52 protein-coding genes and 1 pseudogene are annotated in these 57,412 nt (G+C 60.2%); 19 read left to right on the top strand and 34 right to left on the bottom strand.

Features of this window, described 5'->3' with window-relative positions:
* The first annotated feature begins 567 nt into the window (after window positions 1-567).
* The 5 genes and pseudogenes from QRN20_RS21790 (at window position 568) to cobA (ending at window position 8,457) form a co-directional block, all read left to right on the top strand.
* Window positions 568-1,779 (top strand): nitrate/nitrite transporter, encoded by a 1,212-nt coding sequence (locus tag QRN20_RS21790; RefSeq protein WP_043306404.1) that lies wholly within the window; start codon window positions 568-570, stop codon window positions 1,777-1,779.
* Window positions 1,780-1,786: 7 nt separating this feature from the next.
* Window positions 1,787-3,448, top strand: coding sequence for a bifunctional protein-serine/threonine kinase/phosphatase (locus QRN20_RS21785; RefSeq protein WP_122605093.1), 1,662 nt, complete (start codon window positions 1,787-1,789; stop codon window positions 3,446-3,448).
* A gap of 290 nt (window positions 3,449-3,738) precedes the next feature.
* Window positions 3,739-4,944: pseudogene (locus tag QRN20_RS21780) on the top strand (NAD(P)/FAD-dependent oxidoreductase); the annotation flags it as partial.
* A 20-nt stretch (window positions 4,945-4,964) separates the two neighbouring features.
* The gene (locus QRN20_RS21775) at window positions 4,965-7,685 is read left to right on the top strand and encodes a nitrate reductase (protein ID WP_122605091.1); all 2,721 of its coding nucleotides are present in this window, start codon (window positions 4,965-4,967) and stop codon (window positions 7,683-7,685) included.
* Between the two features lie 10 nt (window positions 7,686-7,695).
* A complete protein-coding gene (gene cobA, locus QRN20_RS21770; protein WP_025996042.1) occupies window positions 7,696-8,457 on the top strand; it encodes a uroporphyrinogen-III C-methyltransferase in 762 nt (253 codons plus the stop codon).
* Between the two features lie 100 nt (window positions 8,458-8,557).
* On the opposite strand, the gene QRN20_RS21765 is transcribed toward cobA, so the two are convergent.
* From QRN20_RS21765 to ppsA, 8 genes are all read right to left on the bottom strand, one after another.
* Entirely contained in the window at window positions 8,558-9,592 is a 1,035-nt protein-coding gene (locus tag QRN20_RS21765; RefSeq protein ID WP_025996041.1) for an OmpA family protein, read from the bottom strand.
* Between the two features lie 107 nt (window positions 9,593-9,699).
* Window positions 9,700-10,290, bottom strand: coding sequence for an RNA polymerase sigma factor SigX (gene sigX, locus QRN20_RS21760; protein ID WP_004885689.1), 591 nt, complete (start codon window positions 10,288-10,290; stop codon window positions 9,700-9,702).
* Between the two features lie 82 nt (window positions 10,291-10,372).
* Window positions 10,373-11,197, bottom strand: a complete 825-nt coding sequence (locus tag QRN20_RS21755; RefSeq protein WP_004885692.1) for a mechanosensitive ion channel family protein — start codon at window positions 11,195-11,197, stop codon at window positions 10,373-10,375.
* A 2-nt stretch (window positions 11,198-11,199) separates the two neighbouring features.
* Window positions 11,200-11,448 carry a hypothetical protein gene (locus tag QRN20_RS21750; RefSeq protein WP_004885697.1) on the bottom strand — a complete coding sequence of 83 codons (249 nt, stop codon included), beginning with the start codon at window positions 11,446-11,448 and terminating at the stop codon, window positions 11,200-11,202.
* An 87-nt stretch (window positions 11,449-11,535) separates the two neighbouring features.
* A complete protein-coding gene (cmaX, locus tag QRN20_RS21745) occupies window positions 11,536-12,531 on the bottom strand; it encodes a divalent cation transporter CmaX (protein WP_029244454.1) in 996 nt (331 codons plus the stop codon).
* A gap of 11 nt (window positions 12,532-12,542) precedes the next feature.
* A complete protein-coding gene (rraA, locus tag QRN20_RS21740; RefSeq protein WP_029244453.1) occupies window positions 12,543-13,031 on the bottom strand; it encodes a ribonuclease E activity regulator RraA in 489 nt (162 codons plus the stop codon).
* A gap of 90 nt (window positions 13,032-13,121) precedes the next feature.
* A complete protein-coding gene (locus tag QRN20_RS21735) occupies window positions 13,122-14,108 on the bottom strand; it encodes an alpha/beta fold hydrolase (RefSeq protein ID WP_029244452.1) in 987 nt (328 codons plus the stop codon).
* Between the two features lie 167 nt (window positions 14,109-14,275).
* Entirely contained in the window at window positions 14,276-16,651 is a 2,376-nt protein-coding gene (gene ppsA, locus QRN20_RS21730; RefSeq protein WP_025996036.1) for a phosphoenolpyruvate synthase, read from the bottom strand.
* Here ppsA and QRN20_RS26955 point away from each other — a divergent pair.
* Window positions 16,598-16,804: a hypothetical protein gene (locus tag QRN20_RS26955; RefSeq protein ID WP_371306709.1), complete on the top strand. Its 207-nt coding sequence runs from the start codon at window positions 16,598-16,600 to the stop codon at window positions 16,802-16,804. The two genes, ppsA and QRN20_RS26955, sit on opposite strands and share 54 nt — an antisense overlap.
* Window positions 16,805-16,843: 39 nt before the next feature.
* Window positions 16,844-17,662 carry a posphoenolpyruvate synthetase regulatory kinase/phosphorylase PpsR gene (gene ppsR, locus QRN20_RS21725; protein ID WP_004885714.1) on the top strand — a complete coding sequence of 273 codons (819 nt, stop codon included), beginning with the start codon at window positions 16,844-16,846 and terminating at the stop codon, window positions 17,660-17,662.
* Window positions 17,663-17,990: 328 nt separating this feature from the next.
* Here ppsR and prpF read toward each other — a convergent pair whose 3' ends face one another.
* The 5 genes from prpF to QRN20_RS21700 form a co-directional block, all read right to left on the bottom strand.
* Window positions 17,991-19,175, bottom strand: coding sequence for a 2-methylaconitate cis-trans isomerase PrpF (prpF, locus tag QRN20_RS21720; protein WP_029244451.1), 1,185 nt, complete (start codon window positions 19,173-19,175; stop codon window positions 17,991-17,993).
* A gap of 351 nt (window positions 19,176-19,526) precedes the next feature.
* Entirely contained in the window at window positions 19,527-22,115 is a 2,589-nt protein-coding gene (acnD, locus tag QRN20_RS21715; RefSeq protein WP_122418068.1) for a Fe/S-dependent 2-methylisocitrate dehydratase AcnD, read from the bottom strand.
* Between the two features lie 82 nt (window positions 22,116-22,197).
* Window positions 22,198-23,325 carry a bifunctional 2-methylcitrate synthase/citrate synthase gene (gene prpC / locus QRN20_RS21710; protein ID WP_058433003.1) on the bottom strand — a complete coding sequence of 376 codons (1,128 nt, stop codon included), beginning with the start codon at window positions 23,323-23,325 and terminating at the stop codon, window positions 22,198-22,200.
* Between the two features lie 139 nt (window positions 23,326-23,464).
* Entirely contained in the window at window positions 23,465-24,358 is an 894-nt protein-coding gene (prpB, locus tag QRN20_RS21705) for a methylisocitrate lyase (RefSeq protein ID WP_122605089.1), read from the bottom strand.
* Entirely contained in the window at window positions 24,355-25,062 is a 708-nt protein-coding gene (locus tag QRN20_RS21700) for a GntR family transcriptional regulator (RefSeq protein WP_032664482.1), read from the bottom strand. The genes prpB and QRN20_RS21700 overlap by 4 nt, the downstream gene beginning before the upstream one ends.
* A 297-nt stretch (window positions 25,063-25,359) precedes the next feature.
* Between QRN20_RS21700 and rloA the strand changes: the two genes are divergently transcribed.
* The 4 genes from rloA to pabB all read left to right on the top strand — a co-directional run bounded on the left by rloA (window position 25,360) and on the right by pabB (window position 29,859).
* Window positions 25,360-25,896, top strand: coding sequence for a retropepsin-like aspartic peptidase RloA (rloA, locus tag QRN20_RS21695; protein ID WP_029244446.1), 537 nt, complete (start codon window positions 25,360-25,362; stop codon window positions 25,894-25,896).
* Window positions 25,897-25,900: 4 nt separating this feature from the next.
* Entirely contained in the window at window positions 25,901-27,439 is a 1,539-nt protein-coding gene (rloB, locus tag QRN20_RS21690) for an osmotic stress tolerance membrane protein RloB (RefSeq protein ID WP_029244445.1), read from the top strand.
* Window positions 27,439-28,416, top strand: a complete 978-nt coding sequence (locus QRN20_RS21685) for an alpha-L-glutamate ligase-like protein (RefSeq protein ID WP_162868308.1) — start codon at window positions 27,439-27,441, stop codon at window positions 28,414-28,416. Before rloB ends, QRN20_RS21685 begins: the two co-directional genes overlap by 1 nt.
* Window positions 28,417-28,512: 96 nt before the next feature.
* A complete protein-coding gene (gene pabB / locus QRN20_RS21680) occupies window positions 28,513-29,859 on the top strand; it encodes an aminodeoxychorismate synthase component I (RefSeq protein WP_088234973.1) in 1,347 nt (448 codons plus the stop codon).
* Between the two features lie 458 nt (window positions 29,860-30,317).
* Here pabB and thrH read toward each other — a convergent pair whose 3' ends face one another.
* A complete protein-coding gene (thrH, locus tag QRN20_RS21675; RefSeq protein WP_058433058.1) occupies window positions 30,318-30,935 on the bottom strand; it encodes a bifunctional phosphoserine phosphatase/homoserine phosphotransferase ThrH in 618 nt (205 codons plus the stop codon).
* Window positions 30,936-31,109: 174 nt separating this feature from the next.
* Between thrH and QRN20_RS21670 the strand changes: the two genes are divergently transcribed.
* Window positions 31,110-31,844 (top strand): phosphoadenylyl-sulfate reductase, encoded by a 735-nt coding sequence (locus QRN20_RS21670; protein WP_004887688.1) that lies wholly within the window; start codon window positions 31,110-31,112, stop codon window positions 31,842-31,844.
* Window positions 31,845-31,913: 69 nt separating this feature from the next.
* On the opposite strand, the gene cysB is transcribed toward QRN20_RS21670, so the two are convergent.
* From cysB to QRN20_RS21645, 5 genes are all read right to left on the bottom strand, one after another.
* Window positions 31,914-32,888, bottom strand: a complete 975-nt coding sequence (gene cysB, locus QRN20_RS21665) for an HTH-type transcriptional regulator CysB (protein WP_004887691.1) — start codon at window positions 32,886-32,888, stop codon at window positions 31,914-31,916.
* A 160-nt stretch (window positions 32,889-33,048) separates the two neighbouring features.
* On the bottom strand, window positions 33,049-33,543 hold the full coding sequence (locus QRN20_RS21660; RefSeq protein ID WP_004887692.1) for a universal stress protein: 495 nt from the start codon (window positions 33,541-33,543) through the stop codon (window positions 33,049-33,051).
* Between the two features lie 91 nt (window positions 33,544-33,634).
* Window positions 33,635-34,543 carry a 5'-nucleotidase gene (locus tag QRN20_RS21655; protein ID WP_025993305.1) on the bottom strand — a complete coding sequence of 303 codons (909 nt, stop codon included), beginning with the start codon at window positions 34,541-34,543 and terminating at the stop codon, window positions 33,635-33,637.
* An 18-nt stretch (window positions 34,544-34,561) separates the two neighbouring features.
* On the bottom strand, window positions 34,562-35,518 hold the full coding sequence (locus tag QRN20_RS21650) for a putative 2-dehydropantoate 2-reductase (protein ID WP_029244440.1): 957 nt from the start codon (window positions 35,516-35,518) through the stop codon (window positions 34,562-34,564).
* A gap of 25 nt (window positions 35,519-35,543) precedes the next feature.
* The gene (locus QRN20_RS21645; RefSeq protein ID WP_058433057.1) at window positions 35,544-35,879 is read right to left on the bottom strand and encodes a YbbN family protein; all 336 of its coding nucleotides are present in this window, start codon (window positions 35,877-35,879) and stop codon (window positions 35,544-35,546) included.
* Between the two features lie 233 nt (window positions 35,880-36,112).
* On the opposite strand from QRN20_RS21645, the gene QRN20_RS21640 reads away from it, so the two are divergent.
* On the top strand, window positions 36,113-37,189 hold the full coding sequence (locus tag QRN20_RS21640) for a 3-deoxy-7-phosphoheptulonate synthase (protein ID WP_285361153.1): 1,077 nt from the start codon (window positions 36,113-36,115) through the stop codon (window positions 37,187-37,189).
* A gap of 71 nt (window positions 37,190-37,260) precedes the next feature.
* Here the strand turns inward: QRN20_RS21640 and QRN20_RS21635 are convergent, their stop codons facing one another.
* The gene (locus QRN20_RS21635; protein ID WP_004887702.1) at window positions 37,261-37,542 is read right to left on the bottom strand and encodes a GNAT family N-acetyltransferase; all 282 of its coding nucleotides are present in this window, start codon (window positions 37,540-37,542) and stop codon (window positions 37,261-37,263) included.
* A gap of 607 nt (window positions 37,543-38,149) precedes the next feature.
* On the opposite strand from QRN20_RS21635, the gene oprI reads away from it, so the two are divergent.
* Window positions 38,150-38,401, top strand: a complete 252-nt coding sequence (oprI, locus tag QRN20_RS21630) for an outer membrane lipoprotei OprI (protein WP_002553018.1) — start codon at window positions 38,150-38,152, stop codon at window positions 38,399-38,401.
* A 549-nt stretch (window positions 38,402-38,950) separates the two neighbouring features.
* Here the strand turns inward: oprI and QRN20_RS21625 are convergent.
* From QRN20_RS21625 to QRN20_RS21615, 3 genes are all read right to left on the bottom strand, one after another.
* The gene (locus QRN20_RS21625) at window positions 38,951-39,916 is read right to left on the bottom strand and encodes a L,D-transpeptidase family protein (RefSeq protein WP_004887746.1); all 966 of its coding nucleotides are present in this window, start codon (window positions 39,914-39,916) and stop codon (window positions 38,951-38,953) included.
* Window positions 39,917-40,018: 102 nt separating this feature from the next.
* Window positions 40,019-40,300 carry a hypothetical protein gene (locus QRN20_RS21620; protein WP_029244437.1) on the bottom strand — a complete coding sequence of 94 codons (282 nt, stop codon included), beginning with the start codon at window positions 40,298-40,300 and terminating at the stop codon, window positions 40,019-40,021.
* Between the two features lie 56 nt (window positions 40,301-40,356).
* Window positions 40,357-40,962 carry an arylesterase gene (locus QRN20_RS21615; protein ID WP_043306378.1) on the bottom strand — a complete coding sequence of 202 codons (606 nt, stop codon included), beginning with the start codon at window positions 40,960-40,962 and terminating at the stop codon, window positions 40,357-40,359.
* 10 nt (window positions 40,963-40,972) lie between these two features.
* Here QRN20_RS21615 and QRN20_RS21610 point away from each other — a divergent pair, with 10 nt between their 5' ends.
* The gene (locus QRN20_RS21610; protein ID WP_122418065.1) at window positions 40,973-41,656 is read left to right on the top strand and encodes an ABC transporter ATP-binding protein; all 684 of its coding nucleotides are present in this window, start codon (window positions 40,973-40,975) and stop codon (window positions 41,654-41,656) included.
* Entirely contained in the window at window positions 41,656-44,172 is a 2,517-nt protein-coding gene (locus QRN20_RS21605; protein WP_122418064.1) for an ABC transporter permease, read from the top strand. The genes QRN20_RS21610 and QRN20_RS21605 overlap by 1 nt, the downstream gene beginning before the upstream one ends.
* A gap of 364 nt (window positions 44,173-44,536) precedes the next feature.
* Here QRN20_RS21605 and greB read toward each other — a convergent pair whose 3' ends face one another.
* The 5 genes from greB to QRN20_RS21580 all read right to left on the bottom strand — a co-directional run bounded on the left by greB (window position 44,537) and on the right by QRN20_RS21580 (window position 48,004).
* Complete coding sequence (gene greB / locus QRN20_RS21600) at window positions 44,537-45,010, bottom strand: transcription elongation factor GreB (protein WP_004887737.1); 474 nt, start codon at window positions 45,008-45,010, stop codon at window positions 44,537-44,539.
* A gap of 47 nt (window positions 45,011-45,057) precedes the next feature.
* A complete protein-coding gene (locus tag QRN20_RS21595) occupies window positions 45,058-45,387 on the bottom strand; it encodes a hypothetical protein (RefSeq protein WP_004887736.1) in 330 nt (109 codons plus the stop codon).
* Between the two features lie 80 nt (window positions 45,388-45,467).
* Window positions 45,468-45,776 carry a hypothetical protein gene (locus tag QRN20_RS21590; protein WP_004887734.1) on the bottom strand — a complete coding sequence of 103 codons (309 nt, stop codon included), beginning with the start codon at window positions 45,774-45,776 and terminating at the stop codon, window positions 45,468-45,470.
* A gap of 244 nt (window positions 45,777-46,020) precedes the next feature.
* The gene (locus QRN20_RS21585; RefSeq protein WP_004887732.1) at window positions 46,021-46,455 is read right to left on the bottom strand and encodes a DoxX family protein; all 435 of its coding nucleotides are present in this window, start codon (window positions 46,453-46,455) and stop codon (window positions 46,021-46,023) included.
* 103 nt (window positions 46,456-46,558) lie between these two features.
* Window positions 46,559-48,004, bottom strand: a complete 1,446-nt coding sequence (locus tag QRN20_RS21580) for an MltF family protein (RefSeq protein WP_122418838.1) — start codon at window positions 48,002-48,004, stop codon at window positions 46,559-46,561.
* 174 nt (window positions 48,005-48,178) lie between these two features.
* Between QRN20_RS21580 and QRN20_RS21575 the strand changes: the two genes are divergently transcribed.
* The 3 genes from QRN20_RS21575 to QRN20_RS21565 all read left to right on the top strand — a co-directional run bounded on the left by QRN20_RS21575 (window position 48,179) and on the right by QRN20_RS21565 (window position 50,884).
* A complete protein-coding gene (locus QRN20_RS21575; protein ID WP_004887728.1) occupies window positions 48,179-49,015 on the top strand; it encodes a TatD family hydrolase in 837 nt (278 codons plus the stop codon).
* An 84-nt stretch (window positions 49,016-49,099) separates the two neighbouring features.
* On the top strand, window positions 49,100-50,404 hold the full coding sequence (locus QRN20_RS21570) for a methyl-accepting chemotaxis protein (protein ID WP_122418840.1): 1,305 nt from the start codon (window positions 49,100-49,102) through the stop codon (window positions 50,402-50,404).
* A 117-nt stretch (window positions 50,405-50,521) separates the two neighbouring features.
* A complete protein-coding gene (locus tag QRN20_RS21565) occupies window positions 50,522-50,884 on the top strand; it encodes an Mpo1-like protein (RefSeq protein ID WP_122605087.1) in 363 nt (120 codons plus the stop codon).
* Between the two features lie 165 nt (window positions 50,885-51,049).
* Here the strand turns inward: QRN20_RS21565 and QRN20_RS21560 are convergent, their stop codons facing one another.
* From QRN20_RS21560 to QRN20_RS21535, 6 genes are all read right to left on the bottom strand, one after another.
* Window positions 51,050-51,847: an acyl-CoA thioesterase gene (locus QRN20_RS21560; RefSeq protein ID WP_122428911.1), complete on the bottom strand. Its 798-nt coding sequence runs from the start codon at window positions 51,845-51,847 to the stop codon at window positions 51,050-51,052.
* Between the two features lie 135 nt (window positions 51,848-51,982).
* Window positions 51,983-52,744 (bottom strand): CHAD domain-containing protein, encoded by a 762-nt coding sequence (locus QRN20_RS21555; protein WP_004887719.1) that lies wholly within the window; start codon window positions 52,742-52,744, stop codon window positions 51,983-51,985.
* A 19-nt stretch (window positions 52,745-52,763) separates the two neighbouring features.
* Window positions 52,764-54,767 (bottom strand): transglutaminase TgpA family protein, encoded by a 2,004-nt coding sequence (locus tag QRN20_RS21550; protein WP_122605084.1) that lies wholly within the window; start codon window positions 54,765-54,767, stop codon window positions 52,764-52,766.
* Window positions 54,764-55,720, bottom strand: coding sequence for a DUF58 domain-containing protein (locus QRN20_RS21545; RefSeq protein ID WP_004887714.1), 957 nt, complete (start codon window positions 55,718-55,720; stop codon window positions 54,764-54,766). The genes QRN20_RS21550 and QRN20_RS21545 overlap by 4 nt, the downstream gene beginning before the upstream one ends.
* Entirely contained in the window at window positions 55,717-56,634 is a 918-nt protein-coding gene (locus tag QRN20_RS21540) for an AAA family ATPase (RefSeq protein ID WP_004887712.1), read from the bottom strand. The genes QRN20_RS21545 and QRN20_RS21540 overlap by 4 nt, the downstream gene beginning before the upstream one ends.
* Before the next feature lie 198 nt (window positions 56,635-56,832).
* Window positions 56,833-57,111, bottom strand: a complete 279-nt coding sequence (locus QRN20_RS21535; RefSeq protein ID WP_004887711.1) for a hypothetical protein — start codon at window positions 57,109-57,111, stop codon at window positions 56,833-56,835.
* Between the last annotated feature and the right edge of the window lie 301 nt (window positions 57,112-57,412).

Raw genomic sequence — 57,412 nt, 5'->3', positions numbered from 1 at the left:
GAATCAGCGCCAGGACTCAGCCTTCACCCACGTCGCGATCTGCGGTGTTCATGACGTCGCGGTACAAAAGCGCATCAGTGGCGTTGTATCTCTGAATAGCCAGATGACTTGTGTAGAACGACGAGCGCAGAGCGATGGGCACAATCAGTGTTGAGGCGGACTTGTGTCGGGAGAAGCCCCTCGCACTTTTTTGCGGCGGCCGATGCCATCGGTGCCCGGTTCAAGGTCATCGGGACTCGGCTGCCATCACACCTGCTCACCCGGCGTTTCAGGTCACAGCGTGCTGCCATGCTGCCTCTGCCAATCGCCCAGGAAGAAAACTGCATATGGCCCGCCTCTTGCTTTAGCACCCTCAGGTAGCCAACGGCGGTTGCCGCCACTCACGACAAAGACGTCGCTCATCTCTTCCGCTCACCCGGACAGAGAGGCGACGTTTTTGCGTTTGGCCCCGGCGATGGGGCCGGTGGAGTCGCCGGTATTCGGAACACTCCGCCACAGCGTCTGAAATTTTTCCACGTCGAGGGCACGAACCCCGACTGACCCGCTAGCAGATGATGAGGTGTGCCAATGGATACAAGCTTCTGGAAGGCCGGTCACAGACCGACCCTGTTCGCTGCCTTTCTCTACTTCGACCTGAGTTTCATGGTCTGGTACCTGCTGGGCCCGATGGCGGTCCAGATCGCCACCGACCTGCACCTGACCACCCAACAACGCGGCCTGATGGTCGCCACACCGATTCTGGCCGGGGCGATACTGCGCTTCTTCATGGGCCTGCTGGCCGATCAGCTGTCGCCCAAGACCGCAGGCATCATCGGTCAGGTGATTGTGATCGGTGCCCTGCTGACCGCCTGGCAACTGGGCATCCACAGCTATGAACAGGTCCTGCTGCTGGGCGTGTTCCTCGGCATGGCAGGCGCGTCGTTCGCGGTCGCGCTGCCTCTGGCGTCGCAATGGTATCCGCCACAGCATCAGGGCAAGGCCATGGGCATCGCCGGTGCCGGCAACTCGGGCACCGTACTCGCCGCGCTGATCGCGCCAGTTCTTGCCGCCAGTTTCGGTTGGGGCAATGTGTTCGGTCTGGCGCTGATCCCGCTGGTGCTGACCCTGATCGCCTTCACGCTGATGGCGCGCAATGCACCCGAGCGCAGCAAGCCCAAGTCCACTGCCGACTACCTCAAGGCCCTCGGCGACCGGGACAGCTGGTGGTTCATGTTTTTCTACAGCGTGACCTTCGGCGGCTTCATCGGCCTGGCCAGCGCCCTGCCCGGCTACTTCAACGACCAGTACGGCCTGAGCCCGATCACGGCCGGTTACTACACCGCAGCCTGCGTGTTCGGCGGCAGTCTGATGCGTCCGCTGGGCGGCGCGCTGGCCGACCGCTTCGGTGGCATCCGCACGCTGACCGCCATGTACGCAGTGGCAGCCATCGGCATCGCTGCAGTGGGTTTCAACCTGCCAAGCTCGTGGGCTGCACTGGCGCTGTTTGTCGCCGCCATGCTGGGCCTGGGCGCTGGCAACGGCGCGGTGTTCCAACTAGTGCCACAGCGCTTCCGCAAGGAAATCGGCGTCATGACGGGCCTGATCGGCATGGCGGGCGGCATCGGTGGTTTCCTGCTGGCCGCAGGCCTTGGCAGCATCAAGCAGAACACCGGTGACTATCAGCTGGGCCTGTGGCTGTTCGCAAGCCTGGCCGTGCTCGCCTGGTTCGGCCTGATGAACGTCAAGCGCCGCTGGAGAACCACCTGGGGTTCGGCGGCAGTGACCGCAGCACGGGTCTGACCGGTCCATGACGCTGCAACTGCGCTTTGCCGAGTTCAGCGCCAGCGGCCCGCGACCTGAGAATCAGGACGCCCTGCGCCTGGTGACCCCGGTCGCAGCCCTGGCGGCCAGCAAAGGTTATCTGTTTGCCCTGGCCGACGGGGTCAGCCAGTGTGCCGATGGCGCGCTGGCTGCGCAGTCGACCTTGCAGGCGCTCGCGCTGGATTATTACTCGACGCCGGAAACCTGGGGCGTGGCCCAGTCTCTGGATCGTCTGTTGCTGGCCCAGAACCGCTGGCTGCTGGCCAACGGTCTGCTGACCACCCTCAGCGCGCTGGTCCTGCGCGGCAGACGCTTCACCCTCGCCCACGTGGGCGATTGTCGCGCGTATCGCTGGCAAGACGGCAAGCTCAAACGCATCAGTGAAGACCATGTCTGGGAACAGGCCGACATGCAGCACGTGCTCAAGCGTGCGCTGGGGCTGGATCAGTACGTGGTCATGGACTATCTGGAGGGCGAGCTCTGTGAAGGCGAGCGCCTGCTGCTGGTCAGCGACGGCATCTGGGCGACGCTGGGCGATGCCAGCATCCGCTCGATCCTGACCGAACAGGACGATCTGGATGCCGCAGTCAGAACCCTGGTCAGCGCGGCGCATCTGGCGGGCAGTCAGGACAATGCCAGCGCCCTGCTCATTCAGGTCGACAGCCTGGGCGAGGATGATCTCGGGGATGCGCTGCTGCAGTTACAGCAATGGCCGTTACCGCCAGCACTCAAACCCGGCCAGATGTTTGAAGGCTGGAGCGTCGGCAATGTGCTCGCCCAGTCGCGGCAATCCATTCTGTACCGCGCCCACGATGCTCATGGGCTGCCCTGGCTGATCAAGACGCTGCCGTCTGCCCGGCATGACGAACCCGGTGCGGGTCAGGGCCTGCTGTTGGAGGAATGGTTCCTGCGCCGCGTGGCCGGGCGCTTCTTTCCGGAAATCCATCCGCTGCCCGAGCGTCAGCATTTGTATTACGCCATGCGCGAATACTCCGGGCGCACGCTCGCCCATCTTTTCTCTCTGTCCGGCCCCCTGCCGCTGGCGCAATGGCAGGATCTGGCCACTCGACTGCTGCGGGCCACGGGTCTTCTGCATCGACGCAACATCATCCATCGCGACATCAAGCCGGAGAACCTGCTGCTGGGTGACGACGGCGAGCTGCGCCTGCTGGATTTCGGGCTGGCGTTCTGTCCCGGTCTGTCGGTCGCCAATACAGATGATTTGCCAGGTACGCCGAGCTACATTGCACCGGAGGCCTTCAGCGGTGCCGAACCCAATCCGCAACAGGACCTGTACGCAGTCGGCGTCACGCTTTATTACCTGCTGACCGGTCAGTATCCGTATGGCGAAATCGAGGCTTTTCAGCACCGCCGCTTCGGCACACCGATTCCGGCCAGTCGCTACCGCCCCGACCTGCCGCTCTGGCTGAGTCAGAGCCTGGACAAGGCCGTGCAGGCCAATCCCGCCCAGCGTTATGAAACCGCCGAGCAGTGGCAGCTTGAACTGGAACAGGCCGAACAACGCCCAGTAGTCGCGCGACCCAGGCCATTACTGGAGCGCGAGCCGCTGAAGGTATGGCGTACGCTGGCACTGGTTTCTCTGCTTATCAATCTGGTCGGCCTGATCTGGCTGATGAGCCGCCATTAAGCGCTGAGCCGCCCTACATCGCCCCGCTTCTGTGCAACGCGCCTCAACGCAGTGCAGGCAACTCTCCCGCAATCGACCCGAACCCCCGCATTCGCGGCCTGATCAGAGTTGGCACAACCGCTGCATGATCTCCTTCAGAAGTTTCATAACGCGCCGCCCTCAACGATGAAGGCAGCGCTTCCCGAGAGAACGGGACCGGACAAAGGCGTCCTCGTCAGGCAACTGACGGGACGCCTTTTTTGTTTGCGCGCAATTTGTCGAGCGCACCCTGACGGTGACTCGGAGGCACGATGAAAAAACTCAAACTGGTGATGATTGGCAACGGCATGGCCGGCGTGCGCACACTCGAAGAGTTGCTCAAATTGAGCGAAGACTTGTACGACATCACAGTCTTCGGTGCCGAGCCACACCCCAACTACAACCGGATTCTGCTCTCGCCAGTGCTGGCAGGCGAACAGACGTTCGAAGAAATCGTACTCAACGACCTCGCCTGGTATGAAAACAACGGCATTCAATTGCTGCTGAATCGGCGCGTGGTCAGGATTGATCGCATCAAGCGTCTGGTGATCGCGGACGACGGCACGCAGGCCCATTACGACCGCCTGCTGATCGCTACCGGTTCGAGCCCGTTCATTCTGCCGATTCCCGGCAACACGCTGGAGGGCGTGATCGGCTATCGCGACATCGGCCACACCCGGGAAATGATCGACACCGCCGCCACGCACAAGCGCGCAGTGGTTATCGGCGGCGGTCTGCTGGGCCTGGAGGCGGCCAATGGCCTGAGCATGCGCGGCATGCAGGTCACGGTGGTCCATAACGGACAAACGCTGCTGGAGCGTCAACTGGACAAGACCAGCGGTCTGATGCTTCAGGCCGCGCTTGAACAGCGCGGTCTGAGCTTTCGCCTCAACGAGCAGACCGAGGCCTTGCTGGGCGACGATCACGGTCGCGTACAAGCCGTGCGCTTCAGGAACGGCGATGTCATCGCCGCTGATCTGGTGGTGATGGCAGCCGGAATTCGTCCCAATACCGAACTAGCCGAACAGGCTGGCCTGCCGTGCAGCCGTGGCATTCTGGTCAACGACACGCTGCAGACCTACGACCCGCGTATCTACGCCATCGGCGAGTGCGTCAGCCATCGAGGCATCGCCTACGGCCTGGTCGCACCTCTGTTCGAACAGGCCAGGGTCTGCGCCAATCACCTTGCGCAGCTGGGTTTCGCCCGTTACCAGGGCTCGGTGACGTCGACCAAGCTGAAAGTGACGGGAATCGACCTGTTCTCCGCTGGCGACTTTCTGGGTGGCGAAGGCACGGAAAGCATCACCCTGTCCGACCCTATCAGCGGGATCTATAAAAAACTGGTCATCAAGAATGACGTGCTGGTGGGTGCGTGCCTGTACGGCGACACCGCCGATGGCAGCTGGTACTTGAAACAGATTCGCGAAGGCCAGGGCATCGATGCCATTCGCAACCACCTGATGTTCGGCGAACCCGCTCCGACCGAGGCGGCGTGCGCATGACCCGCCTGGCGATCCCGACCACTCAAATCACGGCATCCACCTGCTGCTACTGCGGCGTGGGTTGCGGGGTGCTGATCGAGCACGACGGGCAGAACATTCTGGGCGTCAGTGGCGACCCGCAGCACCCGGCCAACTTCGGCAAACTGTGCAGCAAAGGCTCAAGCCTGCACCTGACCGGCGACATCGACGCGCGCGCACTTTACCCGGAACTGCGCCTGGGCAAAGATCTGGCCCGCAGTGTCACCGACTGGGATACGGCGCTGGACCACGCTGCCAACGTATTCGCCGACAGCATCCGTAAGCATGGCCCGGACAGCGTGGCGTTCTACATATCCGGCCAGTTGCTGACCGAGGATTACTACGCATTCAACAAACTGGCCCGCGCCCTGATCGGCACCAACAACATCGACAGCAACTCGCGGCTGTGCATGTCATCGGCCGTGGCGGGCTACAAACGCAGCCTCGGCGCCGACGCCCCGCCCTGCAGCTACGAAGACATCGAGCTGAGCGATTGCGTGATGATCGTCGGCAGCAACATGGCCTACGCCCATCCGATTCTGTTCCGTCGTCTGGAAGAAGCGAAAAGCCGCAGACCCGCGATGAAACTCATTGTCATCGATCCTCGGCGTACCGACACGTGCGAACTGGCCGATCTGCATTTGGCGATTCAGCCCGGCACCGACGTGGCGCTGTTTCACGGCATCCTGCATGTGCTGATGAGCGCGGGCCAGATCGATCAGGCGTTCATCGCCGCACACACTCAGGGCTACGACGACCTCGAAACGCTGGTCCGCGATTACCCGCCGGAGCATGTTGCACAGCTGTGCGGCATTGCGCTCGAGCAACTGCTGACCTGCGCCCGCTGGATCGGCGAAACGCCCAGCTTCCTGTCACTGTGGTGCATGGGGCTGAACCAGTCCACGGCGGGCAGCGCCAAGAACAGCGCGCTGATCAATCTTCACCTCGCAACGGGCCAGATCGGCCGCGTTGGCGCCGGCCCCTTCTCGCTCACCGGTCAGCCAAATGCCATGGGTGGCCGTGAAACCGGCAGCCTGTCCAACCTGCTGCCGGGCCATCGCGAAGCCGCCAACCCGGAACATCGCGCCGAAGTGGCCGAATACTGGGGCGTCGACCAGTTGCCCGCCAACCCCGGTCTGTCTGCCATCGAGCTGTTCGAACAGGTACAGAGCGGCAAGATCAAGGCGCTGTGGATTGCCTGTACCAACCCGGCGCAGTCACTGCCGGACCAGAACAGAATCAGAGAGGCGCTGCAGACCTGCCCGTTCGTGGTGCTTCAGGAAGCGTTCAAGACCACTGAAACGGCACGCTTCGCCGACCTGTTGCTGCCCGCCGCCAGTTGGGGTGAAAAGGAAGGCACGGTAACCAACTCGGAGCGACGGATTTCCAATGTACGAAAGGCGATTCAGGCTCCCGGCCAGGCACGTCCGGATTGGGCGATCACCGTGGACTTCGCCCAACGCCTGCAACGTCGGCTGCAGCCCGAAGCGCCCGCCCTGTTCGACTTCAGGAATCCGGCCGCCCTGTTCGATGAATTCAAAGGCCTGACCACCGGGCGCGACCTGGACATGTCCGGCATTGATCGCGCACTGATCGACCGGCAGGGTCCGCAGCAATGGCCATTCCCGCTGGGCGCCAGCGTCGGTACGCCGCGCCTGTACGCAGATGGCATCTTTCCGTCTCCATCGGGCCGGGCGCAGTTCCTGAGCGAGCCGTACGTGGCTGCCAGGGAACTGCGCGATGCCGACTTCCCGCTGACCCTCAACACCGGTCGCCTGCGTGACCAATGGCACGGCATGAGCCGTACCGGGACCGCTGCCCGCCTGTTCGGCCACGTCAGCGAAGCGGTGCTGGGTCTGCACCCGCAAGACTTGCAACTGCATGCGTTGCAGGCCGGCGATCTGATCAAACTGGTCAGCCGTCGCGGTGAACTGTATTTGCCGGTGAGCAGCGATGACAGCGTACGTCCCGGCCAGGCATTCCTGCCCATGCACTGGGGCGATCGCTTCCTCAAGGGTGGCGTGAATGTCCTGACCCAGCCGGCGTATGACCCGATTTCAAAACAGCCGGAACTCAAACATTCTGGCGTCAGGATTGAAAAAGCCGATCTGCCCTGGCAGTTTTTTGCGCTGGTGGAAGGCGATGTGCAGCAGCAATGGGAGCGTTTGCGCTCATTGTGTGGATCGTTCACCTACCTGAGTCTCGGCCTCGTCGGTCGCGAACGCCCCGCCCTGGTGATTCGGGCTGCAAACGCTGTTGCGCCGGACGCGAGCCTGCTGCACCAGATCGATGTGTTACTCAGCGTCGATGAAGGTCCGGTACTGGCCTACGACGACCCCAAGCGCGCCATCGGCAAGCGGGTGCGGATCGACAACGGTCGTATTACCGCCATCCGCCTGGCCGGCGAGACCCTGGCGCAGCATTGGTTGCAGACGCTGTGGCTCGAAGAGCGCGTCGATCTACCGCTGCGCCGCTGGCTGCTCGCGCCACTGAGCAGCCAGCCGGGCAAGGATGGTTCGCAAGCGCGCGACAAGACCCTGTGCAACTGCATGAACGTCAAACAGAGCGCCGTGCTGAAAGGCGTCGAAGCTGGCCTGGACTTGAATCAACTGAAGAAACAATTAGGCTGCGGGACGATGTGCGGTTCCTGCGTCCCTGAAATAAAAAGACTGATCAACACCGTGATGGTCACTGAATGAGGAACACAGCATGAGCGCAAAAGTCTGGCTGGTGGGCGCAGGCCCGGGTGATCCCGAATTGCTGACGCTCAAGGCCGTGCGGGCCTTGCATGAGGCGGATGTGGTGTTGATCGATGATCTGGTCAACCCCGCTGTGCTTGAGCACTGTCCTGCTGCAAGGGTTATCCCGGTCGGTAAGCGCGGCGGTTGTCGCTCGACGCCACAGGCCTTCATCCATCGCCTGATGCTGCGCTACGTGCGACAGGGTAAATGCGTGGTGCGCTTAAAGGGCGGAGACCCGTGCATCTTCGGCCGTGGCGGTGAGGAAGCAGAGTGGTTGCAGGAACGCGGCGTGGCAGTGGAGCTGGTCAACGGCATTACTGCTGGCCTGGCGGGTGCAACGCAATGCGGTATTTCGCTGACGCTACGCGGGATCAGCCGTGGGGTAACGCTGGTCACCGCCCATACTCAGGACGACAGCAGCCTCAATTGGCAGGCACTGGCGCAAAGCGGCACGACACTGGTGGTGTACATGGGCGTGGCGAAGCTGCCACAGATTCATGAGAACCTGCTGGCGGGAGGGATGAGCCCGGACATGCCGGTGGCGATGATCGAGAACGCGTCCCTGCCATCGCAACGTGAATGCCGCAGCACACTTGCAAACATGCAGCGTGATGCCGTTGCGTTCGAATTGAAGAGCCCTGCCATTCTGGTGATCGGCGCAGTCGCGGCAGCCGGTCAGGAAGTCTTGAATCAGACATTGCTGAATGATCTTCAGCAACAGGCCGGCTAAGTTCCAGCTTTATTGCCTACCCGCCAGCAGGCGCTGCGCGCTCAAATCGCAGACAAAGAAAAGCCCGGCCTGAGCCGGGCTTTTCAGTACAAGCGGCTAATTACTTAGCTTGAGCTTCTACTTCTGCTTCTACGCGACGGTTAACTGCGCGGCCAGACTCAGTTGCGTTGTCAGCAACTGGACGGGATTCGCCGTAACCAACCGAGTTTACGCGGCTAGCACCAACGCCATACTGGTTGACCAGGACCTGTTTAACGGCGTTTGCACGACGCTCGGACAGCTTCTGGTTGTAAGCGTCAGGACCGACGGAGTCAGTGTGACCTTCAACAGTGGTGGAGGTTTGTGGGTACTGCTGCATGAAGTCAGCGAGGTTCTTGATGTCGCCGTAGCTGCTAGGCTTGACTACGGATTTGTCGAAATCGAACTTCACGTCCAGCTCAACACGAACCACTTCAGCAACGGCTGGGCAGCCATCAGCGTCAACAGTTACGTTTGCTGGGGTGTCTGGGCACTTGTCAACGTTGTCGCAAACGCCATCGTTGTCGCTGTCGGAGCACACTTCAGCTACTGGAGCTGGTGCTGCTTCAACTTTCTTGCTGCCGCCACCGAAGTTAACGCCGATACCGACGCTTGGCGCCCACTCGGTGTCGCCTTGGTCGATGTTGTACTGAGCTTCAACGCCTGCACGGGCATAGAAGTTGTCAGTGAAGTACAGCTTCGCGCCGCCGCCAACGTTGGCGAAGGTGGAGCCGTTACGGCCGCCACGAGCGTCCTGGCCAATGCTCTGGTCAGAGAAACCGGCAGACAGGTAAGGACGCAGCATGTCGCCCGGGTTGTTGAAGTGGTACAGAGCGTCCAGGGCGGTGTTGGAGCCCTTGATGTTCTTGCCGCTGTCGCTACGGACGTTGTGAACTTCGTCGTAGCCCAGACGCAATTCAACGTCATCGGTCAGGAAGTAGCCAACGGAGCCGCCGAACAGGTTGCCGTCGTTTTTGAAGTTACGAGCGCTGTCGTAATATTCTTTCTTGGCGAAGCCTTCGATTTCGACCGCGCCTTGGCCTTGTGCCAGAGCGCCGAAAGAAGTTGCGGCAACAATAGTACCAATGGCCAAGCCCAAGGTGTTTTTCAGTTTCATCCGTTAAATCCCCATCTGATGATTGTAAAGCAGTCCCGCATAACTGGGGACAACTCGTCGGCAAGTCTACCAGACCTTGCCAGTTCGTTAGAGATATTTGCTCGCCGTTAAGTTTCGACGATACCTGCAAATTTCTCACGTAGTTTATCAAGCGCCCGCTTGTAACGCATTTTCGTTGCGCTCAAGCCCATGTGCATGATGTCTGCGATCTCCTGGAACTCCAGTTCTGCGACAAATCGCAGCACCAGAATCTCCCGATCAATCGGGTTCACGTGCACAAGCCAGCGATCGAGACCGCCCCGCTCTTCAGGTTTTGGCGTCTTTTCTTCCGACGCTTCCTCAAGCGGATCCAGACTCAAAGCGTCCATCAAGCGACGCTTACGCCGTTCCTTCCTGTATTGAGTGATGCACTCGTTGTACGTGATGCTGTAGAGCCAGGTCTTGAATTTCGATTTACCCTCGAAATTCTTCAAGCCATACAACACCTTAAGCATCACCTCCTGACAGACATCGTCCGCGTCGCGATCGTTCCCTAAATAACGTGCACAGACGTTAAAAAGTGTCCGCTGATAGCGACGCATCAATTCTTCATACGCCCGCGTCACGTTGAACAGCTCGACGTGGGCGCGTGCCACCAGCTCCTCATCCGAGAGCTCGTGTGGATCGTAGCGCGTTGAAAGCGGTTGAGGTTTATTCAAAACGAATCTTGCCGACAGTCAGGTCAATGTCCGCCACAGCCCTTTCCGGCAACTTGGCGGCATAGATTAGCAGGTTAGCCGCTTAACGGCTGCTTACTCTCTGATCGAGGAGGATGCGGTTGGAAAAAGAAACCAGCTCCCCTTCGTCTGTCAGCAGGGTCGTCTTGACCGTACCGATTTCCTCTATCTGCCCCTCGGTGTCGCCTATCTGCACCTGCTGGCCCACCTGATAAAGTTCACGCACATAAATTCCGGCGATGATCTGACCTGCAATTTCGCGACTTCCCAGGCCCAACGCCAGGGCGACCGCCAGACCAACGGTCAGCAAGGCAATCACGATCACATGGTTCAGCAGGTCGGTTTTGACCTCCAGCTGGCTGATCGCGACAGAAATGCTGATGATAATGACCAGCCCCTGGGCAATTCGCCCGAGTCCGGCGGAGTAATCGATGCCGACGCCTTCAGCCGCACCGCGCACCAGTCCATTGACCAGTTGCGCCAGCAAGACACCGACCAGCAGCACCAGTGCCGCGCCGAACACCTTCGGCAGATACAGCGCCAGCATGTCGAGCGTGGCCGATACGCGCTGCAGACCCAGAGATTCTGCAGCGGATACCAGGAAAATCAGCAACACAAACCAGTAAACGATCCTGCCGATAAGTGTGGAGATCGGCACCTTGACGCCCGCACGCCCCATGATCTTGGTCAGCCCTGTGCCGCCGACCAGACGATCCAGCCCCAGCTTGGCGAGCAGTTTGGACAGCAGCGCATCAAGCAGCTTGGCTACGGCAAAGCCGAGCACCACCACGACGAGCGCGCCAAACAGGTTGGGGATGAAGTTTGCAACTTTGGTCCACAATGCAGTCATTGCAGCAAGAAGGCTCTGCGTCCAGAGGTTCAATTCCATGCTCAATCAGCCTTATCGGTAGAACGGGCACCAGATCCGGTGCGACGGGAAACGGGAGCGACATGGGCAGAACCGTTGTTGAGTGCGATCATCATCGCCTCGGACCAACGGCCCAGCAGCCCGAACAACACACCGGCACCGACCTGGCGGTTGGCGGTTTTCAGGACTCGCCCCAGACATGCATCGTCGTCCCGGCTGGAGGATGACGAGTTAAGCATGTCACGTAAAGATTCTTCAAACGGATCGTGCATCAGGCACCTCACGCAATGTAAGTCAAAGACGTGACGCTTTGCGGGTGAGTCACAAACGCTTCGTGAAAAAACATATAAGTATAAGCCTTATACCCAACGCAACCGTCTGAACAGCCACCACTGCCCTGCCGCCAGCGCGACGATCAGACCGCACGCGACCAGAAAACCGTAGGGATTTTCCGCCCCCGGAATACCCCCGACATTGATACCCAGCAGGCCGGTCAGAAAACTCATGGGCAGGAAGATACCGGTGATGATGCCGAAGCGGTAAAGGGTGCGATTCATGTGCTCGCGCAGACGCCGGTCTTCGGACTCAAGCAGCAGCCCGACTCGCTCTCGGGTCAGTTCAAGCTCTTCAAGGTAACGGGTCAGGCTGTTGTTCAACTCGTTCCAGTAGTCGGCGTCTTCACTGTCGAACCAGGTCAGTTTGATCCGTGAAAGCTGACCATAGATATCGCGCTGCGGCCCCAGAAAACGCCTGAGACCTGCCGCACGACGGCGGATGTGCAGCAACTTGCCATGTTCGGGACTGTACCGTTCGTCGGCGTCGGTCTTTTCTTCTTCCTCATCGACCGATTCAGTCAGCTCACCCACCAGGTCCTGAACCTTGTCAGTCAGGTACTGGGCCAGATAGAGAATCAGTTCCGACGCCGTTTTGGGGCCTTTGGACTGGCCGAGGAGCTCAATCAGTTCTTCAGTGGCGCGCAAGGGCCGCAGCCGCAACGAGATGACCCGCTGCGCCGCCGCGAAAATCCGCACCGAAACCATGTCTTCCGGCTCCGCGCCGGGATTGAGGTTCACGCCGCGCAGAAACAGCAGCAACTCCTCGTCCGGCAAGGCCAGTAGACGCGGCCGGGTATTTTCTTCAAGCAGCAGATCGCAGGCGAACTCGCTCAGGCCGCTGGCGGTGCGCAACCATGTCTGGGTCTGCGGATGACTGCGATCCCAATGCAGCCACAGGCTTTCCTGCGGCTGCATCTGAAGGTCCTGAAGCTCGGTCCGGGCGATGAAACGCGCCCCACCCTTACCATCCAATACGAGGGCATGAACCAGCCCCCACTGCGCGTTTGCTTCATCGAACATTAATACGTCGCTTATTCCGGCATGGTCAGGGGGGAAGGAGAAATGATCACGCCGTTGTTGTCGGCGTACAGATAATCGCCCGGCTTGAAGGTCACACCACCGAAGGTCACCGGCACGTTCAGCTCACCGATGCCGCGCTTCTCGCTTTTCTTCGGATGGCTGGCCAGCGCCTGCACACCCAGATCGGTCTGGGCCAGCATATCCACGTCGCGCACGCAGCCGTAGATCAGCAGACCTTCCCAGCCATTTTTCGAGGCCTGCTCGGCGACCATATCGCCCAGCATTGCGCAACGCAGCGAACCGCCGCCGTCAACCACCAGGACCTTGCCCTTGCCGTCCAGAGCAATCTGCTCCTTGACCAGTGAGTTGTCTTCGAAACACTTGAGGGTGACGATCTGGCCGCCAAACGAGTCGCGTCCACCGAAATTGCTGAACATCGGCTCGACAACCTGTATCAGGTCCGGATAAGCGTCACACAGATCGGGGGTGAGGTAGTGCATGAGGTCAACTCCTGTCATTGAGGCATGGGCTCAAGAATGGTGCAGATCAGCGTGCTGCGCAGTGCAGTGTCTTTATAGCGACTTTAACCGCTAACTGCCTACTGCCACCTGAAACTCGGCTGTCTGTTCAGCAGACCGCTCGCCCAGCCAATCGATCACTCGGGGCCAGACCTGTTGCTGCGCGCCCTTGCTGACCAGCATCTGCACATGACCGAAATCTTCGTTGAAGCCATGCTCGCGGCCCAGACAGAGAAACTGCTTGAGTTCGCTGCCCACCTGATCGAACAGCATTCGACAGGCCCACACCGGATCCTGGTGATCGCCCACTGCCGCCACTGCCAACAACGGAACCTGAACGGCTTTCAAGCCTGCCCACCAGTCACCGTGACGATCACCGAAACGCCCGAACAGACCGTGCCAGCGCATGCTTTCAAGCAATATACCCATAGGCTCGTCTTCCGGGCCGCGCTTGAAACGCGGACCGGACACGTGCTCGAAGCGTTTGAGCAGAAGGCGACTGGACCATTGCAGCGGGGGAATCTTCAGCGGCCAGTAGCTGCGACTGATCTGGCTGCCGAACAGCGCCACTGACGCTGCGCTTTCGATGCCGAGGTATTCGCCGCCCAACGCTGCGGCCAGCGTGGTGCCACCCAGCGAATGACCGATCCAGTGCGGTAACTGCCCGCTTTGCTCTTGTACGAAGGCGGCGATTGCTGGCACGTCATAACGGGCGTAATCGGCCACGCAATTGCTGCGGTAGTTCTGATTGCGCGCCGACAGCCCGTGTCCACGCATTTCGGGAATCCAGACGTCATAACCGGCACGCGCCAGAAACGGCCCCAGACCGATACCCTTGGGCGAATACCAGAACCTGCGATTGGAAAAACTGCCGTGTACCAGAATGACCGGAATGCCCCGTCCATGAGCCTGATCGACCAGACCCAGACGGGTCACGGCCAGTTCGACGCTCGGGTCAGGACTGTTGGCAGGTTTGAGGCGGTAGACATCCTCGACCAGATCACCACGACGCTCGGCACTGATCAAGGCAACGGGAAATAGGTGGCTGCTGCTTTGCATATTGCTCTTTTTCGGAAATTCAAAGGCATCGGGTCGCCTCTGACAGACTGTATGAAACTGCGTGTAGGTGCGCTGTGAGGCGCATAAAAAAGGCGGTCTCCGAAAAAACCGCCTCTTTTTGATGAAACCCTGAACCACAAGACGGCTCAGGGCTTTTTCGCGTCACATCAGACCGGCGCTTGCGCCTCGGCCAGGAAGAACCAGGTTTCCAGCACCGAATCGGGGTTGAGCGAAACACTCTCGATGCCCTGATCCATCAGCCAGCGCGCCAGATCCGGGTGATCGGAAGGCCCCTGACCGCAGATGCCGATGTACTTGCCAGCCTTGTTACAGGCCTGAATGGCGTTGGACAGCAGCTTCTTGACCGCAGGGTTGCGTTCGTCGAACAGGTGCGCGATGACGCCCGAATCACGATCCAGACCGAGGGTCAGCTGCGTCAGATCGTTGGAGCCGATGGAGAACCCGTCGAAGTACTCGAGGAACTCTTCAGCCAGAATCGCGTTGGACGGCAGCTCGCACATCATGATGATGCGCAGACCGTTTTCGCCGCGCTTCAGGCCGTTGGCCGCCAGCAGGTCGATGACCTGGCTCGCTTCGCCCAGGGTGCGCACGAACGGCACCATGATCTCGACGTTGGTCAGGCCCATGTCTTCACGTACACGCTTGAGGGCACGGCATTCCAGCTCGAAGCAATCGCGGAAGTTTTCGCTGATGTAACGCGATGCACCGCGGAAACCCAGCATCGGGTTTTCTTCTTCCGGCTCGTACAGTTTGCCGCCGATCAGGTTGGCGTATTCGTTGGACTTGAAGTCCGACAGACGCACGATGACCTTTTTCGGGGTAAACGCGGCAGCCAGGGTGCTGATGCCCTCGACCAGCTTCTCGACGTAGAAGCCGACCGGATCGTCGTAACCGGCGATGCGCTTGTCGACGCTGTCCTTGATTTCCGGCGGCAGCAGCGAGTAGTTCAGCAGCGCCTTCGGGTGCACGCCGATCATCCGGTTGATGATGAACTCCAGACGCGCCAGGCCGACACCGGCGTTGGGCAGCTGGGCGAAATCGAACGCGCGGTCCGGGTTGCCGACGTTCATCATGATCTTGAACGGCAGCTCGGGCATGGCATCGACCGAGTTGGTCTTGATGTCGAAACCCAGCTCGCCTTCAAAAATGTAACCGGTGTCGCCTTCGGCGCAGGAAACCGTCACACCCTGCCCGTCCTGCAGCAACTGGGTGGCGTTGCCGCAACCCACAACGGCCGGAATGCCCAGTTCACGCGCAATGATCGCTGCGTGGCAGGTGCGACCGCCACGGTTGGTGACAATGGCACTGGCGCGCTTCATGACCGGTTCCCAGTCGGGGTCGGTCATGTCGGAGACCAGCACGTCACCTGCCTGGACCTTGTCCATCTCGGACACGTCCTTGATGATCCGCACCTTGCCCGCGCCGATGCGCTGACCGATTGCGCGACCTTCGACCAGCACCTTGCCGGTCTCCTTGAGCAGGTAGCGCTCCATGACGTTGGCCGAGGCGCGGCTCTTCACGGTTTCAGGACGCGCCTGAACGATGTAGAGCTTGCCATCGTCACCGTCCTTGGCCCACTCGATGTCCATCGGGCACTTGTAGTGCTTCTCGATGATCATGGCCTGTTTGGCCAGTTCGGACACTTCGGCATCGGTCAGGCAGAAACGCGCACGATCCGCAGGCTCGACGTCGATCACCTTGACCGAACGACCGGCCTTGGCTTCTTCGCCGTAGATCATCTTGATGGCCTTGCTACCCAGGTTGCGACGCAGGATCGCAGGACGGCCAGCGGCCAGGGTATCTTTGTGTACGTAGAATTCGTCCGGATTGACTGCGCCCTGCACAACCGTTTCACCCAGGCCGTAGGCGCCGGTGATGAACACCACGTCGCGAAAGCCCGACTCGGTATCCAGGGTAAACATCACGCCCGCAGTACCGGTTTCGGAACGCACCATGCGCTGCACGCCAGCGGAGAGTGCGACCAGCTTGTGATCGAAGCCCTGATGCACGCGGTAGGAAATGGCGCGGTCGTTGAACAGCGAGGCGAACACTTCCTTGGCGGCACGAATGACGTTCTCGACGCCACGGATGTTCAGGAAGGTTTCCTGCTGGCCTGCGAAGGAGGCATCAGGCAGGTCTTCGGCGGTGGCGGAAGAACGCACGGCAACGGCCAGATTCGGATTGCCTGCCGACAGCGCGGCAAACGCAGTGCGAATCTCGGCGTTGAGCTTCTCGGGGAACTCGGCTTCCATGATCCACTGACGAATCTGCGCGCCTGTTCTGGCCAGGGCGTTGACGTCGTCGACATCAAGAGCATCCAGAGCTGCGTGGATCTGATCGTTCAGACCGCTGAGCTCGAGAAAATCACGGTAGGCCTGGGCCGTAGTCGCGAAACCACCAGGCACTGAGACACCAGCGCCTGCGAGGTTGCTGATCATTTCGCCGAGGGATGCGTTCTTGCCTCCCACATGCTCCACATCATGGACGCCGAGCTTATCGAGGGAAACTACGTACTCTACCAAGGTGATCTCTCCACTAACTGTGTTTATTGTTGGGAAAAGCTCATTCACCGGGGTCACGGCAACGCGACCGCAGGCGTTTCGGAACAGGCGCGAACCCGAACCTTCAAAATAGGCGAGAATGCAGACTCTCAGGGCCCGCAAGCGCGCCTATGATATCCAGAAATCGTCAACTGCTTAAGGCCAGGGGCGCAAATGAAACGATCCGCTTTCTTCATCTCCGACGGGACCGGCATCACGGCCGAGACCCTTGGGCAAAGCCTGTTAGCGCAATTTGAAAACATCACGTTCAACAAGTTCACCAGGCCCTATATCGACAGCGTCGAGAAAGCGCGGGCGATGGTACAACAAATCAACAAGGCCGCCGACAAGGACGAGGTGCGGCCGATCATCTTCGACACCATCGTCAATCAGGACATCCGGGAAATCCTGGCGACGTCGAACGGCTTCATGATCGATATTTTCTCGACCTTCCTGGCGCCGCTGGAACTGGAGCTTAGTTCACACTCCTCGTATTCGGTGGGCAAATCGCACTCCATCGGTCACAACTCCAACTATATGGAGCGCATCGAGGCGGTCAATTTCGCACTGGATAACGATGACGGTGCGCGCACGCATTACTACGACAAGGCCGACATCATTCTGGTCGGTGTCTCGCGCTGCGGAAAGACCCCGACCTGCCTGTACATGGCCATGCAGTTCGGCATCCGCGCAGCCAACTATCCGCTGACCGAAGACGACATGGAACGCCTGCAACTGCCTGCGGCGCTCAAGCAGCATCGCGAGAAACTGTTCGGCCTGACCATCGACCCGGATCGCCTGACGGCCATTCGTCACGAACGCAAACCCAACAGTCGCTACTCAAGCTTTGCCCAGTGCGAATTCGAAGTACGGGAAGTGGAGAGTCTGTTTCGCCGGGAGAACATCCCGAACATTAACTCCACCCATTTCTCGGTGGAAGAAATCTCCGCCAAGGTGCTGGTGGAGAAAGGGGTTGAGCGGCGGTTCAAGTAGGGGCCATTTCGTTAGATCCTGATCGCGCTCATCGCGATACACGAGTCTGCCTCAACTCTGATCGTGCCCATCGCTCTGCGTGGGCATGCCTCCCGTGACGCTCCGCGTCACAAATGGCACAGACTGCGGACTCAGTGAGCCGGGCGCCCGACTCAGGTCACCTTTGCGCCCTTACGGCGCGCTACTTTGAGGGACCAAAGTAGCCAAAGTCCTTAGCTCCGGTTCCGGCCCCGGCTTCGCCGGGGTTCCTTCGCCCTGACACTGATTCGTGGGACGCGGAGCGTCCCGGACTGGGTGCCAACGCGGAGCATTGGCACGACCGAGCGCACTAGGCCTGCGGCACACGCACCCAGCCTTCCATCAACACTCTGGCGCTGCGGCTCATGATGGCCTTGGTGACTTTCCATTCGCCCTCTTGCTGATGCGCCTCGGCGCCCACCCGCAAGGTGCCGGAGGGATGGCCGAACCGCACCGCGCTGCGGGTTTCGCCGCCCGCCGCCAGATTCACCAGTGTGCCCGGAATGGCAGCCGCCGTACCAATCGCCACAGCGGCAGTGCCCATCATCGCGTGGTGCAACTTGCCCATGGACACGGCCCGCACCAGTAAATCGATATCCTGCGTCGCGACCGACTTGCCGCTGGACGACACGTAGCCGGACGGTGGCGCGACGAAAGCGACCTTCGGCGTGTGCTGCCGACGTGCCGCTTCGTCCACATGCCCGATCAGTCCCATGCGCACAGCGCCGTAGGCCCGAATGGTTTCCAGCTTCGCCAGTGCTTCAGGGCTGCCATTGATGTCGCCCTGCAGCTCGGTGCCGGTGTAACCGATATCGGCGGCGTTGATGAAAATGGTCGGTATGCCCGCGTTGATCAGGGTTGCCTTCAACGTGCCGACACCCGGCACTTCCAGGTCGTCTACCAGATTGCCAGTCGGAAACATCGAGCCACCGGCGCCCTCTTCGTCCGCTGCCGGATCGAGAAACTCCAGTTGCACCTCGGCTGCGGGAAAGGTCACGCCGTCCAGCTCGAAGTCGCCGGTTTCCTGCACCTCGCCCTGATTGATCGGCACGTGGGCGATGATGGTCTTGCCGATGTTGGCCTGCCAGATGCGCACCGTGGCAATACCGTTCTGCGGAATGCGACTGGCATCCACCAGACCGCTGAGAATCGCGAACGAGCCAACCCCTGCCGACAGGTTGCCGCAGTTGCCGCTCCAGTCCACGAACGGCTTGTCGATGGACACTTGACCAAAGAGGTAATCGACATCGTGATCGGCCTTGTTGGAGCGCGACAGGATCACGGTCTTGCTGGTGCTGGACGTCGCCCCGCCCATGCCATCAATCTGTTTCTCATACGGATCGGGACTGCCGATCACGCGCAGCAGCAGTGCGTCTCTTGCCGGACCTGGAACCTGCGCAGCCTCGGGCAGATCAAGCAAGTTGAAGAACACACCCTTGCTGGTACCGCCACGCATATAGGTGGCGGGGATTCGGATTTGCGGTAAATGAGTCATGTCTGTTCCTGTCCCGGTCATCGACCGCTCCCATGTTCTGCGCTGATCGTTATACACACGTCTGCCTCAACACTGATCGTGCCCATCGCTCCGCGTGGGCATGCCTCCCGTGACGCCCCGCGTCACACATGGCACAGATTGCGGACTCAGTGAGCCAAGCGCCCGGCTCAGGCCACCTTTGCGCCCTTACGGCGCGCTACTTTGAGGGACCAAAGTAGCCAAAGTCCTTTGCTCCGGTTCCGGCCCCGGCTTCGCCGCGGCTCCTTCGTCCTGACACTGATTCGGGGGTGTTCATGCCATCGCACTAACGACGAGCGTAGAGCGATGGGCACGATCAGCGCTGCTCTGATTTCAAGACACAGTCGCTTCGAGGAAGTCCTGGGCAAAGCGTTGCAGCACGCCGCCCGCTTCATAAATGGAAAGTTCTTCGCCGGTATCCAGACGACAGGTCACCGGCACTTCCAGGCGCTCGCCGTTCTTGCGAGTGATCACCAGCGTCAGGGTTGCTCGCGGCGTACGCTGGCCAATGACGTCGTAGGTTTCGCTGCCGTCGATGCCCAGCGTCAGTCGGTTGGTGCCCGGTTTGAACTCCAGCGGCAACACGCCCATACCGACCAGATTGGTGCGATGGATACGTTCGAAACCTTCGGCAGCAATCGCCTCGACGCCCGCCAGCCGCACGCCTTTGGCCGCCCAGTCACGGGACGAGCCCTGGCCGTAGTCGGCACCGGCGATAATGATCAGCGGCTGTTTGCGCGCCATGTAGGTTTCGATGGCTTCCCACATGCGCGTGACCTGGCCTTCCGGCTCGATCCGGGTCAGCGAGCCCTTCTTGACCTTGCCCTCGACGACCGCCATCTCGTTGACCAGTTGCGGGTTGGCGAACGTGGCGCGCTGGGCGGTCAGGTGATCGCCGCGGTGGGTGGCGTAGGAGTTGAAGTCTTCTTCCGGCACGCCCATTTTCGCCAGATATTCACCGGCGGCACTGTTGAGCATGATCGCGTTGGACGGCGACAGGTGATCGGTGGTGATGTTGTCCGGCAGCACCGCCAGCGGGCGCATGCCCTTGAGCGTTCGCTCTCCGGCCAGCGCGCCTTCCCAGTAAGGCGGACGGCGGATGTAAGTACTCATCGGGCGCCAGTCGTACAGCGGCTCGACCTTGGGACCGGTATGTTCTTCGATGGCAAACATCGGGATGTAGACCTGACGAAACTGCTCAGGTTTGACCGAAGCCTGCACCACGGCGTCGATTTCTTCGTCGCTCGGCCAGAGGTCCATCAGGCGGATCTCTTTGCCCTCGACAACGCCCAGCACATCCTTCTCGATATCGAAGCGGATCGTACCTGCAATCGCGTAGGCCACAACCAGCGGCGGCGAGGCGAGAAATGCCTGTTTGGCGTAAGGATGGATACGTCCGTCGAAGTTGCGGTTACCGGACAGTACTGCGGTCGCGTACAGATCGCGGTCGATGATTTCCTGCTGGATGACCGGATCCAGCGCCCCGGACATGCCGTTGCAGGTAGTGCAGGCAAAGGCCACCACGCCGAAACCCAGTTGCTCAAGCTCAGTGGTGAGCCCGGCAGCATCCAGATACAACGCCACGGTTTTCGAACCGGGCGCCAGCGAGGACTTCACCCAGGGCTTGCGAGTCAGACCCAGGCGGTTGGCGTTACGTGCCAGCAGACCTGCGGCGATCACGTTGCGCGGGTTGCTGGTGTTGGTACAGCTGGTGATCGCGGCAATGATCACCGCGCCATCGGGCATTTGCCCCGGCACTTCGTCCCATTGCCCGGCAATGCCTCTGGCGGCCAGATCGGACGTCGCCACACGCGCATGCGGATTCGACGGCCCGGCCATGTTGCGTACCACGCTGGACAGATCGAAGCTCAGCACGCGCTCGTATTCAACCTGTTCAAGGCTGTCGGACCACAATCCGGTGTGCCTGGCGTACAGCTCCACCAGCTTGACCTGTTCATCCTCGCGGCCGGTCAGACGCAGGTAATCGATGGTCTGCGAGTCAATGGAAAACATCGCGGCCGTGGCACCGTACTCAGGCGCCATGTTGGAAATCGTCGCCCGGTCGCCCAGGGTCAGGCTGGCCGCGCCTTCGCCGTAGAACTCCAGGTACGCGCCCACCACTTTCTGCTGGCGCAGGTATTCGGTCAGGGCCAATACCACGTCCGTAGCGGTAATCCCGGGCTGACGGCGACCGGTCAGTTCGACCCCGATGATGTCCGGCAGACGCATCCAGGACGCGCGCCCCAGCATCACGTTTTCCGCTTCAAGGCCGCCCACGCCGATAGCGATCACGCCGAGCGCATCGACATGCGGCGTGTGACTGTCGGTGCCGACCAGCGTGTCGGGAAACGCCACGCCGTCGAGCACCTGAACCACCGGCGACATTTTCTCCAGATTGATCTGGTGCATGATGCCGTTGCCGGGCGGGATCACTTCGACGTTCTTGAACGCCTGCTTGGTCCAGTCGATGAAGTGGAAGCGGTCTTCGTTGCGGCGATCCTCGATGGCGCGGTTCTTCTCGAATGCCTGCGGATCATTGCCGCCGCACTCAACGGCCAGCGAGTGATCGACGATCAGTTGGACCGGCACCACCGGATTGACCAGCGCAGGGTCGCCGCCCTGGGACGCGATGGCATCGCGCAGGCCTGCGAGGTCGACCAGCGCGGTCTGACCCAGGATGTCGTGGCACACCACACGCGCCGGAAACCACGGAAAATCCAGGTCGCGGCGGCGCTCGATCAACTGGGTCAGCGCGGCATTAAGGGTCGCTGGATCACAGCGACGCACCAGGTTTTCGGCCAGCACGCGTGAGGTGTAAGGCAAGGTGGCGTATGCACCGGGCTTGAGGGCTTCGATGGCTGCATGTGCATCGAAGTAGTCCAGCCGGGTGCCGGGAAGCGGTTTGCGAAATTCACTGTTCATTGCTGGGCTCGGTTCATAGCGGCTAAATCAGGTTTCGAAAAGCAGGCGGGAAGCTCATCGGCGGCTCCCCTGCCCACCTGGCTCAGCGTTGCTCGATGGGCACGAAGCTGCGCTGCTCGACGCCGGTGTACTCGGCGCTCGGACGAATGATGCGGTTGTTGCTGCGCTGTTCGAACACATGCGCCGCCCAGCCCGTCAGGCGCGAGCAGACGAAGATAGGCGTGAAAAGCTTGGTCGGAATGCCCATGAAGTGGTAGGCCGACGCGTGGTAGAAGTCCGCGTTGGGAAACAGTTTCTTCTGTTCCCACATGACCTTGTCGATGGCCTCGGACACAGGGAATAGCACAGTGTCACCCACCTCATCGGCGAGCTTTTTCGACCAGCCCTTGATCACCTCGTTGCGCGGGTCGGATTCCTTGTAGATCGCATGGCCGAAGCCCATGATCTTCTCCTTGCGCTCCAGCATGCCCAGCGTGCCCTGGGTCGCCTCTTCAGCCGAGCCGAAACGCTGGATCATCTCCATGGCCGCCTCGTTGGCACCGCCATGCAACGGACCGCGCAAGGTGCCGATAGCCGCCGTGATGCAGGAATACAGGTCGGACAGGGTCGATGCGCAGACGCGTGCGGTAAACGTCGAAGCATTGAATTCGTGCTCGGCGTACAGGATCAGTGACACGTCCATGACCTTGCGGTGCAGTTCGCTGGGCGTCTTGTCCAGCAGCAGGTGCAGAAAATGCCCGCCGATGGAGTCTTCGTTCGTGATGCAGTCGATGCGCTTGCCTTCATGGCTGAAGCGGTACCAGTAGCACATGATCGCCGGAAAGGCTGCCAGCAGACGGTCGGTGGAATCGCGCTGCTGCTCGAAGCTGCGCTCCGGCTCCAGGGTGCCGAGCATCGAGGCCCCGGTGCGCATCACGTCCATCGGGTGGGTGTCGGCAGGTATGCGCTCAAGTACTTCTTTCAGGGCCTGAGGCAGTTCGCGCATTTCCTTGAGGCGTTGCATGTAGGCGGTCAGTTGCATCCGGGTCGGCAACTCACCGTAGAGCAGCAGATAGGCGACTTCTTCGAAGCGCGCTTCGGCGGCCAGCTCGCGAACGTCATAACCACGATAGGTCAGGCCAGCGCCTGCCATGCCGACGGTGGACAGGGCAGTCTGTCCGGCGACCTGGCCCCGCAGACCTGCGCCGCTCAATACTTTTGCTTCAGCCATTGCATTCTCCAGCTCTTGAAATTGTCGGGAATGATCATGTGAATATCCCGCTCGTGCGCCACGAAACACTCGAGAGCGGACGCTGAGCGTCCTGGGCGGCGTTACCACGCAGGAGTGGGAACGATCAGCGGGCTTTTTTTCAGCCTTTCTTCTGCGCAAACAGCGCGTCGAGCTTCTGCTCGAAGGTGTGGTAATCGATGGCGTCGTACAGCTCCATTCGGGTCTGCATGGTGTCGATCACATTCTGTTGGGTGCCATCGCGGCGGATCGCGCCGTAGACATTTTCCGCCGCCTTGTTCATGGCGCGGAATGCCGAAAGAGGATAGAGCACCAGCGATACATCAGCGTCGCGCAGCTCGTCCACGGTAAACAACGGCGTGGCACCGAACTCGGTGATGTTGGCCAGGATCGGCACACCGGCGCGGTTGGCGAACTGCTTGTACATGGCAAGCTCGGTGATCGCTTCCGGGAAGATCATGTCCGCACCGGCTTCGATGCAGGCCGCCGCCCGTTCCAGGGCCGAATCAAGACCTTCGACCGCCAGCGCATCGGTGCGCGCCATGATCAAGAAACTGTCGTCGGTCCGCGCATCGACGGCGGCCTTGATGCGGTCGACCATCTCCTGCTGCGACACGATTTCCTTGTTCGGACGATGCCCGCAACGCTTGGCGCCGACCTGATCTTCGATGTGAATGGCAGCCGCACCGGCCTTGATCATCGAACGCACGGTACGCGCCACGTTGAATGCCGACGAACCAAAACCGGTGTCGACATCGACCAGCAGCGGCAGGTCACAGACATCGGTGATGCGTCGCACATCGATCAGCACATCTTCAAGCCCGGTAATGCCCAGGTCCGGAATACCCAGCGAGCCTGCAGCCACTCCGCCACCGGACAGATAAATCGCCTTGAACCCGGCACGTTTGGCCAGCAGAGCATGATTGGCATTGATTGCGCCAACCACCTGCAACGGCTGTTCGCTGATAACCGCGTCACGAAAACGCTGCCCGGGAGTTGTGGTGTCGCGACTCATGATTCACCTCGGTCGGTAGCCGCCTGATAATGGCGCTCGATGTTGCGTCTGGACGCACCGATATGGCGGCGCATCAATAATTCAGCCAGCTCGCCATCGCGTTCGGCAATCGCGTCGAGAATGCGGTGATGCTCGGCAAAGGCCTGGCGGGGTCGGTTCGGCGTGGTCGAAAACTGGATGCGGTACATGCGAACAAGCTGGTATAGCTCGCCGCAGAGCATCTGGCTGAGGGTGCGATTGCCGCTGCCCTGAATGATCCGGTAATGAAAGTCGAAATCGCCTTCCTGCTGGTAATAGCCGACACCGGCCTGAAACGCAGCGTCGCGCTCGTGGGTGTCCAGTACCCGACGCAACTCGTCGATCTCCTCGCTCGTCATGCGTTCGGCCGCCAGCCGACAGGCCATGCCTTCAAGGGATTCACGGATTTCGTACAGCTCGATCATTTCGGCATGGCTCAGGGAGACCACGCGGGCGCCGACATGCGGCACGCGGACCACCAGACGCTGGCCTTCGAGACGATGGATCGCTTCGCGCAGCGGGCCACGGCTGATGCCATAGGTACGGGCCAGTTCCGGCTCGGAAATCTTGCTGCCGGGCGCGATCTCGCCTTTGACGATGGCCGCCTGAATACGCCGAAAAACGTTCTCGGAAAGGGTTTCCGAATCGTCCGCCAACACTGTAACTTCTTCAAGCGCACCCAACATTGTCGACACCTTGAATTTCAATAGAGCTAAATCTAGCTATACGCATGCAATCCGTCAAAGAAAAACCAAAGATTGTCGACAATCGTCTAATGCACGGGAGTTTTTTCACAGACTGCGGAGGATGCCGGACGCTGTCACAAAACTGGCAGCGGCAAGGCTTCATGCTAGACTGCGCGCCACATTTATTCAGCGCTGCCCGGCCCCGGACTCCAGCCTGCATCCCTGTTTTTTTTCGTCATCAGGCCCATCCCGTTTGAGCCCTGACCCTGAAGTTTTGCGCTCATTGCGCCAGGATTTATGAGACTTGATACCCTCGCCACTCTGTTTTGCCTTTTGCTTCTGCCTGCCTTCAGCGTCGCAGCCAACAAGACTGTCTACGGCCTGAACGAGTACGCGCGACTCGCTGATATCGACCTTGAGGTCGCCGCAAAGCTGGATACTGGCGCCAAGACGGCTTCATTGAGCGCGCGCGACATCAAGCACTTCAAACGCAATGGCGAAAGCTGGGTACGTTTCTATCTGGCCATCGACGACAGCCATGCGCACCCCATAGAACGACCGCTGGCGCGGGTCAGCAAGATCAAGCGCCGCGCCGATGACCGTGACCCGGATGACGAAAAAAAGTACACCGCTCGCCCAGTCATCAGCCTGTCGGTCTGCATGGGTGAAGTTTTACGCACCATAGAAGTGAACTTGACCGACCGAAGTGCTTTCCAATACCCGCTTTTGATCGGCTCCGAAGCCTTGAAACACTTCGATGCGCTGGTCGATCCAAGTCTTAAATATGCGGCAGGGAAGCCTGGCTGCGCTTCCGTCGCTCAAAACGCAGAGTAAATACATGCGCGCTCTTACGCTCCATCTGAAAATCCTGATCACGGTGCTCGTCACGCTTGGCATCGCAATCACGGCCTATCAGATACTGGCGCTCGGCATTCCGGTGACCGAAGACGAAACCGACGACCTGTGGAACATCGATGCCAAGGTCGAATTTGTCGCCAACCCCAAGGACTCGGTCAAGATCCAGATGTTCGTGCCGCCGCTGGCGCACGACTACATCAGCCTCAATGAAAGCTTTATCTCCAACAACTACGGCGTCAGCGTCAACCGTGGCGACGGCAATCGCCGCGTCACCTGGTCGACCCGCCGTGCCACCGGCAACCAGACGCTTTACTACCGACTGGTGCTGACCAAGCGCTACAGCGGCGACAAGCCCAAGGTCAAAGGCCCGATCTTCAGAGACAGCCTGCCCGTCGAAGGCCCTGAGAAAGTCGCTGCCGAAGCTTTGCTGGCGCCCATTCGCCAACACTCGGCGGATGTCGAGACCTTCATCACCGAGGCCATCAAGCGCGTCAACAACCTGAACGACGACAACGTCAAGCTTCTGCTGGCGGGCGATACGTCTGCCGGCAAGAAAGCCCAGGTCACTGAGTTGCTGCTGTCCATCGCCCACGTGCCGATGGAAAAGGCTCACACCATTCGCCTGGACGCCGGTCAGCCGCAAACGCCCGAACTGTGGCTGCGCAGCTTCAATGGCAAGGAATGGCTGTATTTCAACCCGGACACCGGTGAAGCCGGTTTGCCGGACGATCGCCTGCTGTGGTGGACCGGTGACGAGAATCTGGTCACGGTCGAAGGCGGCAAGAAGGTGCAGGTCACCTTCAGCCTGAACAACAGCGAAATGAATGCCATGCGTCTGGCCAAACTGACCGACGCCAGCACTGATTCGGATTTCCTCGCCTATTCGTTGTATGGCCTGCCACTGCAGACCCAGCAGACGTTCATGATCATGGTCATGATCCCGATTGGCGTGCTGGTTATCCTGATTCTGCGCAACCTGATCGGCCTGCAGACGCTGGGCACGTTCACCCCCGTACTGATCGCCCTGGCCTTCCGCGAAACCCAGTTAGGCTTCGGTATTGCGCTGTTTACGGTGATCACCGCGCTCGGGCTGTCGCTGCGCTCCTACCTTGAGCACCTGAAGCTGCAGATGCTGCCGCGCCTGTCGGTGGTACTGACCTTCGTGGTGGTACTGATCGCCGCCATCAGTCTGTTCAGCCATAAACTGGGGCTGGAACGCGGCCTGTCGGTGGCGCTGTTCCCGATGGTGATCCTGACCATGACCATTGAACGCCTGTCGATCACCTGGGAAGAACGCGGCGCCAGCCACGCCATGAAAGTGGCCATCGGTACGCTGTTCGCGGCGTCCCTGGCGCACCTGATCATGAGCGTGCCGGAGCTGACCTATTTTGTGTTCACCTTCCCCGCAGTGTTGCTGGTGCTGGTCGGTTTCATGCTGGCGATGGGCAGATACCGTGGCTACCGCCTGACAGAACTGATGCGCTTCAAGGCCTTCCTGAAAGAGGAACAGGCCAAGTGATCGGCTGGTGGAAAACCTGGAAGGCGCTGGAAGCGCGCGGGATCATGGGCATCAATCGGCGAAACGCCGATTACGTGCTCAAGTACAACAAGCGCAGCCTGTACCCGATTGTCGATGACAAGATCATCACCAAGGAACGCGCCATCGCGGCTGGCATTCATGTGCCGGAAATGTATGGCGTGATTTCGACCGAAAAGGAAATCGACCAGCTCGACGAGATCATCGGCGGACGCAGCGATTTCGTGATCAAACCGGCACAGGGCGCAGGCGGCGACGGCATCCTGGTGATCGCCGACCGCTTCGAAGACCGTTATCGCACAGTGTCCGGGCGCATCATCAGCAAGTCGGAAATCGAGCATCAGGTGTCCAGCATCCTGACCGGCCTGTATTCGCTGGGTGGACACCGCGACCGCGCATTGATCGAATACCGCGTCACGCCGGACCCGATCTTCAAGAGCATCAGCTACGAAGGCGTGCCGGACATACGCATCATCGTGCTGATGGGATACCCGGTCATGGCCATGTTGCGCCTGCCTACCCGTCAGTCGGGCGGCAAGGCCAACCTGCATCAGGGCGCCATCGGCGTGGGTGTTGACCTGGCAACGGGCATCACCCTGCAAGGCACCTGGCTGAACAGCATCATCAGTAAACACCCGGACACCACCAACTCGGTGGATGGCGTGCAGTTGCCCAACTGGGACGGCTTCATGAAACTCTCGGCCGAATGCTATGAGCTGTGCGGGCTGGGCTATATAGGCGTCGACATGGTGCTCGATCAGGACAAGGGACCGCTGATCCTTGAGCTTAATGCCCGCCCCGGTCTGAACATTCAGATCGCCAATGACAGCGGCCTGACACACCGCACTCAGGCGGTCGAGGCGCGCATTGAGCACCTGGCGCTGGAAGGCCGGCAGGAAACGCCTCAGGAACGGGTCGAGTTCGTACAGGCGCTGTTCGGCCATGTACCCGGCGCCTGAGAACGATCAGTCTCTGCCCAATCCCGACATACCCCTAGGAGGCGACAGTCCACAGGACTACAATCCCCGGCCGCGCCTCAATACTGACGTTTCGACATGCCCACCTGCCTGATTCATCCCCTGCCCTACAGCCCAGACCCGGCCGAGTACTTCTCACGCATTCGCCAGGCACCGGGCGCGATCCTGCTCGACAGCGGAAGACCCGTAGCCGATCGGGGTCGCTTTGACCTGCTCAGCGCCTGGCCCTTGCAGGAGCTGACAGTCGGGACGCAGGAAACCGGCAGCGCCTACATCGAACGGCTGCGCGCAAGCCTCGCGGCACTGGGCAGTGCCAGCCTGCCGGAAGGCTGCGCGCTGCCCTTCGCAGGCGGGCTGATCGGCTACCTGAGCTATGATTTCGGGCGGCGACTTGAACCTCTGCCAGGTCAGGCCATCGACGACCTGCAACTGCCCGATGCACGCTTGGGACTCTATGGCTGGGCCTTGATCAGCGATCATCAGGCGCAGACCAGTCAACTGATCTTTCATCCGGTCATGGCCGAGGCCGAGTGCGAACACCTGATTGAGCTGTTCGAAGGCAAACCGGCACCCGACGTGACACCGTTCTCACTGCAACGGCCTTTTGCCGCCAGCATCAGCGCCAGCGATTACCAGCAAGCGTTCGAGCGGATTCAGGACTATATCCAGGCAGGCGACTGCTATCAGGTCAACCTCACCCAGCGATTTCAGGCACCTTGCTCGGGCGATCCGTGGCAAGCCTACCGGGCTCTACGCTCGGCCTGTCCGACGCCGTTTGCAGGTTTCATGGCCTTGCCGGATGACGACGCGATCCTGAGCCTGTCACCCGAGCGTTTTGTTAAGGTCAGCGACCGGCAGGTCGAAACCCGGCCGATCAAAGGCACCCGCCCGCGTGGCAAAGACCCGGCACAGGACGCCGAACTCGCCGGGCAACTGCTGAGCAGCGAAAAAGATCGCGCCGAGAACCTGATGATCGTCGACCTGCTGCGCAATGACCTGGGGCGCAGTTGCCGAATCGGCTCAGTGAAAGTCCCGCAACTGTTCAGCCTCGAAACCTACCCCAACGTGCATCATCTGGTGAGCAGCGTGACCGGCGAACTGGCGGCAGACCATGATGCACTGGACCTGATCGCAGGCAGCTTCCCCGGCGGCTCGATCACCGGCGCGCCGAAGATCCGGGCCATGCAGATCATCGACGAACTGGAGCCCACGCGGCGCAGCATCTATTGCGGTTCACTGATGTACATGGACGTACGCGGGCAGATGGACAGCTCAATCGCCATTCGCAGCCTGCTGGTCAAGGACGGACAGGTGTCCTGCTGGGGCGGCGGCGGCATCGTAGCGGATTCCGAGTGCGAAGCGGAATATCAGGAGACCTTCACCAAGGTGCGCGTACTGCTTGAGACGCTGAATGCGCTGTCATGATCCGGCCGTGATGATCGCTCCCACGCTCCGGCGCTCATCGCTATACACAAGTCCGCCTCAACACTGATCGTGCCCATCACTCCGCGTGGGCATGCCTCCCGTGACGCTCCGCGTTACAAATGGCAAAGATTGCGGATTCAGTTAGCCGGGCGCATGACGTGGATAACGCTGGAGCTTGGGCTAGCATCTGCGCCACATTCGAGAGCGGACGCGGAGCGTCCTGGGCGGCATTCCCACGCGGAGCGTAGGAACGATCAGCGTGATCTCAGGCACGCCGATCATGCCTATGTTTGTGCTCAGCGTTATACCCGAGTCTTGCTGCGACCACGGACTGTGGGAGGCGGCTTGCGGACTTATTTATAACGATGAGCGCCCCAGCGTGGTAACGCCGCCCAGGACGCTCCGCGTCCGCTCTCGAATGTGACGACACGAGAGCGCAAGAACCCATCAAAATCGGGCTAGAGCGTCAATTCTCGATTCGATGCCTTGATGAATTCCTTCTTCAAGTCTTCGAATGTATGCACCGCCGGAAACTGCGGAAACTCGCGGATCACGTTTTCAGGGGCGTGAAACAGGATGCCAGCGTCAGCTTCGCCCAGCATGGTGGTGTCGTTATAGGAATCGCCTGCTGCGATGATGCGGTAATACAGGCTCTTGAAGGCCAGCACCGACTGACGCTTGGGGTCTTTCTGGCGCAATTGATAGCTCACCACCCGGTCGGTCTCGTCAGTAATCAGGCGATGGCATAGCAAGGTCGGAAAACCCAGTTGGCGCATCAGCGGCTGGGAGAACTCGTAAAACGTGTCCGACAGAATCATCACCTGAAACCGCTCGCGCAGCCAGTTGACGAATTCCACCGCACCGTCCAGCGGCTTGAGGGTGCCGATCACTTCCTGAATGTCCGACAGTTTCAGGCCGTGCTCGTCAAGAATGCGCAGGCGCTGCTTCATCAGCACGTCGTAGTCGGGAATGTCCCGGGTGGTGGCGCGCAGCGATTCGATACCGGTTTTTTCGGCAAAGGCGATCCAGATTTCCGGGACCAGCACACCTTCCAGGTCGAGACAGGCAATTTCCACAGAACGCTCCTCAAGGGACACTTCAAAACAAAGGGAAGCGGCACTCTAGCCGCTCGTCAGACCCCGCGCAACGCATCACAAGGGCCAGCGAAGCGGCCATGCAACGATGGATTTTGTTACCATTGCCGCCATCACGAGCGCTTAAGCGCCACCCTTTACCCAGGAAGCCGCCTGATGAGCCAACCTTTCGACGTCGCCGAGCTGGCGACGACTTATGCGAACAAGTCTGCGCAGGACATTCTGAAACTGGCCTTCGAACATTTCGGTGACGAGCTGTGGATTTCCTTCAGCGGTGCCGAAGACGTGGTGCTGGTGGACATGGCCTGGAAACTGAACAAGAACGTCAAGGTATTCAGCCTCGACACCGGTCGTCTGCACCCGGAAACCTATCGGTTCATCGAGCAGGTCCGCGAGCACTACAAGATCGACATCGAGATCATCTCGCCGGATCAGAGCAAGCTCGAACCTTTCGTCAAGGAAAAGGGGCTGTTCAGCTTCTATCGTGACGGCCATGGCGAGTGCTGCGGCATCCGCAAGATCGAACCGCTGCGCCGTAAGCTGTCAGGCGTCAAAGCCTGGGCAACGGGCCAGCGACGTGATCAGAGCCCTGGTACCCGCAGCGCAGTGGCGGTCATGGAAATCGATACGGCCTTCTCGACGCCCGAGCGGACGCTCTACAAGTTCAACCCGCTGGCGCAGATGAGCAGTGAGGAAATCTGGGGCTATATCCGCATGCTGGAGCTGCCTTACAACAGCCTGCACGAGCGCGGCTTCATCAGCATTGGTTGCGAGCCCTGCACGCGTCCGGTCTTGCCGAACCAGCACGAACGTGAAGGTCGCTGGTGGTGGGAAGAAGCCACTCAGAAAGAGTGTGGTCTGCATTCGGGCAACCTGATCGCCAAGGTCTGACCGACTGCAGCCCAGCTCATTGCGGGCATCGAGTGCTGCCCGCAATGACGCTGTGTCAGCTGTGCCCGATCAATGCACGGGCAGTTCGACATTGGCGAACAGCTCTTCCATCTCCTGTTTGTTATGGCAGGTAATCGCCTTGGCCATGACTTCGCGAGTCAGGTGCGGGGCGAATTTCTCGATGAAGTCGCACATGAAGCCACGCAGGAACGTGCCGCGACGAAATGCAATCTTGGTAACACTGGACTCGAACAGGTCGCTGGCATCCAGAATCACCAGATCGCTGTCCAGTTCTTCGTCCACCGCCATTCTGGCGACGATACCCACACCCAGATTCAAGCGAACATAGGTCTTGATCACGTCGGCATCTGCCGCTGTGAACACGACCTTGGGCACCAGACCACGGTGGCTGAAGGCTTCGTCCAGTTTGGAACGACCGGTGAAACCGAATACGTACGTCACAATCGGGTATTCGGCCAACAATTCCAGCGTCAACTTCGGCACCTTGGTCAGGGGATGGCCCTGAGGCACCACGACGCAACGGTTCCAGCGATAGCACGGCATCATAACCAGGTCACTGAACTGCTCGAGCGCTTCGGTGGCGATGGCGAAATCAACAGTCCCGTCAGCCGCCATTTCGGCGATCTGAGTAGGCGACCCCTGATGCATATGCAGTGCTACGTCCGGGTATTGCCGAATAAAATTGCTGATGACAGGCGGTAATGCGTAACGCGCCTGAGTGTGAGTGGTTGCAATCGACAGCGTGCCCTTCTTCTCGTTAGAGAACTCCTGAGCGATCTGTTTGATACTTTCGACCTTGCGCAAAATCTCACCTGCCGTGGTGATGATGCGCTCGCCTGCCGGTGTGACACGCGTCAGGTGCTTGCCGCTGCGCGCAAACACCTCGACCCCCAGTTCGTCCTCAAGCAGGCGTATCTGCTTGCTGATGCCGGGCTGTGAAGTGTAAAGGCTCTGTGCCGTCGCGGAAACGTTGAGGTCGTGGTGCGCCACTTCCCAAATGTAGCGCAGTTGTTGGAGCTTCATATGTATCCCTCAAAGCAGATAAACCCTAGGGGCATCAGCGACGGTATATAACTGGATTAATGGTCAGGCGAATAACTCTAGAACTTTTTATCACCTTTGTGGGGCGATGGCACGCTCGATTTCACTTGAACAGCCAATTAGACCTTCTCGAACCGTCGCTCTACCCTCGCCCTCTGTTCTGCATCATGGGCACCATGTAAACCGGTACATCGGAAAGCTGTAAAACCCTGGCGGCCGTACGACCTATCGACTCGCCCTCTTTCGCCCGGTGGCTGTGACTGCCCACCACCAGCAAATCCACATCCAGTTTCCGCGCCTGCTCAAGAATAACGCTGGAGGGTTCTCCCTGAACGACCCGCACTGTGCGAATGAAAGACAGGTCTTTGTGACCTTCACCCAGTTCCTCACGAAACCCGTCGAGCATCCGTTGCTCTATTCCATCCATGAACGCACTCACGCCCCTGCTGTGAAGCTCCCTCAACGCATCCTCGCCCAGATAGCTCTGCAGCACCGATTCGGCGAACAGCCCCATGGGTTCAACGACATGGATAACGTAAAGTTCGGCATCGAACGTCCGGGCCAGTGCCAGCGCATGCTGTGTCACATAGGGCGCATACAGACCGAGGTCTGTGGCATACAGCATCGAACGAACCATACAACCTCCCGGACAGCCACATTGGCGGAGATTGATTGAGCTTAGCAGTGCGCCAAAGACCGCGACGGCGGACAATTGGCGGTCTGTCCGCTCAAAGCTTGATTTCGTTGGTGATCCCATGGGGAACGTGGCCGGTTGCTACCACTTCACGCGCTTTTTCGCAGTGCCCCGGCTGATCGTCGAAGAACACATCCGCAGCGAACGCCTCAAGAAACGCCGATTTCTGCAGCCCGCCGAGAAACAGCGATTCGTCGAGCCGAATGTCCCATTCACGCAAGGTGCGGATGACCCGCTCGTGGGCAGGCGCCGAACGGGCAGTGACCAGTGCGGTGCGGATCGGGCAGCTTGCCTCGGGGAATTCACGTTGCAGCAGATTGAGCGCTGCCAGAAACGGCTTGAACGGCCCACCGCGCAATGGCTCACGGGCCGACTCTCGTTCGCTGGCCTGAAAGGCCAGCAGCCCGCCGGACTGATAGACCCGCTCCGACTCATCGGAAAACAGCACCGCATCGCCATCGAACGCGATGCGCAACTCGGGACTGGCCGCCCGTCGCGCACCACCCGACAGGATGGTTGCCGCCGCAAACCCGGCATCCAGCGCACTGCGCACGTCCTCCGCATGGGTCGACAGAAACAGATGGCAGCCGAACGCGGCCAGATAGGGATAAGGACTGCGCCCGCCGACGAACGCCGCCCGACTGATGTCCAGCCCGTAATGCTGGATGGAGTTGAACACGCGCAACCCGGTATCGGCACTGTTGCGCGACACCAGAACCACTTCGACGCGCGCCTTGCTCAGGCTGGCGTTGAGGCTCAGCAGCTTCTCGACCAGCAGATAGGCATCGCCCTGCTCGAGAATCTCGTCTTCGTGTTCGATTTGATACTTGCGGTACGCCTCGACACCCTCTGCCATGTAAACCGCATGACTGTCGCTCAAATCAAACAGCGCTCTGGATGAAATGGCCAGTACCAGTTTGTGATCTTCGGCGTTTGTTGTCATGTCTGCTTCCTCGCCTCTTCAGCGATTGTCGCGATCAATAAAGGCCAGGGCCTGATACAGCGTTCGCACGCGCGGCATGTCAACGCCGGCATCGAGCGCAGCGGCCAGAGGCCGGGTATAGATGGCATCCAGCTCCAGCGGGCGTTTTTCGATAAGGTCATGGTGCATGCTGGGTTTATAGTCGGGCATGCTTTCGGTCACCGTGAACAGATGCCGCGCAATGCCTTCCGGCAAGGCATGACCACAGGCCTCTGCGCCCTGCACCACCTCGTCCATCAAGGCCAGCACCAGCTCACGACTGGCGGGGTCGTTCATCAGGCGCGACGTGCTGGTCCGCAACAGCGCCGAAAGCCCGTTGAACGGGACGTTCCACACCAGCTTCTGCCAGCGGGCCTGTTGCAGGCTGGGCATGGCGTGCGATTCGACACCGGCCTGCCGGAACAACTGCGCACAGGCTTCGACAATGGACAGGCGCTCCGCTTCATCAACCGCCGGGCCGCTGTGATAGCCGATGCTCACTGCCCCGAACGCCTGATGCGCCACGACGCCGGGCGCGGTCCGGTGGACGCAGACGAAACACAAGCCGCCCAGTATGTGCAGGCTGTCCGGCAGAACCGCTCGCAACTGGTCTTCGACCGCGAGCCCGTTTTGCAACAACAGAACTTTAGCGCCATTGGCAGCCATCGCGCCGATGACCGGTCCCAGCTCGGCATTGCCGGTGCTCTTGGTGCCGACCAGCAACCAGTCGCACGGCGGCATATCGACAGCCGAACAGTAGGCCTGCACCGGGTTGAGTTGCAGATCGCCATGCACCGCACTGTTGATCCGAAGGCCGTTTTGCGCGACGGCATCAAACTCGCTGCGCAGCAGAAAGTGCACATCGAATCCGGCGCGAGCCAGCATCAGGCCATAAAAACCGCCGATGGCCCCGGTGCCCACGATACCGATTCGCGGGCGTCTGATTTCACTGCTCATAACGTCTCTCTGGCTGACTGTCTTATCAGGGTAATTCGTCGGGTGGGCTGGCAAGTGCACGGTCCAGTGCCGAAGCCAGACCCTTGACGTTCAGCGGGGCGCGAATTGCGCCATGGAAGGCTCCGTCGCGCACCAGAAACAGTGCTGGAAGGTGAAACACTTCGTAGCGCTGCACCGCGCCACCATTGTCCTGGGCGTCGATCCAGCACAGGCGATCAACCGCAAGGCCCATCCCAGGCAACTGCTGCCTGGCCCAGCGACAGGCAGAGCAGCCCACGCTGGTAAAAATGACCAGCGACGTGCCGGTCAGCTCAAGCAATTGGTGATCAATGTCAAAGTCGCTCAGTTGCAGTTCAGTCAACGAAATAGCCCTCACCTCTGGCCGTACACTATCCGTTGCAGCGCCAGTGGTTGCAAATGACAGATGCTTCAAGGCCGTCAGGTCGCGGTAAACAGGCCCGATACGCCGCTTTGCCCATTGTCGAACAGCGCGATAACGCGCTAAGGTTCCGCTCCCCACTGCGCTCAACCTGCTGGGCACCGCCGCACAGGGGATCGCAGGCGGCCAGTACCCGCGACCTGATGAGTAACACGATGGCTGATTTACCGATTGACGACCTCAACGTTGCATCCAACGAGACTCTGATCACACCGGATCAGCTCAAGCGCGAAATCCCCCTGACCGACGCTGCCCTGCACACGGTCAGCAAGGGTCGCGAAGTGATCCGCAATATTCTCGACGGCAACGATCACCGCCTGTTCATCGTGATCGGCCCATGCTCGATCCATGACCTGAAAGCGGCCAAGGAATACGCCGAGCGCCTCAAGGCGCTGGCAGCAGAGGTGTCCGACACCCTGTATCTGGTCATGCGCGTCTATTTCGAGAAACCACGCACTACCGTGGGTTGGAAAGGCCTGATCAACGACCCGTACCTGGATGACTCGTTCAAGATCCAGGACGGCCTGCATATCGGCCGTCAGTTGCTGCTGGATCTGGCCGAAATGGGCCTGCCGACCGCAACCGAAGCGCTGGACCCGATCTCCCCGCAGTATCTGCAGGACCTGATCAGTTGGTCGGCCATCGGTGCCCGCACCACCGAATCCCAGACGCACCGCGAAATGGCTTCGGGCCTGTCGTCGGCAGTCGGCTTCAAGAACGGCACCGACGGCGGCCTGACCGTCGCCATTAACGCCCTGCAGTCGGTTTCCAGCCCGCACCGGTTCCTGGGTATCAATCAGGAAGGCGGCGTGTCCATCGTGACCACCAAAGGCAATGCCTACGGTCATGTGGTGCTGCGCGGCGGCAACGGCAAGCCGAACTACGATTCGGTGAGCGTGGCGCTCTGTGAGCAGGCCCTGAACAAGGCCGGCATTCGCCCGAACATCATGGTCGACTGCAGCCACGCCAACTCCAACAAGGACCCGGCCCTTCAGCCACTGGTCATGGAAAACGTCGCCAACCAGATCCTGGAAGGCAACGAGTCGATCATCGGTCTGATGGTAGAGAGCCATCTGAACTGGGGTTGTCAGGCCATTCCCAAGGACCTGTCGGAACTGCAATACGGCGTGTCCATCACCGATGCCTGCATCGATTGGGAAAGCACCGAGAAAAACCTGCGCGGCATGCACGCCAAGCTCAAGGGTGTATTACCGGCGCGCAAGCGCAAGTAATCGGTCACGCACACCAAAACGCCGAGCAATGCTCGGCGTTTTTGCAGGTGTCGATTACAGCGTGATGCAGATCAGATCTTCGCGGCCTGTCGCTGATGGCGCTCCATATAACGCTCAACGTAGGAGCAGGAAGGAATAACGGTGTAGCCCATGCTGTCGGCGTAGTCGAGTGCCTTCTCGGTCAGGGCAGCAGCGATGCCCCTGCCGCGCAATGCATCCGGGACGAAAGTCCGATAGAAATCCAGGGTCTGTTTCCCCAGATCCATATAGGTCAGGTAGGCCCGATGGCCATCGATATTGATTTCGAACTGATGGCCGGTCTGATCATGGTGGATGGACAACGCCTCGCTCATCGCTACTCCTCGCGGGTCTTGGAATTTGACCCCTACCTTACCGATCTTTTTCCGGCGAAGGAACATCTACGCCACCCTGTGCCTGTTTTTGACACCGGGAAGAGCCTGGCCGATCTCAACAAAGAGCACCTGTAAATAGTAGGCGTCATTACCGGAGATGCTCAAGTGCGATAGCTATAAAAAAAGCATAAAACCACGGCAAGGCATAGCCAACACTCGCTCGCCCCTTGCGCGGCAGTTCAACACGATCGATTCAGGCACTTGCCTTGTGCTCGTCGATGCATTGGATCCGCCGAATAAAAGGCTCTACAGCGGACACAGGATGACCGATATGAAGCCAACATCCATCACTGTCTGCGCGGTCATACAGGAACCGTTTCGATAAGGCTGTTGTCAGCTTTACAGCAGTGGCCAGCCACAGCAAAGTGGATAGTTTTTAGACAGTTTGCATGAGAAGTAACGCGGAACACTTTCAAAGCCAAGAAATTTATGCGCTTCTTGCGCTTCCTCCGTTTACTTACTACAAACAATGGGTACTATGTACGCCGGTCATTTTCTCACTTTCGAGAGATGACTAATTTGAAATAAGTCCTTGAAGGGGAACACGATGAACAACGTTCTGAAATTCTCTGCTCTGGCTCTGGCAGCAGTTCTGGCCACCGGTTGCAGCAGCGTATCCAAAGAAACCGAAGCTCGTCTGACAGCTACCGAAGACGCAGCAGCCCGTTCGCAAGCACGTGCCGACGAAGCCTACCGCAAGGCTGACGAAGCACTGGCTGCAGCTCAAAAAGCTCAGCAGACTGCTGACGAAGCCAACGAGCGCGCACTGCGCATGTTGGACAAGGCTAGCCGCAAGTAATAGTCCCCTCGGGATTGTTGAAAAAGCCGACCCGGCAGCGGGTCGGCTTTTTTATTGGGCGACGTTTGAGAGGCATGGAGCATGATCGCTTCCGAGGCGATGCGCTCAGCGTTACATCCAAGTAGGCTCTGCGCTCATCGCTATACAAAGGTCATCTGGCAATCTGGAGACGCAACGGCACTGGTGTGCTTTTGTAGCGCGATGGCATGAACACCGCAGAACGCGACGCGGGTAAAGGCTGAGCACAGGGGGTTGCGTACTTTGCCCCGTCAAAGTACGTCGCCGAGGGGCGAAAAGGTGACTGGAGCCATGCGCTCGACTCACTGAATCCGCAGTCTGTGCCATTTGTGACGCGGAGCGTCACAGGAGGCATGCCCACGCGGAGCGATGGGCACGATCAGTGTGCTTGAAGTCCATGATCGTTCCCACGCTCCAGCGTGGTAACGCCGCCCAGGACGCTCCGCGTCCGCTCTCGAATGTGGCGCAGATCATCTTGGGCTGCGTGCCCACGCGGATGGGCACGATCATAAAAAGGTAACGCGCTTCAAATCACTGAAAAACCACCGGCGCATCAGCCGCAGCAGGAGCCGTGCCCGGCACCGCGATTTCTACCGGCATCCCATCTTCCGCGGCAACCACATCACGCACCAGATCCCAGTTCATGCGCAGGTTGTTGGCCAGATCGTCACGCTTGAGCAAGGCGTTGATGACCGCCGTGTGCTTGTCGACCACCGAAGGATTGCCCAGATCGTCCACTGGCGTGTGCGCTTCCAGATAGACCTTGCCGCCGCTCAGACCGAACTTGTAGGGCTCGCTGATAATGCGCACGGTCGTGCCGACGGGTGCCATGTCGGCCAGTTCCAGCACGTTGTTGTTGTACATGCGGAAGCAGCCGTGGCTGGTGCGCATGCCGATACCGAATTTCTTGTTCGAACCGTGGATCAGATAACCGGACATCCCGAGCCCGAACTTGAACGGCCCCAGCGGGTTGTCCGGGCCTGCCGGAACCACGTTGGGCAGCGGATCACCATCGGCAGCGTGTTCGGCCTTGATCGATGCCGGTGGCGTCCACGTCGGATTCGGGGTCTTGGCCGTTACCTTGGTGACGCCGATAGGCGAACCCCAGCCCTCACGACCTACACCCAGCGGATAGGTGTGCACCACGTTCTGCCCTTTCGGGTAGTAATACATGCGGTACTCGGCCAGGTTGATGACGATCCCTTCACGCGGACCCGGCGGCAGGATGAAACGGGTTGGCAGCACGATGTCCTTGCCTGCTCCCGGCAACCACGGATCGACACCGGGGTTGGCCGCGATCATTTCCAGGTAGCCCAGATCGTACTGGGTGCCGATGTCAGCGAACGTGTCTTCGTATTTGGCCTTGATGACCTGCACCTGCCCGACAATGTCCTCGCCGGGTGGCGGCAACGGAAACTCCAGTGCATGAACGGAGCTCGCCGCGCAGAGAGCAGCAAGTGACAGACAGCGGGCAACGGCTGGAATGCGCGACAACATCCGGGAAGATCCTTCGAGTAACGGCGATATGGGAAAGATTCGAAGTGTACACCCGCACCCGGCGATTCGGGGAGATCCGCAGGGGTGAACACGCTGACAAGGTTACAGTTCAGGCCAGATCGGGTTCATCCCACGCCGCTGGGCATCGAGAATGGCCTTGCACAGTGGACACAGGCGCTCATCACGCAGCGCATCGGTTTGCACCGCCGACAGGTGCGGCTGAGCCGGTAGCAAGGTACCGCACAAGGTGCGATCGATCGAGCCGCCCAGTTCCAGTTGACGAGCAATCAGATGCACCCGCACTTCCTGACACGCGAACAGATCCAGCTGTTCATCAGGCTCAAGCATTTGGTAGGCATACAGGGACCAGGCGGGACGCGGCATGGGGGGCTCCAGATCGGGGGCGCCACATTAGCCGAAAGCTCCCGCCTGGAAAAGCCTCAAAGCAGCGGTTTCAGCGTCGGCCAGACATTTTCCAGCAGTTTTCCCTGCGCAGCGGCTGCGGGATGAAGACCATCGGCCTGCATCAACTGCGGAACACCCCCGACGCCCTCCAGAAAGAAGGGCACAAACGGGACCTTTTTCTCTTCGGCCAGATTGCTGTAGACCTCTTCGAAGGCCTTGGTATAGCGCGGGCCATAGTTGGGCGGGATCCGCATCCCCAACAACAGTACCTTCGCACCGGCTGCGCGAGAGCTGTCGATCATCGACGAAAGGTTTTGTTGCAATTGAGCAGGCAACTGGCCACGCAAGCCATCATTGCCACCCAGTTCGAGAATAACCAGCTCAGGCTTATGCTCTGCAAGCAGCGCAGGCAGCCGCGCCTGGCCTCCGGCACTGGTGTCGCCACTGATCGATGCATTGATCACCTTATCGTCGAAACCCTGTTCCTTGAGGCGCTGTTCGAGCAGGCTGACCCACCCCACGCGGGTATCCAGGCCGAAAGCCGCGCTGATACTATCCCCAACGATCAACACCGTGCCCGCCACTGCGCCCTGTGACAGCAGCAGCAACCCCAGGCCAGCACTTAAAAACCACGCACGCATCGGATTCTCCATGAGTGAAAGTATTCTCAGTGCCCAAAGCCTCAGTAAAGTGGTCCCCAGCACCGAAGGTGACCTGACTATCCTGCACGAACTCTCCCTGGAACTAAACAAGGGCGACACACTGGCCATCGTCGGCTCATCGGGTTCGGGCAAATCCACACTGCTCGGTCTGCTGGCGGGCCTGGATCTGCCCAGCGCCGGTTCGGTCATCCTCGCCGGTCGCAACCTGAGTGAGCTGGATGAAGACCAGCGCGCCCGGGTACGTGCCGAGCACGTCGGTTTTGTCTTCCAGTCGTTTCAGCTGCTCGACAGCCTCAATGCCCTGGAAAACGTCATGCTGCCCATGGAACTGGAGGGCCGCCGCGACGCCCGCGAACAGGCACGCGATCTGCTGCATCGGGTCGGTCTGGGCCAACGCCTGACCCACACCCCGCGTCAGCTGTCCGGCGGTGAACAACAGCGTGTTGCCATCGCTCGCGCCTTCGCCGCCCATCCCGACGTATTGTTCGCCGACGAACCCACCGGCAACCTGGACAGTCACACGGGTGAGCGCATCAGCGATCTGCTGTTCGAGCTGAACAAGGAACGCAACACGACGTTGGTGCTGGTTACCCACGACGAGCGTCTGGCCCATCGCTGCCGACGCCTGATCCGTCTTGAAGGGGGCCGCCTGGTCGCCCCGCTGGAGCCTTGATGGCACGCCTGCCTTTTGTTCGTCTGCTGAGCCTCGCTGCCCGCCAATTGTTGCGCGATGCCCGCGCAGGCGAATTGCGGGTGTTGTTTTTTGCGTTGCTGGTGGCCGTGGCCGCCAGCACTGCCATCGGCTATTTCGGTGCACGCCTGAACGGCGCAATGTTGCTGCGCGCCACCGAATTCCTGGGGGCCGATCTGATTCTGGAAGGCTCAAGCCCTGCCCGCCCGGAACAGGTTCAGGAAGGCGAGCGGCTGCAACTCAAGCATGCGCAGATCGTGATCTTCTCCAGCGTCATCGCCACGGACGCTGGTATCCAACTGTCGAGCATCAAGGCGGTAGACGATGCCTACCCGTTGCGCGGCGAGCTGAAAAGCGCCTCCGAGCTGTACCAGACCGAAGAGGCAGGCAGCGGACCGAAACCCGGTGAAGCCTGGGCCGAGGCACGACTGTTTCCTGCCGTGAACCTGAAGATTGGCGACGACATCGACGTCGGTGCCAAGACCTTGAAACTGACCCGTGTGCTCACCTACGAGCCCGACCGCGCCGGCAATTTCTACAGCCTCACCCCACGGGTAATGATCAACCTGCAGGACCTTGCCGCCACAGGCGTAGTGCAGCCGGGCAGTCGGGTCACTTATCGGGAAATGTGGAGCGGTCCGCCGGAAACACTCGCCGCCTATCGCAAAGCCATCGAGCCGGGTCTGGAACCGCATCAGGAAATCAAGGATGCCCGCGACGGCAGCCAGCAGATTGGAGGCGCGCTGGGCAAGGCGGAACGCTATCTGAATATGGCCAGTCTGGTCGCTGTACTGCTGGCGGGTGTTGCGGTTGCGCTGTCGGCATCACGCTTCGCTGCACGACGCTTCGACGCCAGCGCGCTGCTGCGCTGCCTGGGTCTGTCACGAGGCGAAGCAATGGCGTTGTTCAGTCTGCAACTGGCAATCATCGGCCTGCTGGCGAGCCTGAGCGGTGCGATGCTTGGCTGGCTGGCGCAACTGGGGTTGTTCGCGCTGCTGCAAAATCTCTTGCCTGCAACCGTGCCGCCGGGCGGCTTGCTGCCCGCGCTGGCTGGCATGGGTACGGGTCTGGTAGCACTGGCCGGTTTTGCCTTGCCGCCGCTGGCGGCGCTGGGTCGCGTTCCGCCGTTGCGTGTGTTGCGCCGGGACATGCTGCCCATCCCTGCCAGTTCGTGGCTGGTGTATGGCGCAGCGCTGTTGGCGCTGGGCCTGATCATGTGGCGCCTGAGCCTGGATCTGGTCCTGACCTTCGCCCTGCTGGGTGGCGGCATCGTTGCGGCGCTGGTGCTCGGCAGCCTGTTGCTGTTGGGCCTCAAGAGCCTGCGCCGTCTATTGTCCGGGGCGTCGCTGCCGTGGCGCCTGGGTCTGGGCCAACTGCTGCGTTATCCGCTGGCCGCTGCCGGTCAATCGCTGGCCTTCGGCCTGATTCTGCTGTCGATGGGTTTGATCGCGCTGCTGCGTGGCGAATTGCTCGACACTTGGCAAAATCAGCTGCCCAAGGATGCGCCGAACTATTTCGTGCTCAATGTGCTGCCTTCTGAGAAAGAGAATTTCGCCCAGGCCATGAGCAAGCTGTCCACTCACTCGGCGCCACTGTATCCGGTGGTGCCGGGACGCTTGACCAGTATCAACGGCGAGCCGGTGGGCAATTTCGTCACCAAGGACTCACGCGGCGAGAACGCCACCCGGCGAGACCTGAGCCTGACCTGGGCTGCCGACCTGCCCGAAGGCAACACACTGACCGCCGGACAATGGTGGAAAGACCTGCCCGCAACCGGTCAGGCCGATACCACGCCCGGGGTATCAATCGAAACCAAACTCGCCGAGAGCCTGCAGATCAAGCTGGGAGATCGCCTGAGTTTCATCGTTGGCGGTCTGACCCGCGAAGCTGTCGTCACCAGCCTGCGAGACGTGAATTGGGATACGTTCCAGCCCAACTTTTTCATGATCTTCCAGCCCGGCACACTGGCCGATCTGCCGACCACTTACCTGACCAGTTTTTACCTGCCCAAAGGTCAGGACAAGCAGATCGTCGAGCTGTCGCGGGCCTTCCCGGCCATCAGCATTCTGGGCGTGGAAGCCCTGCTGGAGCAGGTGCGCAGCATCCTCGATCAGGTCACGCTGGCCGTGCAGTTCGTCTTGCTGTTTGTACTGGCCGCCGGTGTTGCCGTGCTGTTCTCGGGCTTGCAGGCGACGCTGGACGAGCGCATCCGTCAGGGCGCTCTGCTGCGTGCCCTGGGTGCAGAGCGGGCATTGCTGATCAAGTCACGCAGGATCGAGTTTGGCCTGCTGGGCGCTGCGAGCGGACTGCTGGCGGCGCTGGGCTGCGAGCTGGTGAGCTTTGTGCTGTACCGCTACGCCTTCTCGCTGGAATGGAGCCCGCATCCGTGGCTGTTGCTGCTGCCGCTGATTGGCGCACTGCTGGTGGGCGGTGCCGGTGTGTTCGGCACACGCCGTGCGCTGAATGCCAGCCCGTTGACGGTGCTGCGGGAGGGTTGATTGCAAGCGTGAACGCAGTAAACACCGTGGGAGGCGGCTTGCCGGCGATGGCGTCAATTCAGCCGCTGAAATAGCGCCTGAAAAACCCAATCGCCGGCAAACCGCCTCTTATCAAACAACCCATAAGTCACTGAAGAAACTGGATTTTGTGGGAGCGGACTTGTCCGCGAATACTGTATTTCAGGCGATGAATATTCGTCGGATGTACTGGTCTTTTCGCGGACAAGTCCGCTCCCACTGAGTTTGATGCGCGACAGCGCTATGTCGAAGACGTGGTGGCGCCTCCCACGAATTGTGTTTCTTCAGAAAGAGACGTGTTGCTTGAAAAGATCCCCGCAGCGTCTTCGCGAGCGGGATACTGTCCTCACTGCTCATAAACAATACTGTTCACGAACCACAGTTTCTCGCCCTCGGGCGTGTTGACGATCACTTCGTCGCCCTCTTCCTTCTTCAACAACGCCCGCGCCATCGGTGAGTCGATGGAGATATAGTCGTTGCGACCATAAATCTCGTCGTAGCCCACGATGCGAAATTTCTTCAGGTCGCCGTCTTCGTTCTCGATCTCGACCCAGGCACCGAAGAACACCCGCCCTTCCTGCTCGGGCGAGTACTGCACCACGCGCATGTCTTCCAGACGCTTGCGCAGGTAGCGCACGCGACGGTCGATTTCGCGCAGCAGCTTCTTGTTGTACTGATAGTCCGCATTTTCGCTGCGATCCCCCAGAGAGGCCGCCCAGGCGACCTTCTGGGTGATGTCCGGGCGATGCTCGCGCCAGAGATAGTCGAGTTCTTTTTTAAGGGCATCGTGCCCCTGCTTAGTGATGATCTTTGTACTCAAGACGTTCCTCCATCAACACAAACATCAACTCGACAGGGGTCGAAACGCTATCGGCGCGCCACCTCGTGGCGGATGCAGCCGTCGTAATAAATCTGCCTGACGCTGTCGGGCTTGAGACGCGAGTCGCTGTCGTAAGTCTGCTCGGTAATGCCCAGCGCCATCGGACGCATCCACTGTTTGGTGAACTTGCGCGCCTGAAGCTTTTGCCGCGCACCATAGCGGGTGACACCCGAAAGCTTCGCCGCTTGCGCACCACTGGCGATGGTCGAACCCCAGCGACAGAGGTAACGTTCGCCTTCAGTAGCGTTTCGGGCCTGGGCAGACAATGCAACGCCCGACAGCGTCAGGCAGGCTAGAGCACAATAAACCAATCGCATGCAGACACCACACCTAATCCTTTGATAAGGCGGCGATTCTGCCTGTCAGGCGATTCGGTGGGGGCCAGCATAATGCCTTCTCAGCCGAAGGTGATCAAACCCTGCCGGGCCACCCGGGTGAGGTCGCGAATCACCTGCTCTACCTGCTCTGCATCCGGTGACTGAATCACTGCCAGATCAAACTGATCATTGGCGAAATGGCTGAGCGGTTGGTGAGCGTCGACAAACTGGATGAGGAAGGCACAGGAGCCGCCACGGCGACGTGGCCAGCCGTCCAGATAACGCAGCAGCGTCGGCTGATGGGAACCGGCGAGAAGGATTTTCGGATTCTTGCGCGTCAGCACAGTGCTGATCGGGGACAGACGAAGAAGCGGGCGCAGGTTGTTCATGGTTTTGTCTCTGCCTCAAAAGCTCCGCTGGGCAGCGGTGAGAGGCAACACCGAACCAACGTTTTAGCGGTATTTCGACAAGGTTCGAGCCTTGTCAGGCGCCCCGCAAGTAGTTGTTAAATCGGCGCTTGAGCACGCATCCTAGAGAAGCCCGCCCTTCATTGTCAATTACCTTGCCCTACAATCCTGCTGAAACGCAAAAGGCCCACTTTCACGTGGGCCTTCAGTCTGGAAGCGGCAGAGGTTATCGCGCGATGAGGCGGTCCAGTGACAGCTTGCCTGCGCCTTCGATCAACACAGCCAGCGCGCCACCCAGCAAGGCGAGCGCATATTCAAAACCGTTGTTGGCCATGAAGAAGCCGTTGCCGATGTGCACGGTGAAAATAGCCACCAGCAGCAACACGGTCACCAATGCCGCAGCCGGGCGGGCCAGCAGGCCGACCAGTAGACCCAGACCACCGAAGAACTCGGCACCGCCGGACAGCAGCGCCATCAGATAACCAGGCGTCAGGCCCAGGCTTTCCATGTACTGCGCTGTGCCTTCCAGACCGTAGCCACCAAACGCGCCGAACAGTTTCTGGCTGCCGTGCGCGATGAAAGCGATACCGACAATGACACGCAGGATGGTCAGGCCATAACCGGCGCGGGTGGTGAGTACGGATTTGATCAGGCTGTTCATGCGAGTGCGTTCCATCGTTGATTAAGTGGGATTGGCGCCATCATAATCAAAATTACTCATGTGAAAACGGCAATAAATGGCACATACCTATCGAATTGTTCGATTAACGCCTGACCGTTGATTTCCCGGAGCCTTCCTTTTCCAGCGCATCGCGCTGACGGTCGAAGGCCAGGTAGTATTTGTTGACGCTGTTGACAAAGGTGACGACGTTGGCGCCGCCCTGCTCCATCGCGATGCGCTCGGTCTGGAAGAACCATTGATTGGGATTGAGCCCACGCTTGCGCGCCTCATCACGCATATTCTGAACCCGTTCCGGCCCCATGTTGTAAGCGGCCATGGTGAACGCCATGCGCTCACGCTCGTTGACCCTGGGGCTAGAGAAATACTTGCGCTTGATCGAGGCCATGTAACGTGATCCGGCGCGAATATTGTCATCGGCATTCTGGATATTCGAGACACCGACGCTTTTGGCCGCCGAGGGCGTGATCTGCAGCAGCCCCGTTGCGCCACCACTGCCTTTCGCAGACGGGTCGAGCTTGGATTCCTTGAACGCCAACGCAGCCAGGTCGAGCCAGTCCATGCCCTGCGCATCGGCATGGCGTTGCAGCATGGGGCGCAACTGTTCGAGGCGCTGAATGTTGCCGCGCACCAGTGGATTATTGACCCGGTACATGTTCTTGTAAGCCTTTTCAAAGGCCACATCCTGACGGCTGGACGGTTTGTAGTCCTTGAGGAAGTCATCGATGCTGGCGCGCAGCATGGTGGCGTTATCGCGCACGAACCAGCTCACATCGCCGTGGGTTTTCAGGGAAAGCCCACGATCCAGACGCAGTTTGGGCATGACCCCGGCCCAGCGTTCGGCAATCGGCTGCTCGACCAGCGTCATCGGGTAGATGCCAGCCTGGACCATCTCCAGCACGTCTTCGACGGCAAGGCTGGGATCAACCCATTCGATCTTCACTGGCGGCAGCTTGCGCAGTTCCAGTTGCCGATTGACCTGATGCAGGGCTTCGTCCGCAGCGCTGCCGGTGGCCAGGCTCAGGGTTCGACCGGACAATTGCTCCACGCGCCGCAGGCTGCGATCACCGCGCAGGCCAACGAGCACCAGTGGCACGTCATGAATGATCGGATTACTGGCCTGAACGCCCTTGGCATCGCTCACATCCAGCAGCTCGCCAGGCGCGATCAGATCACCCTCGCCGCGCTGCAGAGCGCTGAGCAGTTGATTCTTGGCTTTGGGGATGACTTTGAAGGTGACCTTCTGCCCGTCGCGGGCATGGCTGTTGAGGTAGCGCTCGAACGCTTCCAGCCGATGATACTCGACGCCGATTTCCTGACCCTTCACATCGCCGGAACTGTTGCGGCTCTGATTGACCAGCACCCGAAGCACCTTGCTGCTGCGAATCGCGGCCAGATCGCGCACGGGCGGCGCGTGCGGTGCAGCGACCACAGGCCCGGCAGACGTGACCGGACGCGCAGACACTTCACCCGAGAAGGTCGTCAGAAGCGGCAGAAGGCAGGCGATGGACACAAGCGCGGATCGGATCATTCATTCCCCAGTGGCATCGCCGTAACAGGAAAAAGGAACTCTGGAAGTCACGCAGCAGCATCAACATTGAAGAAAAGCATCGAGTCCTTGAGCTCAACCGTTTGAATAGCCAGCGTTTTCTTGTTTTTACCGAAGCTCTGATATGCTCGGCAGCCTTGCGCTGGAGGTAGCACCATGCAACTCATCGACATTGGCGTCAATCTGACTAACGCCAGCTTCGCTTCGCAGCGACAGGCGGTACTCGACCGTGCCTACGCTGCAGGCGTTGATCAACTCGTGGTGACAGGCACCAGCGTCGAAGGCAGCGAAGAAGCCTTGCAGCTGTGTCTGGAACTGGACGACAGTGCGCAGCGACTGTTCTGCACGGCAGGCATACACCCTCACTCGGCGAGCGATTGGACCGGCGACACCGAGAAACAGTTGCATGCCCTGCTCAAGGAAAACCGCGTACGCGCCGTCGGTGAATGCGGGCTGGATTTCAATCGCGACTTCTCCCCTCGCCCGCAACAGGAGAAAGTGCTGGAAGCGCACCTGGCCATGGCTGTGGAACTGCAACTGCCGGTGTTCCTGCACGAGCGCGACGCCAATCAGCGAATGCTGGAAATCCTGCGCGATTACCGGGACCGTTTACCTGCGGCGGTGGTGCATTGCTTCACTGGCGAGCGGGCTGCGCTGTTCAGCTATCTGGACCTGGACCTGCACATCGGTATCACTGGCTGGATCTGCGACGAGCGCCGTGGCACCCATCTGCACCCGCTGGTGGGTAACATTCCCCGCGGCCGACTGATGCTGGAAAGCGACGCGCCTTATCTGCTGCCGCGCAGCCTGAGGCCCAAACCGAAAAACGGTCGCAACGAACCCGCCTATCTGCCCGAAGTGCTGCGCGAAGTGGCGCTGCACCGAGGCGAGTCCCAGGAGGATCTGGCGCGTCACAGCACAGCGTGTGCCCGTGAGTTCTTTGGCTTGCCAGTCGTGGAACAGGCCGCCGACGAAAATCCGCAGTTTTCTTGATCCGCGTCAAAGGTCGCTTTGATGACCGGAATACAGTGATGGCACCTTGCTGCTATTTCTACCGATCATCGAAGAAGACCCCTCATGCGCTCATGGCTTGGCAACCTGTCACTCAAGTACAAATTCTGGGCGGTAAACGCGGTCGCGTTCATCACCACCCTGCTGCTGGTGCTGTACGCCGTTCATCTGGAGCAGCAGTCGCGTGAGGAATCGGCGCACAACGCTGCGCAACTGATCGCCCAATGGCCCGCTACCCAGCCACTGCCTGCCAGCGGCGCAGCGCTCATCCATGCACCGACCTTTGCCGATGTACTCGAACAGCATTTTGCTCACTACGCCCTGGCCGTGTTTGTCCTGATGATTGTGATGCTGGGCGCTTCGCAGTTACTGATCCGTTTTCTGCTCAGCCAGCTCAACACGCTGAAAGACGTCATGCTGCATGTCGAACAGAGCGGTGACCTTTCGGCACGCGTGCCCAACCGCAGTGACGACGAAGTCGGGCAGATGGCCAAGGCGTTCAATGCGTTGCAGGCCGGGTATCAGCGCGTGGTCGCCACGGTGTCGCAGACCGCCATCCGACTCGATCAGGGAGCCGCGCACCTCGCGTCCGGCATGACTGAGGTGCGTCACGGCATGCTGGGCCAGCAGAGCGAAACCGATCAGGTTGCCACGGCCATCAACGAGATGACCGCTACCGTGCACCACATCGCTCAGCACGCCACCACCACGCGTGATCAGTCACAGACCGCGGATGCGCTGGCAGGCAGCGGCAAGGCGGTGGTGGACCGCGTGCAGGTCTCGATTGCCGGGCTGTCCAGCGGCGTGCAGCAGACCGCCGAAATGATCCAGCGCATGGCCGCCGACAGCCAGAAGATCAATGGCGTGGTCAATGTGATCCACAGCATTGCCGAGCAGACCAACCTGCTGGCGCTCAACGCCGCGATTGAAGCGGCGCGGGCCGGCGAGATGGGGCGCGGCTTTGCCGTGGTCGCTGACGAAGTTCGCAACCTTGCCAAGCGTGTACAGACGTCTACCGACGAAATCACCACCATGGTTTCAGCCCTGCAAAGCGGTACACGCGACGCGGTGGATTTCATGCAGGACAGCTCGTACAAGGCCGATGAATGCGTGCAGCAGGCCCGTGAAGCAGGTGAGGCATTGGCGGCGATTGCTGGCGCCGTGGCGCAGATGCGTGAAAGCAATACGCAGATCGCAGTGGCCGCTCAGCAACAGAGTCAGGTTGCGGAAGAGATGAATCGGGCAGTGGTGAGCATTCGCGATGTGACAGAACGCACTGTGACCCAGACCGTGGAGTCGGCCAATACCAGCGGCGAACTCGCGATACTGGCGGGCGAACTGAACACCGCCATCGGCCAACTCAAGCTGTAAGCGGCTGTTTGTAAACGCTATCACACCGATAGTCAGGCTTGACTCGCGGCCTGTCGGGGTCGGGCCTATTCTTCATGCATTGAAACATGCGTTGAATGCATTGAAGAGGACAGCAGTATGGGCAAGCGACTTCCCAATTTACACACATGGCAGTGGCGCGGTTACGCAGACAATCATCGGCATCCGGCGAATCTGGTGCTGCACCTGATCGCCGTTCCCCTGTTCATCCTGGCAGCGCTGTTGATCGTTGACGGGCTGTTTTCACTCAGCGTCTCGTCGATTGCTATCGGCGTCATCGGACTGGTAGCGGCGCTGGCTTTTCAGCGTCACGGCCACACGCTGGAACAGCAGTCACCTGAACCGTTCAGTGATCGCTGCGATGCGGTCAAACGCCTGCTGGTCGAGCAATTCGTGACCTTCCCGCGCTTCGTGCTCAGTGGTGCATGGTGGCGGGCCTGGAAGGAGCGGCATCGGCGGTAGCGTTAACAGCCCGGTCTTACACAAAGCATGGACTGTGGAAGATGCCCTGTGTCCCTGGCACAGTGCTGCGTCAAAGACGTTGTAGTGCCTCCCACAAAAACGTGTTCACTCAGCAGACTACGTGTAGTTTGATAACAGACGGCCTGCATCGTCTGACCATGCCAGTCAGCCAAACACCGTCACTGTCTGACGGCTGATCGCGATCAACTCACCCTCAGGCGTCCACATCGCTGCAGCGGTATGCCCGTAGCCGTCACGCGCATGCTCGATGACTGCGCGGTAGCTGCACCATTGCAGGGTATCGAGCACCGGCTGTGGCTGCACGAACTCGATGGTCCAGGTCAGCGAACTGCCGGGCGCAGGTCTGTTCAGATGCGGTAGCACCGCAGGCGGCCAGGTATCGACCAGCGCCAGAATATGCGCCTCGGTCATCGGCTCCGATTGCGAGGTGTCCCTGAAGCGTGCGTAACCGCCAACGGCGGGTGACGGCGTGTTGCTGAATGGCAGACCACCCAGCGCCCAGCGAATCTCCATGAAGCGCAGGTACTCCGGCATGATGCCGCTGACAAAGGGCAGCTCGGGGCAGGCGTCGACCGGTTTGAGGTCGGGCGCAGCGTCTGCCTTGACCGAGATCATCGACTCCCGTGAAGCGCCGAAACTGCCTTGCATCAACGTCATGACCTGACCGTTCTGCACAGCGCGACCGAGGATCTGGCTCACCGCCTTGCCGTGACGCAGGATTTCGACTTCGAACGAGATCGGCACGCCAGGCTCTGCAGGACCGACAAAGGTGATGGCCAGTGAACGCACAGGTCGCCCTTCCGGCACCTGGGCGCGCATGGCCTCGTAGTTCAACGCTGCCATGAGACCGCCGAAGCAAGCCCGGCCCTGGGACCATTCGGCAGGAATGGTGACGGAACCGGGGTTGTCACGTACTGCGGCGATCAATTCGGAGAAGGTCATGGGCGTCCCTGCGTGATTCGATGTGAGTAGGGATGATGGTACTCATCCCCCTCCTCACTGACATGCTACATATCGGCCATTATTGCGGCCTGAATGACCTGTTTACCGTAGGAAAAGACTTCATAAAGCCAGCGTTCAGAAACAGGCCTTCGCCAGACGCTTCAGCGATGCCTCGGCCTTGCGCTCGGCCCGCACGATCCCGATCTGCCAACCGGCAATGCACGGCGCTAGATCAGGTTGTTCGCCGGCCTGCGCGAGCCATTGCAGATGGTCATGCCAGTCACCCAGTTCGCTCTGTGCCGACTTGAGACGCGCCTGCATGTTCTTGGGTTGATGGCTCAGTTCCGGGTACGCCTCGGCGGCGTAACGCACACGCTTGATCAACAGGCGCAGGTCGTGGCGATCATGATCCGGCTCGGCAATCGCCGTGCGCAATTTGCGCCATTGTTTGTCCATGCGCTTCTCGATGGTCTTGCGCAGACCGCGTAACAGGCCCTGGCGTTGCTGCATGCGCAGCATCGTCGGAAACTGGTCGATCAAGGTCAGCAGCCGGGTCAGTTCGCTGGACTTCGCCACACGCGGGCAGGCGCTGCTCAGATGATCGTGACGCTTGCGGGCGGCGTCGCTGAGGCCCTGCTTGTCGAGGAATGCAGCCAGGACCTGCATGTCACGCAACGGCGTGGTCAACTGGCCCACTGCCTTGGCGGCGTCTTCCAATTGCGTAGCGCCGGAAAACTCGCGCAGCGGCCTCAACACACTCCGAAGACGGCGCACGGTGGTGCGCAGATCATGCAGCGCTTCACTGTCGGTCGAGACGGCCAGGCGTGCCTGACAGGCAAGCAGTTTGACGTCCAGCGCCAGAATTTCAGCGACCAGATGATCCACCATTGAAGACATGCAATTCCCCCTTAAAAATTCAAGAATGACTGTTTCGGGACGACGAGAATCGCCATGGCAAACGACGACGCAACACTCTGAGACGGCTTCGCAAATGGCTTGCGGAACCCGAATGTCCGGCATAGCGCTGCGCCTGGAACTCGTCGATGAAGGCGCCGATGGCCTCGGCGTGCTGCGGCAGAAACAGCGCGGCACGAGCACCGAACGCCTCGGCACCTTCGCCCGGCATACGACGCAGACCATGGCGAGCGAGCAAGCGTTCAAAGGCATTGAACAATCGCAGCTGTGAATCGCTTTCCCGCTGCCACGGTTTGAACAGCCACAAGGCAACCAGTCCCAGCGAAAGCGCGATCCCGGCGACGAACACCGGTGCCTGGAAACCCGAGAACCAGCGGCTCAGTACCTGCAACTGCTGCTGGCCCTGATAACCCAGCACCCAGCGTTGCCAGCCGTAATTGAGGTTGTCCCAGCTCAGACGCATCGCGTTGATCCAGGGAACGTGCCGATAGCGCAATGCAGACATGGGCGAGTCCTGAAGAAAGTTCTCATCGGCGGCCAGCGCCTGTTCCAGTCCCTGCTCGATGCGCTGCGGGGCGACCGCAGCGGTCGGATCGACACTGCGCCAACCAACGTCCGGCTGCCAGTATTCGACCCAGGCATGCGCGTCGAACTGGCGCACGGTCAGGTATTGCCCCTCGGGATTGAGTTCGCCGCCCTGATACCCGGCCACCACACGTGCGGGAATCCCGGCTGAACGCAGCACGAAGGTCATCGCCCCGGCGTAGTGGGCGCAAAAGCCCCGGCGGCTGGCAAACAGGAATTCGTCGATGCTGTCGTTGCCCAGCGAATCGGGCTTGAGGGTGTAGTGAAACGGCTGGTCGGCAAAGTACCTCAGCATGGCCTGCACCCGCTCATCGGGGCTCGCGTAACGACGTCGCAGTTCTTCGGCCCATTGCCTGGCCTGCGGGTTGCCTTTGGGAGGCAGTTGCAGGTCCTGGCGCTGAATCTGCTCGCTGAGCTGCGAGTCGCGTACGCTGTCCGGCCACGACGTGACGCTGTACAACAACGACTGCTCGACCGGACGCCTGCGCTGCAAGCGAAAGTCACTCATCTGACGCACGTCGGACAGCGGGGTTTCGCCGATGTCCAGACTCGGCAGCCAGGGCCGGCCGCTGGCCTCCATGACGACGCTGTAGGCCACCGGTTCACCGCGCTTCTGCCATTGCGGCACCTGCACGGTCTGGGCGCGTGCCGACTGCGACCAGCGTCGGCCGTCAAACTGTTCCAGTGTCAGACCGCGCCAGTACAACTGCTTGCGCGCAGGTATCGCCCCTTCGAAACTGGCGCGAAACACCAGCGCGGGCGAGCGGCTCAGCTCGGCCATGTCGCCGGGGGCCATGTTGTCGGAAAGCCCGGTGACCCCTTTGTTGCTGGGCTGCGGCAGCGACCAGAGCGGATCCAGACGTGGAAAGAACAGAAACAGCAGAATCATCAGGGGCACGGCTTGCGCCATCAGCTTGAATGCCAGCTTCAGAGTGCCCGAAGGCTTGCTCGCCAGATCCGATTGCTGCAGGCCGATCAGGGCCGCCAGCAGCGCACCGATCGGCAGCAGGCTGAACAGCGCCCACAGCAGGTTATCCTCGAACAGATAGCCGACCGCCACGCAGAAGAAACCGAGAAAGATCAGTACCCTTGCATCGCGGTGCGTATTCATTTCCAGCATCTTCAGCACAAACGCTGCAACCAGAAGCGCCGCGCCTGCATCCAGCCCCACCAGACTGCCACGTGCCAGATAAACCCCTCCGGCTGTGCCGACCAGCAATCCGGACTTGACCCAGGTCCCAGGCAAACGCACACGCATGCGAAACGCCTGGACCCGCCAGAGGCTGCAGCCCAGCCACAGCACCATGATCGAAGCCGGTACGTGCAACGCAAACGGCACCACCACCAGAGCCTGCGCCAGCAGCAGCCAGGTCAGGCTGACCCGGGGAATCGGTTGGCTCACCGCCGTTTTGGTCGTCATGGCCGTTGCCCGTACAAGGCCAGCGCACGCAGGCAGGCTTCCCGATGTGCATCGCCGACGTCCACGCCGGACAAAAAACCTGGCAGGCGCAACGCAAACGGCTGGCGACGCTCAGAGAGTTCCAGCACCCAGTAACACAGGCGCGACAGACGTTCTTCGATATTGCCGCCCAACGCCAGAAAATCCAGACACAGCTCATGCCCGCTCAGGTCAGTAAACTCCTTGACCAGCAGGCCCTGCCCTCGCGAATAGGCTTTCCAGTGCAGCCGTCCACGGTTGTCGCCCGGCTGATAGCTGCGCAATCCCTGATAGTCATCCACGCCTGCGCCCTGAGTCGCGTGGCCGTCATCTTCTGCATGGGGCTGCACGCCATTCAGCAACGGCATGGTGCCCGCCAACGGACGCGGATAGATCAGCGCCGTCTGCTCCAGATCCAGCCAGGTCCAGGCACGAAAAACACCCAGCGGAAACACACTTTCTACCCGCAGCCGAGGCGCACGCAGCCAGCCTCGACGTTCAGCAGACAGTGTCAACTCGACCTCGGTCAGTCCCTGGGCGCTGACGTCGCCATGTTGCAGGCTGCCCGCTTCCCAGCCCAGCCCGAGCGCCTGATGGGCATGGTTTGCGCTTTCAAGGCGCAGACGCAACTGCACGGCCTCGCCGACAAACACCGAGCGGGCCGGTCCGGCACTGAGGATCAGCCCGCTCAGGTTGCGGTAGGTATGCAGAATCGCCAGCACCCCGACCGACAACAGCAGGAAGGTGAGGCCGTAAGCCAGGCTGTTCTGATAGTTGATTGCAACGAGCAGCATCAGGACCAGCACGACCATGAAGGTGATGCCCGTGCGCGTCGGCAGGATGAAGATGCGTCGATGATCGAGCACGATGCGCGACGCCGCAGGAATGCGTCTTGCCAGCCAGCGTTGCCAGAACGGTTTGAGCGGCGGAATCAAAGCACCGGCACCTCACGCAACAGCCATTGCACCAGCGCCCCACCACCATGCCCGGTCGGATCGGTGCGTTCACGCAGGCGATGCCCCACCACCGACGGCAGCACCGACTGCACGTCTTCCGGGATCACATAATCCCGGCCCGTCAGCATGGCCCAGGCCCGCGCCGCCGCCAGAATCGCCAGACTGGCACGCGGCGAAAGGCCGTAAGCGAATTGCGGCTGACTGCGGGTCGCATCCACCAGACGCAGCACATAATCGACCAGCGCATCGCTGGCGCGAACCTGACGCGCCTCGGCCTGCAACTGGCCGAGCATGGCGTGATCGAGTATCGGTTGCAGGCGCGGCAACAGCTCACGGCGCGACTCGCCCAGCAGCAGCGCCTTCTCGGCAGCGCGTGCGGGATAACCCATGGAGATGCGCATCAGAAAGCGGTCCAGTTGCGACTCGGGCAAGGCGAACGTCCCCCCGGAACTGAACGGGTTCTGGGTGGCGATCACGAAAAACGGATCCGGCAACAGGCGTGTCGCCCCTTCGATGGACACCTGCCCTTCTTCCATAGCTTCCAACAGCGCGCTCTGGCTCTTGGGCGTGGCGCGGTTGATTTCGTCTGCAAGCACCAGCTCGGCGAAGATCGGCCCCGGATGGAAGGTGAATTGCCCGGTGTCGCGATCGAACACCGAGGTGCCAAGAATGTCACCCGGCAACAGGTCGGACGTGAACTGGATGCGCTGATAGCTCAGGCCTAGAATCTTCGCCAACGCGTGACTGAGGGTGGTTTTGCCCATACCGGGCAAGTCTTCGATCAGCAGATGTCCGCCGCCGATCAGGCAGGTCATCGCCAGACGCACCTGTGCTTCCTTGCCCAACACCACCTCATTGATGGCGCTCAAGCATGCATCGAGTCTTTTGCCCATTGATACGCCTCCCCGGCAACTGCTTTATGGCTGGTCATGCATGACCAAGGATGCCAAACGTATGATCACTTTACGGTTAGCGTAGGCCGTTTCACCAGAGGGGGTAGCGATTTGCTGAAGAGCGAGTAGGGATTTGCTCAGGAGGGGCTGAAACGAGGACGGGCAAGCACACGTGATGTGCCTGCCCGTGGGGAACCATCAACGACCGGCGCGCGACTCACGAATGTAGAAACGGGCCTTTTCGGACTTCTCGGTGCAACCTTCGAATGCTTCGAATTGCTGCTGGGTCTTGGCGCCTGTCAACAGCGAGAGGGCCTTGGAGTAACTGACGGTTCCGGCAAAGCCTTCGGCCTTGGCCAGATCAAGCTCATGCCAGGCCGCATCGATTTGCGTGGCACAGCTGTCCCGATACCCGGTCTTGCCAGCACAACCTGCAAGAACCACGATGAACAATGGCAGACAGATCCAGGCTTTCATGGGGTGTTACCTCAAGTAGAAATAGAATTGTGCGGCTTTGACGGCGATATTGGCTGAAAGTGCCGTCATGCGCGGGCTCAAGGGTAACTGTTTTCGTTTGAGTGCGTGGGTTCATCGCACATTGCTGTTCAGTGAGAGGCTTGACCGTTATCGAATAAGCGCCATGCTCAGGTTTCGAAAGCGGACGCGGAGCGTCCTGAGCGGCATTCCAACGCAGGAGCGTGAGGAACGATCCGAGCCCCGACGCTGATCGTGCCCATCGCTCCGCGTGGGCATGCCGCCCGTGACGCTCCGCGTCACA

The sequence above is a fragment of the Pseudomonas sp. fls2-241-TYG-175 genome, assembly GCF_030209155.1.
GTDB classification, from domain to species: domain Bacteria; phylum Pseudomonadota; class Gammaproteobacteria; order Pseudomonadales; family Pseudomonadaceae; genus Aquipseudomonas; species Aquipseudomonas viridiflava.
This window is presented reverse-complemented; position numbering and strand designations above follow the sequence as displayed.

What these genes read in the sequence shown, in the direction of transcription:
- QRN20_RS21550 (WP_122605084.1), bottom strand. Translation starts at nt 54,767, where the DNA reads ATGACGACCAAAACGGCGGTGAGCCAACCGATTCCCCGGGTCAGCCTG.
- rloB (WP_029244445.1), top strand. Translation starts at nt 25,901, where the DNA reads ATGCGCGCTCTTACGCTCCATCTGAAAATCCTGATCACGGTGCTCGTC.
- cobA (WP_025996042.1), top strand. Translation starts at nt 7,696, where the DNA reads ATGAGCGCAAAAGTCTGGCTGGTGGGCGCAGGCCCGGGTGATCCCGAA.
- QRN20_RS21560 (WP_122428911.1), bottom strand. Translation starts at nt 51,847, where the DNA reads ATGACCTTCTCCGAATTGATCGCCGCAGTACGTGACAACCCCGGTTCC.
- pabB (WP_088234973.1), top strand. Translation starts at nt 28,513, where the DNA reads ATGCCCACCTGCCTGATTCATCCCCTGCCCTACAGCCCAGACCCGGCC.
- QRN20_RS21555 (WP_004887719.1), bottom strand. Translation starts at nt 52,744, where the DNA reads ATGTCTTCAATGGTGGATCATCTGGTCGCTGAAATTCTGGCGCTGGAC.
- rraA (WP_029244453.1), bottom strand. Translation starts at nt 13,031, where the DNA reads ATGCACTACCTCACCCCCGATCTGTGTGACGCTTATCCGGACCTGATA.
- QRN20_RS26955 (WP_371306709.1), top strand. Translation starts at nt 16,598, where the DNA reads ATGCTCCACATCATGGACGCCGAGCTTATCGAGGGAAACTACGTACTC.
- QRN20_RS21790 (WP_043306404.1), top strand. Translation starts at nt 568, where the DNA reads ATGGATACAAGCTTCTGGAAGGCCGGTCACAGACCGACCCTGTTCGCT.
- QRN20_RS21765 (WP_025996041.1), bottom strand. Translation starts at nt 9,592, where the DNA reads ATGAAACTGAAAAACACCTTGGGCTTGGCCATTGGTACTATTGTTGCC.
- QRN20_RS21540 (WP_004887712.1), bottom strand. Translation starts at nt 56,634, where the DNA reads ATGGGCAAAAGACTCGATGCATGCTTGAGCGCCATCAATGAGGTGGTG.
- QRN20_RS21570 (WP_122418840.1), top strand. Translation starts at nt 49,100, where the DNA reads ATGCGCTCATGGCTTGGCAACCTGTCACTCAAGTACAAATTCTGGGCG.
- rloA (WP_029244446.1), top strand. Translation starts at nt 25,360, where the DNA reads ATGAGACTTGATACCCTCGCCACTCTGTTTTGCCTTTTGCTTCTGCCT.
- QRN20_RS21615 (WP_043306378.1), bottom strand. Translation starts at nt 40,962, where the DNA reads ATGCGTGCGTGGTTTTTAAGTGCTGGCCTGGGGTTGCTGCTGCTGTCA.
- QRN20_RS21775 (WP_122605091.1), top strand. Translation starts at nt 4,965, where the DNA reads ATGACCCGCCTGGCGATCCCGACCACTCAAATCACGGCATCCACCTGC.
- oprI (WP_002553018.1), top strand. Translation starts at nt 38,150, where the DNA reads ATGAACAACGTTCTGAAATTCTCTGCTCTGGCTCTGGCAGCAGTTCTG.
- QRN20_RS21635 (WP_004887702.1), bottom strand. Translation starts at nt 37,542, where the DNA reads ATGAGCGAGGCGTTGTCCATCCACCATGATCAGACCGGCCATCAGTTC.
- QRN20_RS21580 (WP_122418838.1), bottom strand. Translation starts at nt 48,004, where the DNA reads ATGATCCGATCCGCGCTTGTGTCCATCGCCTGCCTTCTGCCGCTTCTG.
- QRN20_RS21660 (WP_004887692.1), bottom strand. Translation starts at nt 33,543, where the DNA reads ATGGTTCGTTCGATGCTGTATGCCACAGACCTCGGTCTGTATGCGCCC.
- QRN20_RS21700 (WP_032664482.1), bottom strand. Translation starts at nt 25,062, where the DNA reads ATGTTGGGTGCGCTTGAAGAAGTTACAGTGTTGGCGGACGATTCGGAA.
- QRN20_RS21590 (WP_004887734.1), bottom strand. Translation starts at nt 45,776, where the DNA reads ATGAACAACCTGCGCCCGCTTCTTCGTCTGTCCCCGATCAGCACTGTG.
- QRN20_RS21575 (WP_004887728.1), top strand. Translation starts at nt 48,179, where the DNA reads ATGCAACTCATCGACATTGGCGTCAATCTGACTAACGCCAGCTTCGCT.
- QRN20_RS21655 (WP_025993305.1), bottom strand. Translation starts at nt 34,543, where the DNA reads ATGACAACAAACGCCGAAGATCACAAACTGGTACTGGCCATTTCATCC.
- QRN20_RS21785 (WP_122605093.1), top strand. Translation starts at nt 1,787, where the DNA reads ATGACGCTGCAACTGCGCTTTGCCGAGTTCAGCGCCAGCGGCCCGCGA.
- prpB (WP_122605089.1), bottom strand. Translation starts at nt 24,358, where the DNA reads ATGAGTCGCGACACCACAACTCCCGGGCAGCGTTTTCGTGACGCGGTT.
- QRN20_RS21595 (WP_004887736.1), bottom strand. Translation starts at nt 45,387, where the DNA reads ATGCGATTGGTTTATTGTGCTCTAGCCTGCCTGACGCTGTCGGGCGTT.
- QRN20_RS21755 (WP_004885692.1), bottom strand. Translation starts at nt 11,197, where the DNA reads ATGGAATTGAACCTCTGGACGCAGAGCCTTCTTGCTGCAATGACTGCA.
- QRN20_RS21625 (WP_004887746.1), bottom strand. Translation starts at nt 39,916, where the DNA reads ATGTTGTCGCGCATTCCAGCCGTTGCCCGCTGTCTGTCACTTGCTGCT.
- acnD (WP_122418068.1), bottom strand. Translation starts at nt 22,115, where the DNA reads ATGAACAGTGAATTTCGCAAACCGCTTCCCGGCACCCGGCTGGACTAC.
- QRN20_RS21620 (WP_029244437.1), bottom strand. Translation starts at nt 40,300, where the DNA reads ATGCCGCGTCCCGCCTGGTCCCTGTATGCCTACCAAATGCTTGAGCCT.
- QRN20_RS21565 (WP_122605087.1), top strand. Translation starts at nt 50,522, where the DNA reads ATGGGCAAGCGACTTCCCAATTTACACACATGGCAGTGGCGCGGTTAC.
- cysB (WP_004887691.1), bottom strand. Translation starts at nt 32,888, where the DNA reads ATGAAGCTCCAACAACTGCGCTACATTTGGGAAGTGGCGCACCACGAC.
- prpC (WP_058433003.1), bottom strand. Translation starts at nt 23,325, where the DNA reads ATGGCTGAAGCAAAAGTATTGAGCGGCGCAGGTCTGCGGGGCCAGGTC.
- prpF (WP_029244451.1), bottom strand. Translation starts at nt 19,175, where the DNA reads ATGACTCATTTACCGCAAATCCGAATCCCCGCCACCTATATGCGTGGC.
- QRN20_RS21750 (WP_004885697.1), bottom strand. Translation starts at nt 11,448, where the DNA reads ATGCACGATCCGTTTGAAGAATCTTTACGTGACATGCTTAACTCGTCA.
- QRN20_RS21640 (WP_285361153.1), top strand. Translation starts at nt 36,113, where the DNA reads ATGGCTGATTTACCGATTGACGACCTCAACGTTGCATCCAACGAGACT.
- QRN20_RS21610 (WP_122418065.1), top strand. Translation starts at nt 40,973, where the DNA reads ATGAGTGAAAGTATTCTCAGTGCCCAAAGCCTCAGTAAAGTGGTCCCC.
- QRN20_RS21670 (WP_004887688.1), top strand. Translation starts at nt 31,110, where the DNA reads ATGAGCCAACCTTTCGACGTCGCCGAGCTGGCGACGACTTATGCGAAC.
- QRN20_RS21605 (WP_122418064.1), top strand. Translation starts at nt 41,656, where the DNA reads ATGGCACGCCTGCCTTTTGTTCGTCTGCTGAGCCTCGCTGCCCGCCAA.
- QRN20_RS21535 (WP_004887711.1), bottom strand. Translation starts at nt 57,111, where the DNA reads ATGAAAGCCTGGATCTGTCTGCCATTGTTCATCGTGGTTCTTGCAGGT.
- cmaX (WP_029244454.1), bottom strand. Translation starts at nt 12,531, where the DNA reads ATGTTCGATGAAGCAAACGCGCAGTGGGGGCTGGTTCATGCCCTCGTA.
- QRN20_RS21650 (WP_029244440.1), bottom strand. Translation starts at nt 35,518, where the DNA reads ATGAGCAGTGAAATCAGACGCCCGCGAATCGGTATCGTGGGCACCGGG.
- QRN20_RS21585 (WP_004887732.1), bottom strand. Translation starts at nt 46,455, where the DNA reads ATGAACAGCCTGATCAAATCCGTACTCACCACCCGCGCCGGTTATGGC.
- ppsR (WP_004885714.1), top strand. Translation starts at nt 16,844, where the DNA reads ATGAAACGATCCGCTTTCTTCATCTCCGACGGGACCGGCATCACGGCC.
- QRN20_RS21735 (WP_029244452.1), bottom strand. Translation starts at nt 14,108, where the DNA reads ATGCAAAGCAGCAGCCACCTATTTCCCGTTGCCTTGATCAGTGCCGAG.